At 47.1% G+C, this 57,671-nt stretch carries 50 protein-coding genes (2 of these 50 only partly in view); 34 read left to right on the top strand and 16 right to left on the bottom strand.

What is annotated here, in order from left to right:
* The 5 genes from ACZ5V1_RS16455 to ACZ5V1_RS16435 all read left to right on the top strand — a co-directional run.
* A protein-coding gene (locus tag ACZ5V1_RS16455; protein ID WP_160716644.1) for a hypothetical protein crosses the window boundary here: on the top strand, window positions 1-262 show its 3' portion. 44 nt of this gene lie to the left of the window's left edge; 262 of the gene's 306 nt are visible here — the last part of the coding sequence; its start codon lies off the left edge, out of view; the stop codon is at window positions 260-262.
* Window positions 263-516: 254 nt separating this feature from the next.
* Window positions 517-996 (top strand): acetolactate synthase small subunit, encoded by a 480-nt coding sequence (gene ilvN, locus ACZ5V1_RS16450; RefSeq protein WP_464389759.1) that lies wholly within the window; start codon window positions 517-519, stop codon window positions 994-996.
* 21 nt (window positions 997-1,017) lie between these two features.
* Complete coding sequence (locus ACZ5V1_RS16445) at window positions 1,018-1,944, top strand: bifunctional enoyl-CoA hydratase/phosphate acetyltransferase (protein ID WP_464389758.1); 927 nt, start codon at window positions 1,018-1,020, stop codon at window positions 1,942-1,944.
* On the top strand, window positions 1,944-3,062 hold the full coding sequence (gene buk, locus ACZ5V1_RS16440) for a butyrate kinase (RefSeq protein WP_464389757.1): 1,119 nt from the start codon (window positions 1,944-1,946) through the stop codon (window positions 3,060-3,062). Before ACZ5V1_RS16445 ends, buk begins: the two co-directional genes overlap by 1 nt.
* A gap of 95 nt (window positions 3,063-3,157) precedes the next feature.
* Window positions 3,158-3,721 carry a TetR/AcrR family transcriptional regulator gene (locus ACZ5V1_RS16435; RefSeq protein ID WP_160716636.1) on the top strand — a complete coding sequence of 188 codons (564 nt, stop codon included), beginning with the start codon at window positions 3,158-3,160 and terminating at the stop codon, window positions 3,719-3,721.
* A 58-nt stretch (window positions 3,722-3,779) separates the two neighbouring features.
* Here ACZ5V1_RS16435 and ACZ5V1_RS16430 read toward each other — a convergent pair whose 3' ends face one another.
* Together ACZ5V1_RS16430 and ACZ5V1_RS16425 are read right to left on the bottom strand one after the other, a co-directional pair.
* Window positions 3,780-4,163 (bottom strand): Spy/CpxP family protein refolding chaperone, encoded by a 384-nt coding sequence (locus ACZ5V1_RS16430; RefSeq protein ID WP_464389756.1) that lies wholly within the window; start codon window positions 4,161-4,163, stop codon window positions 3,780-3,782.
* 103 nt (window positions 4,164-4,266) lie between these two features.
* Entirely contained in the window at window positions 4,267-5,322 is a 1,056-nt protein-coding gene (locus tag ACZ5V1_RS16425) for a glycosyltransferase family 9 protein (protein ID WP_464389755.1), read from the bottom strand.
* Between the two features lie 344 nt (window positions 5,323-5,666).
* Here ACZ5V1_RS16425 and ACZ5V1_RS16420 point away from each other — a divergent pair, with 344 nt between their 5' ends.
* Genes ACZ5V1_RS16420 through ACZ5V1_RS16410 form a run of 3 tightly spaced genes read left to right on the top strand, consistent with a single transcriptional unit; the run spans window position 5,667 to window position 11,559 of the window.
* The gene (locus tag ACZ5V1_RS16420; protein ID WP_464389754.1) at window positions 5,667-7,106 is read left to right on the top strand and encodes an efflux transporter outer membrane subunit; all 1,440 of its coding nucleotides are present in this window, start codon (window positions 5,667-5,669) and stop codon (window positions 7,104-7,106) included.
* Window positions 7,107-7,111: 5 nt separating this feature from the next.
* Window positions 7,112-8,383 (top strand): efflux RND transporter periplasmic adaptor subunit, encoded by a 1,272-nt coding sequence (locus ACZ5V1_RS16415; RefSeq protein WP_464389753.1) that lies wholly within the window; start codon window positions 7,112-7,114, stop codon window positions 8,381-8,383.
* 5 nt (window positions 8,384-8,388) lie between these two features.
* A complete protein-coding gene (locus ACZ5V1_RS16410) occupies window positions 8,389-11,559 on the top strand; it encodes an efflux RND transporter permease subunit (protein ID WP_464389752.1) in 3,171 nt (1,056 codons plus the stop codon).
* 419 nt (window positions 11,560-11,978) lie between these two features.
* Here ACZ5V1_RS16410 and ACZ5V1_RS16405 read toward each other — a convergent pair whose 3' ends face one another.
* Complete coding sequence (locus tag ACZ5V1_RS16405) at window positions 11,979-12,785, bottom strand: sugar phosphate isomerase/epimerase family protein (RefSeq protein ID WP_464389751.1); 807 nt, start codon at window positions 12,783-12,785, stop codon at window positions 11,979-11,981.
* Between the two features lie 534 nt (window positions 12,786-13,319).
* On the opposite strand from ACZ5V1_RS16405, the gene hmcA reads away from it, so the two are divergent.
* The 16 genes from hmcA (at window position 13,320) to pnp (ending at window position 30,949) form a co-directional block, all read left to right on the top strand.
* Complete coding sequence (hmcA, locus tag ACZ5V1_RS16400; RefSeq protein WP_464389750.1) at window positions 13,320-14,876, top strand: sulfate respiration complex hexadecaheme cytochrome HmcA; 1,557 nt, start codon at window positions 13,320-13,322, stop codon at window positions 14,874-14,876.
* 16 nt (window positions 14,877-14,892) lie between these two features.
* Window positions 14,893-15,999, top strand: a complete 1,107-nt coding sequence (gene hmcB / locus ACZ5V1_RS16395; RefSeq protein ID WP_464389749.1) for a sulfate respiration complex iron-sulfur protein HmcB — start codon at window positions 14,893-14,895, stop codon at window positions 15,997-15,999.
* Window positions 15,999-17,159, top strand: a complete 1,161-nt coding sequence (gene hmcC, locus ACZ5V1_RS16390) for a sulfate respiration complex protein HmcC (RefSeq protein ID WP_464389748.1) — start codon at window positions 15,999-16,001, stop codon at window positions 17,157-17,159. Before hmcB ends, hmcC begins: the two co-directional genes overlap by 1 nt.
* A 16-nt stretch (window positions 17,160-17,175) precedes the next feature.
* Window positions 17,176-17,319, top strand: coding sequence for a sulfate respiration complex protein HmcD (gene hmcD, locus ACZ5V1_RS16385; protein WP_162859877.1), 144 nt, complete (start codon window positions 17,176-17,178; stop codon window positions 17,317-17,319).
* Between the two features lie 42 nt (window positions 17,320-17,361).
* The gene (gene hmcE / locus ACZ5V1_RS16380; protein ID WP_464389747.1) at window positions 17,362-18,042 is read left to right on the top strand and encodes a sulfate respiration complex protein HmcE; all 681 of its coding nucleotides are present in this window, start codon (window positions 17,362-17,364) and stop codon (window positions 18,040-18,042) included.
* A 23-nt stretch (window positions 18,043-18,065) separates the two neighbouring features.
* The gene (gene hmcF, locus ACZ5V1_RS16375; protein WP_464389746.1) at window positions 18,066-19,451 is read left to right on the top strand and encodes a sulfate respiration complex iron-sulfur protein HmcF; all 1,386 of its coding nucleotides are present in this window, start codon (window positions 18,066-18,068) and stop codon (window positions 19,449-19,451) included.
* Window positions 19,452-19,699: 248 nt separating this feature from the next.
* Window positions 19,700-20,056: a response regulator gene (locus ACZ5V1_RS16370; protein WP_160716612.1), complete on the top strand. Its 357-nt coding sequence runs from the start codon at window positions 19,700-19,702 to the stop codon at window positions 20,054-20,056.
* Between the two features lie 21 nt (window positions 20,057-20,077).
* Window positions 20,078-20,527, top strand: a complete 450-nt coding sequence (locus ACZ5V1_RS16365; protein WP_160716610.1) for an RrF2 family transcriptional regulator — start codon at window positions 20,078-20,080, stop codon at window positions 20,525-20,527.
* Between the two features lie 341 nt (window positions 20,528-20,868).
* Window positions 20,869-21,372, top strand: a complete 504-nt coding sequence (locus ACZ5V1_RS16360) for an LSm family protein (RefSeq protein ID WP_464389745.1) — start codon at window positions 20,869-20,871, stop codon at window positions 21,370-21,372.
* Window positions 21,373-21,408: 36 nt separating this feature from the next.
* The gene (gene nusA, locus ACZ5V1_RS16355; RefSeq protein WP_464389744.1) at window positions 21,409-22,812 is read left to right on the top strand and encodes a transcription termination factor NusA; all 1,404 of its coding nucleotides are present in this window, start codon (window positions 21,409-21,411) and stop codon (window positions 22,810-22,812) included.
* Between the two features lie 6 nt (window positions 22,813-22,818).
* A complete protein-coding gene (locus ACZ5V1_RS16350) occupies window positions 22,819-23,046 on the top strand; it encodes a YlxR family protein (RefSeq protein WP_464384930.1) in 228 nt (75 codons plus the stop codon).
* A gap of 16 nt (window positions 23,047-23,062) precedes the next feature.
* Entirely contained in the window at window positions 23,063-26,086 is a 3,024-nt protein-coding gene (infB, locus tag ACZ5V1_RS16345; RefSeq protein WP_464389743.1) for a translation initiation factor IF-2, read from the top strand.
* 100 nt (window positions 26,087-26,186) lie between these two features.
* Window positions 26,187-27,173: a DHH family phosphoesterase gene (locus ACZ5V1_RS16340; RefSeq protein WP_464389742.1), complete on the top strand. Its 987-nt coding sequence runs from the start codon at window positions 26,187-26,189 to the stop codon at window positions 27,171-27,173.
* Window positions 27,174-27,179: 6 nt separating this feature from the next.
* Window positions 27,180-28,103 (top strand): tRNA pseudouridine(55) synthase TruB, encoded by a 924-nt coding sequence (gene truB / locus ACZ5V1_RS16335; RefSeq protein ID WP_464389741.1) that lies wholly within the window; start codon window positions 27,180-27,182, stop codon window positions 28,101-28,103.
* Between the two features lie 30 nt (window positions 28,104-28,133).
* Window positions 28,134-28,403 (top strand): 30S ribosomal protein S15, encoded by a 270-nt coding sequence (rpsO, locus tag ACZ5V1_RS16330; RefSeq protein ID WP_160716598.1) that lies wholly within the window; start codon window positions 28,134-28,136, stop codon window positions 28,401-28,403.
* A 266-nt stretch (window positions 28,404-28,669) separates the two neighbouring features.
* Entirely contained in the window at window positions 28,670-30,949 is a 2,280-nt protein-coding gene (gene pnp / locus ACZ5V1_RS16325; RefSeq protein WP_464389740.1) for a polyribonucleotide nucleotidyltransferase, read from the top strand.
* Between the two features lie 751 nt (window positions 30,950-31,700).
* Here the strand turns inward: pnp and ACZ5V1_RS16320 are convergent.
* The 5 genes from ACZ5V1_RS16320 to ACZ5V1_RS16300 form a co-directional block, all read right to left on the bottom strand.
* Window positions 31,701-32,282 (bottom strand): hypothetical protein, encoded by a 582-nt coding sequence (locus tag ACZ5V1_RS16320; RefSeq protein ID WP_464389739.1) that lies wholly within the window; start codon window positions 32,280-32,282, stop codon window positions 31,701-31,703.
* A 54-nt stretch (window positions 32,283-32,336) separates the two neighbouring features.
* Entirely contained in the window at window positions 32,337-33,056 is a 720-nt protein-coding gene (locus ACZ5V1_RS16315) for a hypothetical protein (protein ID WP_464389738.1), read from the bottom strand.
* 80 nt (window positions 33,057-33,136) lie between these two features.
* Window positions 33,137-33,730: a hypothetical protein gene (locus ACZ5V1_RS16310; protein ID WP_464389737.1), complete on the bottom strand. Its 594-nt coding sequence runs from the start codon at window positions 33,728-33,730 to the stop codon at window positions 33,137-33,139.
* 629 nt (window positions 33,731-34,359) lie between these two features.
* Complete coding sequence (locus tag ACZ5V1_RS16305; protein ID WP_160716588.1) at window positions 34,360-34,713, bottom strand: hypothetical protein; 354 nt, start codon at window positions 34,711-34,713, stop codon at window positions 34,360-34,362.
* Between the two features lie 5 nt (window positions 34,714-34,718).
* Entirely contained in the window at window positions 34,719-35,321 is a 603-nt protein-coding gene (locus ACZ5V1_RS16300; protein WP_373792911.1) for a DUF8043 domain-containing protein, read from the bottom strand.
* A 761-nt stretch (window positions 35,322-36,082) separates the two neighbouring features.
* Between ACZ5V1_RS16300 and ACZ5V1_RS16295 the strand changes: the two genes are divergently transcribed.
* The 8 genes from ACZ5V1_RS16295 to ACZ5V1_RS16260 all read left to right on the top strand — a co-directional run bounded on the left by ACZ5V1_RS16295 (window position 36,083) and on the right by ACZ5V1_RS16260 (window position 46,740).
* Window positions 36,083-37,402, top strand: coding sequence for a malic enzyme-like NAD(P)-binding protein (locus ACZ5V1_RS16295; protein ID WP_464389736.1), 1,320 nt, complete (start codon window positions 36,083-36,085; stop codon window positions 37,400-37,402).
* Between the two features lie 155 nt (window positions 37,403-37,557).
* Entirely contained in the window at window positions 37,558-39,042 is a 1,485-nt protein-coding gene (locus ACZ5V1_RS16290; RefSeq protein WP_464389735.1) for a leucyl aminopeptidase, read from the top strand.
* A gap of 227 nt (window positions 39,043-39,269) precedes the next feature.
* A complete protein-coding gene (locus ACZ5V1_RS16285; RefSeq protein WP_464389734.1) occupies window positions 39,270-39,677 on the top strand; it encodes a VOC family protein in 408 nt (135 codons plus the stop codon).
* Window positions 39,678-39,877: 200 nt separating this feature from the next.
* Window positions 39,878-41,815, top strand: coding sequence for a biosynthetic arginine decarboxylase (gene speA, locus ACZ5V1_RS16280; protein WP_464389733.1), 1,938 nt, complete (start codon window positions 39,878-39,880; stop codon window positions 41,813-41,815).
* Between the two features lie 77 nt (window positions 41,816-41,892).
* The gene (locus tag ACZ5V1_RS16275; RefSeq protein ID WP_464389732.1) at window positions 41,893-43,089 is read left to right on the top strand and encodes a saccharopine dehydrogenase family protein; all 1,197 of its coding nucleotides are present in this window, start codon (window positions 41,893-41,895) and stop codon (window positions 43,087-43,089) included.
* Window positions 43,062-44,219 carry a carboxynorspermidine decarboxylase gene (gene nspC / locus ACZ5V1_RS16270; protein ID WP_464389731.1) on the top strand — a complete coding sequence of 386 codons (1,158 nt, stop codon included), beginning with the start codon at window positions 43,062-43,064 and terminating at the stop codon, window positions 44,217-44,219. Before ACZ5V1_RS16275 ends, nspC begins: the two co-directional genes overlap by 28 nt.
* 862 nt (window positions 44,220-45,081) lie before the next feature.
* The gene (gene speB / locus ACZ5V1_RS16265; protein ID WP_464389730.1) at window positions 45,082-45,933 is read left to right on the top strand and encodes an agmatinase; all 852 of its coding nucleotides are present in this window, start codon (window positions 45,082-45,084) and stop codon (window positions 45,931-45,933) included.
* Window positions 45,934-45,996: 63 nt separating this feature from the next.
* Complete coding sequence (locus ACZ5V1_RS16260; RefSeq protein WP_464389729.1) at window positions 45,997-46,740, top strand: metallophosphoesterase family protein; 744 nt, start codon at window positions 45,997-45,999, stop codon at window positions 46,738-46,740.
* A 111-nt stretch (window positions 46,741-46,851) separates the two neighbouring features.
* Here ACZ5V1_RS16260 and leuB read toward each other — a convergent pair whose 3' ends face one another.
* From leuB to ACZ5V1_RS16225, 7 genes are all read right to left on the bottom strand, one after another.
* On the bottom strand, window positions 46,852-47,925 hold the full coding sequence (gene leuB, locus ACZ5V1_RS16255) for a 3-isopropylmalate dehydrogenase (protein ID WP_373792903.1): 1,074 nt from the start codon (window positions 47,923-47,925) through the stop codon (window positions 46,852-46,854).
* Between the two features lie 213 nt (window positions 47,926-48,138).
* Window positions 48,139-48,636 carry a 3-isopropylmalate dehydratase small subunit gene (locus ACZ5V1_RS16250; protein WP_464384911.1) on the bottom strand — a complete coding sequence of 166 codons (498 nt, stop codon included), beginning with the start codon at window positions 48,634-48,636 and terminating at the stop codon, window positions 48,139-48,141.
* A gap of 202 nt (window positions 48,637-48,838) precedes the next feature.
* A complete protein-coding gene (gene leuC, locus ACZ5V1_RS16245; protein ID WP_464389728.1) occupies window positions 48,839-50,095 on the bottom strand; it encodes a 3-isopropylmalate dehydratase large subunit in 1,257 nt (418 codons plus the stop codon).
* A 5-nt stretch (window positions 50,096-50,100) separates the two neighbouring features.
* Window positions 50,101-51,621: a 2-isopropylmalate synthase gene (locus ACZ5V1_RS16240; RefSeq protein ID WP_464389727.1), complete on the bottom strand. Its 1,521-nt coding sequence runs from the start codon at window positions 51,619-51,621 to the stop codon at window positions 50,101-50,103.
* A gap of 321 nt (window positions 51,622-51,942) precedes the next feature.
* On the bottom strand, window positions 51,943-52,692 hold the full coding sequence (gene pssA, locus ACZ5V1_RS16235) for a CDP-diacylglycerol--serine O-phosphatidyltransferase (protein ID WP_464389726.1): 750 nt from the start codon (window positions 52,690-52,692) through the stop codon (window positions 51,943-51,945).
* Window positions 52,693-52,753: 61 nt separating this feature from the next.
* Entirely contained in the window at window positions 52,754-53,401 is a 648-nt protein-coding gene (locus tag ACZ5V1_RS16230; protein WP_464389725.1) for a phosphatidylserine decarboxylase family protein, read from the bottom strand.
* A 134-nt stretch (window positions 53,402-53,535) separates the two neighbouring features.
* Window positions 53,536-54,174 carry an HAD family hydrolase gene (locus tag ACZ5V1_RS16225; protein WP_160716560.1) on the bottom strand — a complete coding sequence of 213 codons (639 nt, stop codon included), beginning with the start codon at window positions 54,172-54,174 and terminating at the stop codon, window positions 53,536-53,538.
* A 125-nt stretch (window positions 54,175-54,299) separates the two neighbouring features.
* On the opposite strand from ACZ5V1_RS16225, the gene ACZ5V1_RS16220 reads away from it, so the two are divergent.
* Both ACZ5V1_RS16220 and ACZ5V1_RS16215 read left to right on the top strand, forming a co-directional pair.
* Window positions 54,300-55,280, top strand: a complete 981-nt coding sequence (locus tag ACZ5V1_RS16220; RefSeq protein WP_464389724.1) for a YbgA family protein — start codon at window positions 54,300-54,302, stop codon at window positions 55,278-55,280.
* 297 nt (window positions 55,281-55,577) lie between these two features.
* Window positions 55,578-55,853 carry an HU family DNA-binding protein gene (locus tag ACZ5V1_RS16215; protein WP_160716556.1) on the top strand — a complete coding sequence of 92 codons (276 nt, stop codon included), beginning with the start codon at window positions 55,578-55,580 and terminating at the stop codon, window positions 55,851-55,853.
* A gap of 285 nt (window positions 55,854-56,138) precedes the next feature.
* Here ACZ5V1_RS16215 and ACZ5V1_RS16210 read toward each other — a convergent pair whose 3' ends face one another.
* Window positions 56,139-57,671, bottom strand: the 3' portion of a protein-coding gene (locus tag ACZ5V1_RS16210; protein WP_464389723.1) for a bifunctional acetate--CoA ligase family protein/GNAT family N-acetyltransferase. The gene runs 1,185 nt beyond the window's last position; the window shows 1,533 of its 2,718 coding nt (coding positions 1,186-2,718); the start codon falls outside the window, past its right edge; its stop codon occupies window positions 56,139-56,141.

Genomic DNA, 57,671 nt, shown 5'->3' with positions numbered 1-57,671 from the left:
AGGCGATTTAGCAATTGAATCGATGGATCGAGCTGTTCGGGCAACAGGTGTAAAGCAATGCTACCCGTACAGAGCACGGTGGCAATGGATGCGTCGTCTTTACTTGCAGGGGCGTGCTACGCCTTCGCTTTTACGCACGTTCATCATTCGGCTATCAAGACATACCCCCTACTCCCTGAGAACGTTAATGGATCTGCATATTCGTTCCGGAGTCGATCTTGTATGCCCAGTCATGGATGAGAAAGGACGCTTCGACCTGTAACAATCCAACATTATAGAACTTTCCGCAGGGCTATCGTTTTTACGGTAGCCCTGCTATTGTCTTGTCCATAGAACAAGCAATGTTACCCCGCTTGTTTGCAGCCACTAACTTGCATACTTCCCTCAACTCAAGCTTTCCTATCTTTCTTGAATATATTAGGAAGAAGTTACTAACCGCTGCGTAACTTTTTCGCAGTGCCACCGCTATTCCCATTTTAGCGCACTGTAAGAGTTACAGGTAGTAAGGAGTGTTACATGATTTATACTATCTCAGCGCTGGTTAACAACCAGCCGGGTGTTGTTGCAGACGTTACTGCGGTCTTTAGAGACCGTAACGTTAATTTCAAATCTATTTCCTGTGCAGAAACAGAAGAATTTGAAGTTTCCAGACTCGTTATTACTGTTGATTGCGACTCTGAAACTATCACCACTCTTCTTGACGTTATCGCAAACCTCTCTGCGGTATCCGAAGTAGATACCCTTGAACGTAACGACTTTGTTGACCGTCAGATGGCGCTCATTAAAGTTGGCTTTACTAAAGATACCATGACTCAGGTCATGCAGATTTTTGAAGTATTCCGTGCAGACGTTGTAAGCATGGGCCAAGAGACCATCATGGTCGAAATTACAGGTGATGAAGACAAAGTTGACGGTCTCATCAAAATGCTTCGCCCACACGGCATCTGTAGTTTGTGCAGAACCGGCGTTGTAGCCCTTAAACGTGGCGACGAATAATTAGGCCGGAGAAAACACACTATGCCTATAAATTCCCTTCAGTCCCTTGCAGATTATATTATTGAAGGCCACGTTTGTACAAAACTCGCAGTTGCATCTTGTGCGGAAGGTTTTGTGCTACGTGCATGTGTGGAAGCATATGCAAATGGAATTGCTGAACCAATTCTTGTTGGTGATATAGAACTTACAGAAAAGCTTGCTGCTGAACGTGATCTTGATCTTTCCCCATTTGAGAAACATCACGTACCGGAGCCAGCTGAGGCTGTGGCTAAATGTATTGAGTTGGTGAAAGAAGGCCATGCCAGCGCCATTATGAAAGGCAGAGTCAATACCGACGTGCTGCTGCGCGGGATTCTAAACAAAGAAACCGGTATGCCGCCTAAAGGCGTTCTTTCCCACATTGGTCTTTTCAACGCTCCGAACGATGACCGGCTCATGATGATTACAGATGCCGGCATCAACATTGCGCCAAACATGCAACGTAAAGTTGATATTGTTAAAAACGCATTGCGTGTTGCAAAAGTACTCAAAATTGAGCAGCCAAAAGTTGCAATGCTCGCAGCCACAGAAAAAGTTATTTACCCTGCAATGCCCGCAACCCTCGATGCTCAGATGGTTGCTAAAATGGCAGAACAGGGTGAATTCGGCGATGCACTCGTTGCAGGTCCGTTTGCACTCGACCTTGCCGTTTCTATGCGTGCAGTTGAATGCAAAGGCGTCGACAACCCGGTGGCAGGCAAGGCAGATATCCTTGTTGCGCCGGACATTGAGAGCGGAAACATCTTATACAAGTCGCTTACCGCTCTTATGAATCTGGATATGGCCGGCATGGTTGCCGGCAGCGAAGTACCGATTGTACTTCCTTCCCGTGGCGATACTGATCGTACAAAATTCTATTCTATTGCACTGGCCATTGCTATGGCTGTGGGTGAAAAGGAGTCGCCTTAATGGCTGAGCATATTCTGGTAATTAATCCGGGTTCTACATCTACCAAAGTTGCTGTCTTTGACGGAGAAAAAGAACTTTTCTCGCATACGGCAGAACATGATAAGCAAGAAACACTCGCCTTTAGCACTGCTACTGAGGAAATGGAACTACGTCGCAGTACCATTCAAGCAGTTCTCAAAGAACATGGCATGGACACCATCAAATTTGATGGCGTTGCAGGTCGTGGAGGGCTTCTCGCTCCAATGCAGGGCGGCACGTGGAATGTCACCCCTGCCATGCTTTCCGATCTGGCATCTGCTCAATACGGAGAGCACGCATGCAATCTTGGTGCACCGTTAGCACTCGAATTTGCAAAAGAACACGGAGTACGAGCATTTATTGTCGATACCGTTGTAACAGACGAAATGGACAGCCGTGCCCGTCTCAGTGGTCTACCGGAACTTCCGCGCCGTAGTGTTTTTCATGCTCTGTCACAAAGGGCAGCAGCACGAAAAGCCTCGGAGCAACTGGGAATAGAATATGAAAACAGCCGTTATCTCGTATGTCACATGGGGGGCGGAGTATCTGTAGCCGCACACCGTAACGGTAAAATTTGTGACGTAGTCAACGCATTGGAAGGCGATGGCCCGTTCTCTCCTGAACGCACTGGCCGTCTGACAGCACTGGGTGTACTTGATCTCGTCAAAAACGGCACCTTTACATACGAAGAACTACGTTCACGTATTCTCAAAACGGGCGGTCTTTGGGCTCATCTGGGCACCAATGATCTGCGCGAAGTTGAAAAGCGTATGGCCGCTGGCGATACGAAGGCTCAGCTCGTCTTTGAAGCTCTTGCGTACTCTATTGCGAAAGAGCTCTCGGGACTTCTCCCTGCACTTATGCACCTTGATGAAGGTGAAAGTGCACCTGTTACCATTGATGGAGTTGTACTCACCGGTGGTATGGCAAACAGCAAGAAACTTGTTGAAACAATCATTAACAATTTACCACCGCTTGCACCTGCCATTATCTTCCCTGCAGTGGAAGAAATGCATGCACTCGCAGGCGGCGTTTTACGCGTACTTCGGGGCAAAGAAAGCGCCCGTGATTACACAGGAACTCCTCAGGATCTTCTGTAAATCACAACGCATTGATTTTCCTTCTTATTTCCACTAATAAGTAAGGTTAGGTTCCCGTATATTACAGGACCATCATTTAACACCGTGGGGCAGACATGGGTTCATCCAAAGAACTAATTCTTTACAATGCACGCCAACTCTTCGCAGAAAAAGGCTTTAAGGGAACAACCGTTGCTCTTATTGCGCAGCTTTCGCATGTGACAGATGCTGCTATTTACAGACACTACAAGTCAAAACAGCAGATTTTTGATCAGATTATCGAAGAACTCATTACTGAGTATAAAGGTATGCTTGATGAGATAAAGGCCCGCCAGAAATCTGGCTACTGCCTTTTAGAGACACTCATCCAGGACGTCGTGGTTTTTGTTAATGAAAACGAAACAGGATACAAAGTTATCCTCACCACATACGCCACAATTCCAAGCGCAAAAATTGCTATGGAAAATATGACTGACGCATTAAAACAAACCATCGTTGCTTGTCTTGAACGAGGCATCAAAGATGGTACAGTGCGCGAAGATATTGAAGTAGACAATACCGCTGAAATAATCACATGGCTACTTGCAGGGCTTAACCGCCGTCGCATTTTCTGGCCGGAACGTGATGAAATTACTAAATCTGCTGTAACATTTTGCCTTAATTCTATTAAAGGCTTCTAAACAGTACGTTTTTACGCATAAAAAAAGGAGAGCTGCTAGGCTCTCCTTTTTTTTGTGATTAACTTTTTTTCTGCATCTTCCGCTCTTGCATGCGTTTTTGGAGAAATTCCTGATATTTCTTTTCCTGCGCATCAGTAAGAACATCATTCAATTCTTTTCTATACCGCTGATGCTGCTCTAAAATATCTATCTTGATTTCCCGCTGCTCTTCTTTGTCATTTGCTTCAGAAAGCGACTTAAAGAGCGGCTCCATTTCTGCATCCCTGCGTTTGATAATATCTTTTATCTTAACCTGCTGATCAACAGTCAGATCCAGCATGTTTGTTAAATGATCCATGCGTTGTTCTGCACTTGTTTCTTTATAAAAAGCACCTTGTGCAAAAGCAGAAGAACATAACGCCACCGCTAACACAGCCACACACACTATCAACAATCTTTTCATACCGGCCTCTCCATATATAAATTAATGCAGCGATTCTCACCGCATATACATCTCAGGCTAGTATGTAAGCATAGGTACTTGTTGTCATAGTATATTAATGAAGCTAACGGGTTACGCTGTCTATATGCTCTACAATCTTATCAGCAACATACTCTGGATCAAGCTCTGTAAGGCACTTATAGCCAATAGAGCACGTCGTGTTATTACATGGGACGCAGTCTATATCAGAGTTAACGGTTGTATGCTCGTCAGAAGGAAAACACCATGCATCGCTGCTTGAACCAAGAGTAACCAAAGTAGGTGTACCCATCGCAACAGCCATATGACGCGGAGCCGAACAGTTACCAAAGTGCAGAACACTCCGTTCCTGACAAGCGGCAACTTCACGCAGCTGCAAACTTGGCGAAGGAACAATTACTGCTTCCGGTGCATCGCAGGCATTCAGAATTTCATCAAAAATTCCTTCTTCCCCCGGTCCCGCCAATAAAACAAAACGCAGATCTTTATTTTTTTCAGCTAAAAGGCTGATGACTTTTGCATAGTTCTCGGCAGGATATTTTCTACCAAGGTCGTGATGTGTAGCATCTATAGTAATAAGCCGATTCTCATCACTTATGCCCCATTCTTTCATTCGTGCAGACATCGCATCCCGCTCTTCCTCTGTAAGGAACAACTTCGGCGTTGTGCAATTCCACTCAATGCCGAGCGGTGCAAGAATTGCGACCTTGGATTCAGAAGCATACCCGTCTTTGGCATCAGTAAGGTGGGTATAGCCGATGTCGTTAATCCATGAAGAGCGATAGCTCAGCTTAACAGGCGCATCAGTGAGATAGGAAATCCAGCGGATTCGCGGCAGATGTTGTAATCCCACCATTAAATCAAAACCCTGCCGCGCAACCTTCTTGTAAAAGGCAAATTCTTTCATAATGTTGGATAGTTCTTTTTTATCCAACGCCCATATTTTTGTAATATACGGATTGTTCTGGAGAACAGGGACACATTTTTTTTCTGTAAAATAATGAATCTCTGCATCAGGAAATTTCTGTGCGAGCAACTCCGCCACCGGTGTGGAGAGCATAACGTCGCCAATTTGCCTAAGCTGGCAAACAAGAATTTTTTTTATTTTCGCGGAATCAAGGGCAAGGGTGCTGTCAGTCACAGATACTCCAAATGATAAATGCAATAAGTGATATGCAACTTCATAACATAATGAGCTAGGCACACCTCGTCAACGGATGACGGCCTACAGATTTAGTAAAACCTGATCCTAACGTAAGAATTACTAAAGATTACTATAGCATGTATTTTAGCATAGTTAATATCGCTAAACTGTATAAAATCAATACAGTTTCCGGCTTTAAAAAATCTCTGCTTGAGTATAAGGTTTTATAAATTCTTACCAGTACTGTTGACACAACAACAAAGAAACTGCCATTACTTGACACGTCAACGACTGACACTTCAACCTAAATAATTATTCATATTGCACTCAAGAAGGATTGTATGTCGAAATATACATTTCCCGCGCTACTCCTGAGCATTCTTCTATGCTCCGCGTGCGCTCCTTTTGCACCAACACACTCCATACAACCCGGTGTATCACTTGATGAGCCGTACTCAATTCAAGTGGAAGGACAGGAGTCAGACAGACTATGGTGGAAAAGTTTTGAAAGTGCGGAGTTGAACGCCCTTATAGAACAGGCACTCTCCGATAACTTCTCTATCAACGTTGCCTACGCCCGATTAAAGCAAGCTGCTGCAAACTTGGAACGCGCCGGTGCTGACCAGTACCCTACTCTGGATCTTACAGGCGGAGCCAAGGCTGGACGAGTCGGCACTAAAACCAATACCGGCAAACGTAGCAGTTATGACGACGTACAGCAGTATAACCTTGGCGCAGCCGCTGCTTACGAACTCGATTTATGGGGACGCATTGAAGCCCAGCGCAGCGCAAGTGAACAACAATTTTACGCAACACAGGCAGATCTGGATGCAGCCGCTGTTACCGTTGCCGCATCTGTTGCCGAAAACTGGGTTGATTTGCTCAGGGTTCGCGAAGAAATCGCTATTCTCAATGAACAGGTTGCAAACAACAGAAAGCAGCTCGTATTTCAGGAATTCCGCTTTACAAACGGCATTGCAGAATCTGTAGATGTGTTACAGCAGCGCCAGATTTTAGCATCAAGCCAATCGGAACTCCCTTTATTGATAGCAAGAGAGCAAGTGCTTCTTAACGCACTTTCCGTACTTATCGGAAGCACTCCGCTGGAGCGCCCTACCGTTATCCAGAAAGAGTTACCGGAACTTATTGCGCTGCCCCCAACAGGTCTACCGTCAGACTTGCTTATAAACAGACCGGACATTCGTTCTTCCGGATTACAGTTGTTCTCCGCAGAATGGAGTGTCGCTGAAGCAAGAGCAAACAGGTTACCGCAGTTTACACTTAACGCAGACGCAGCTTTCAACAGCTCCGTTGCCGCCGTATTTTTTAACAACTGGGCAGCATCACTTGCCGGTAACATTATGCAGCCACTTCTAGACGGTGGCCTGCGTGCTTCGGAAGTTGATCGAACCCGTGCAGTTGTTGAAGAACGCTCAGCGTTGTATAGTGAAACTGTCTCAAAAGCAGTTCAGGAAGTTGAAGATGCGCTGGTCAATGAAGAACAGCAGCAAGAGTATTTACGACTCATTGGTGCACAGCGTGACGCCACGGCTAAAACCCTTGAGGATGCCCAGTTACGCTACCTTCAGGGACAAAGCGGTTACTTGCCTTTGCTGCAGGAAGTCTTAAATGTACAGAGTCTGGAACGACAGATGATTCAACAGCAAGCAGAGCTGATTAAGCTCCGAATTTCATTATACCGTGCTCTCGGGGGAGGCTGGACATACAGTCTTGCAAAAGTGCACGAACCTTCGCCTGACGACCAAAATGAGGGGATATAACAGGTATGCAGAACAATCCTACATCCCGAAAAAAAGTACTTATCAACGCCGCAGTTTTCACACTCATGATTGCGTTAGGCATTGGTGGATATTCATTTTTCATGAGTTCAAAACCAAAGGTTGCTAAAAAAGCACCAGTTAAAAAAGTTACCACTGTAAAAGTTATCCGCCTTGAAAAAGGCAGTGTGCCGATGCAGATCAAAGGAACCGGCACGGTTATCCCCGCGCGCAAAGTTGAACTTAAGCCTGAGGTTTCAGGCAATGTTGCGTGGACTGCCTCCCAATTTGCTGCTGGCGGTATCATCAAAAAAGGCGAGGTCATTCTCCGCATCGACACAAGAGATTACGACATCGCACTGCGTAAAAGCAAAAGTTCGCTCGATACTGCCAAAGCAGAATTGATGTTGGAACAAGGCCAGCAGCGTGTTGCAAGAGAAGGCATACGCCTTTTGGACGAGAGCAAAAGTTCCGCCAAATACAGTACAGCCCTTGCATTGCGCGAACCGCAGCTGATGAAAGCGAAGGCTGAACTTGAAAGAGCAAAGGCCGACATTCAGCTTGCCGAACTCAATCTCAGCCGTTGTGTTCTGCGCGCTCCTTTCGATATTATGGTGCAGGAAACTGGTGTGAACCTTGGTTCCCGAGTCACCACATCCACCACACTTGCCACACTTGTGGCCATTGACGAATATTGGGTAGAAACTGCCGTACCAGTGGATCGTCTTGAACATCTTGGATTATCCCGTAACGGTATTACTGCAACGGTTGTCCGCCAAGGCGGCATTTCAAGATGGGACGGTGAAGTACTGCGTCTTACAGGTACGCTGACAGAATCCACCCGCCTTGCCCGTGTAGTGGTAGCAGTTAAAGATCCTCGCGGTCTTGAATCTCAAAATTTCACTATGCCTCTCATGCTCGGCGATTATGTAGACGTTACAATTGAAGGTAATACCATTCAGTCCGCCTACAAAATCCCTCGAAATCTTGTACATAATGATAACGAAGTCTGGGTTTACGAGGACGGCGAACTTGTTATCCGTAAAATTACCATTGTCTGGAAATCTCAGGATACAGTTTACGCCCTCGACGGAATCTCCGAATCCGATGCCGTTGTTGCTTCAAACCTGAGCAATGCATACACCGGTATGTCTCTTGCCCTTGACTCCGGCAGTGCTCCGACAGTTGCAGAGCAACCAAAAGAAGAACTCGGAAAAAAGCCAAACAATAACTCCGACAATGGTGTCCGCAACGACAACAACGTCGCTACGGCGGAGTAGAGAGTATGCAGAAATCTCCTCTAGCTTCGCAGCACCGAAAACCTAAAGCTCCCGAACCGGAAAAACCACGCGGAGCCATAGCATGGATGGCAGGTAACTCTGTTGCAGCCAACTTACTCATGCTCGTACTCCTCGTCGGTGGTATCGTCCTTGGCTCCAGCACCACTCAGGAAGTTTTTCCAGAAATCGAACTGGATACTGTGTCCGTAACAGTTTCGTACCCCGGCGCCAGTCCGGAAGAAATTGAACGTGCTATTGTCCAAGCTGTCGAAGAATCAATTGAAGGCATTGAGGGTATTGAAGACATAACCTCTGTTGCCAACGAAAACAGCGCCACTATTCAGGCTGAGCTGCTCGACGGTGCCGACGTTGACCGCGTATGGCAGGACATCAAAACAGAAGTGGACAGAATCACCACGTTTCCTGACGAAGCGGAAGATCCGCGTATCACCATCGATTCCCGAAAACGTAGTGTGCTTACCCTTGTTATCAGCGGGAATGTTTCCGAACTGGTGTTGCGCGATTACGCAAACCAACTAGAAGATGCACTGCTGCGAAATCCAGAAATTACGCAGGCCGATGTAACAGGTGTTCGTGATCTTGAAACACATGTTGAAATCTCACGCAACACCCTCCGCAAATACAACCTCACACTTACTGACGTTGCCAGCAAAATCAAAAAATCTTCTGTAGAGCTCGGCGGCGGTAGTCTCAAAACAGCACAAGGTGAAATTCTTGTGCGTGTGGCAGACCGTAAGCTTGTAGCAAAAGACTTTGAACGCATCCCGATTCTTACAGATAGCTCCGGTGCCTCCATTTACCTTGGAGACATTGCAAAAATTTGGGACGGATTTGAAGATACTGATGAATGGAGCAGCTTCGACGGCAACCGTGCGGTTTCCGTGGACGTATACCGAATCGGCTCTCAGACCCCTATGAGTGTTGCAACGGCAGCGCAGGACGTGGTCGAAGAGTTCAAAGTAGACTTGCCTCCAAGTGTAAACATCGGTTCCCATCACAACCGGTACGTCATGTTCCAAGACCGTGCGGACTTACTTCTCAGTAACGCGTATATCGGTCTTTCACTTGTCTTCATATTCTTGGCACTCTTTCTCGATATCCGTCTTGCCTTCTGGGTAAGTCTCGGCATCCCTATATCGTTCCTTGGTGCGTTTGTGTTCCTGCCGTTCACCGATTTCAGTATTAACATGATCACCATGTTCGCGTTCATCATCACGCTTGGTATTGTTGTGGATGATGCAATCGTCGTGGGTGAAAACGTCTTCTACCACCGGAACCTCGGAAAAAGTAACGTTCAGGCAGCCATCGACGGTGCAAAAGAAGTAATGGTTCCGGTAACATTCAGTGTTATCACGAACATCATTACGTTCCTCCCGTTGTACTTTGTACCGGGAACTATGGGCAAAATATTCAAATACATTCCGGTTGTTGTCGGGATCGTATTTTTCATTTCGCTTATCGAAAGTCTATTCATCCTGCCCGCTCACCTTGCGCACAGTGGTGAACGTTCTACTATTCCGGGGCTTGGCTGGCTCATACGATTCCAGCAACGCTTCAGTACTCGTTTTGAAAAATTTATCGCTGAGCAATACGGCAAATTCATCAGCAAACTTGTTACGTACCGCTATGCTGTTCTCGGCACCGCAATGGCAATTCTTTTCATCACCGTAGGATTTGCCTTATCCGGTCGTCTGGGCATGGTGCTCTTCCCGACAGTTGAGTCCGACTATGCATACGGCGCAATCACAATGCCGTACGGAACGCCAGTGGAGCGCATTCAAGAAGTTGAAAAGCAACTCTTCAAATCCGCCAACAGTGTCATTGCTGACAACGGCGGAGAGCTACTCAGCACCGGTGTGCTTACAAAAATTACAAACAATGAGCTTACGGCTCGAATCTACCTGACAGAACCAGACGTGCGCCCAATATCTACCTCAACAGTAACAGAGCTATGGCGTAAAGCTGTTGGCTCCATTGCAGGTGCAGAGGCAGTAGACTTTGTGGCGGATAAAGGTGGCCCGGGTTCCGGTAAAGGCGTCACAATCCAGCTTTCACACCGTGACAATGCCATTCTTGAGCAAGCCTCTATGGAGCTAGCAGGATCAATGGCGCTTCTTAAAGGTGTCAGCGATATTGATGACGGTACGGCACGCGGCAAACGACAGTTTGATATCAAGCTGCTCTCAGCAGGTGAAGCCGCCGGACTCAGCTCCCGCGAAGTTGCAAACCAGCTTCGTAACGCCTTCTACGGTGCCGAAGCCATAAAGCAGCAAGTTGGCCAAGACGAAGTGACAGTACGAGTGCGTCTACCGAAAACAGAACGCGCATCCGTCGCCACGTTCGACGATCTTGTCCTCACACTGCCAAACGGTGGCGAAATGCTGCTGCGTGATGCCGCACTCATTACCAGAGCTTTCGCAGATACCTCAATCAAGCGAGAAGACGGCAAGCGAATCCGAAGCGTTACCGGTAACGTAACGCCGCGAAAGCTTTCGGAGCAGGTGATAAATTCAGTTAAGGCTGATATTCTACCAGATCTGCTACAAAAATATTCCGGTCTCAACTATTCTCTCGAAGGGAAACAGGCCGATATGCGCGACAGCGTAAACAGTCTCATAACCGGCCTGATGCTCACGCTTCTTGCCATCTATGCACTTCTCGCCATTCCGTTTAAGAGTTACGCGCAGCCGCTTATCGTGCTGCTCTGTATCCCGTTCGGCATGGTCGGTGCCGTTATTGGACACGTAGTGATGGGCTACTCTCTGAGTCTCATGAGTATGTTCGGACTTGTTGCCCTATCCGGCGTAGTAGTAAACGATTCACTCGTCCTCGTTGATTTCACCAACCGTCTCCGGCGAGAAGGATACACAGCGCATGAGGCCGTTGTATCCGGTGCAATCAAACGCTTCAGGCCAATTCTGCTGACCACCATCACAACATGTGGTGGTCTGGCACCAATGATTCTTGAAACGTCACGGCAAGCTCGGTTCCTTATCCCAATGGCAATTTCGCTCGGGTTCGGTATCCTCTTCGCAACGTTCATTACGCTCGTGCTCGTGCCGTGCTTCTACCTTGTGTTCGAAGACGCCGGACAGCTAGTGTCCTCCAAAAAGGTACATGCACCTGATGGCAGCGCTACTGAGCATCCTGTGTAACAGGGTGTCTCTCTGCTGCCTCGCATGCCTCCGGCGGGTCTTCGACGAGTTTTGGGGAATTTTATGTCTCCGACGGCTGGGCTGAAAACTTTGAAAAGTTTTCCCCCAGACCCCCTTTCAAACTTTTTACTCGCGAGGTCTTTCTTTTCTTAAGACCACCTCGCGGCTTTTGCACCATTACCTTTCGCGAACTGTAAAAGGGCTGTCCTAGTTAACTAGGGCAGCCCTTTTTTTGTTATTCAAGTCAGTGAGATTAAGCCGCGTGAGGAATTAACAAACGTGCTTCCATCGCATAATAAAAGTTTTTGGAAGGGGGTCTGGGGGAGAACCCTTTTCCAAAAGGGTTTCCCCCAGCCGTCGGAGACATAAAAAAAGACTGCGTCGCAGACCCGCCGGAGGCTTACACTACACTTAGTAAGCTATCCCTCGGCAAGAAAACAGACCGACATGCTGTGCGCTTCGAGATACTCAATGGACGCTGGGAACGCATCTTCGGTGTGCGGCTCTAGCGTAGCTGACGGTGAAAGCTCGTTTGCTTGAATGTAATCAAATAACTCAAGAAGCGGAATTGTGCCCGTGCCGAGGGCAAGATGCTGATCCCCTGAACCGTCGTTGTCGTGAAGATGTAGATGCCCGAGACGCGGTGAAAAGGCGTTAAGCCACTCGAGAAGGTCGTTGCGTTGGGAACCTTTGGCAAAAGAATGCCAATGACCGACGTCAAAACAGTGCCCTACGCGGTTCGCCGGTAACGACTGAACAAGATCAACAAGCGGCTTTGGTGTTAATTCAAAGGTATTTTCCAAAAACAACTGGGCATTGGACTGATCTTGGCTGAGCAGCTGTGACCATGTTTCGTGGGAACGGGAAAGCCAATCACTGTAATAGAGATGGTGTTGCCCCGCTTCATAGTTAGGATGTCCTACAAAATGAGTTGGTTTGTAGGCTTGTGAAATTTCGATCGCTTTCAGGAGCGTTGCCCGTGTTGCTTGTAGAATGCGGTCATTCAAGCTGCCCGGTGCGAGGTCAAAAAAAGGAAGATGAATCCCGCAAGAAAGCCCTGCATCCGCGAACCGTGCGGCGGTTTCTGTATGCCAGTGCATGTCGAGATCTTGAACTGCATAGGTATCCATACCCAATTCAGGCGAAACACCTTGTTCAATCAGCATATCTATGTACCGCGGTTCCTTAGCAGCGAAACTGAGCGGCAAATTTACGAACAGACTCATAACAATGTCATCCTTTTTTTATATTAGGACAGCTCAGAGCACGCTGTTTTTTTGGGCTTGTACCTGAGCATCATTTTCGAGCATTTTACACTGTTTTTTCGTAAGACACTACTTTTGGAAAAATCCGTTTTTATTGTCCACTGTGATGATGGACAATAATTCCTACTTTTTTTGTCTAATTTAGAACAAGCTTTTTTCAATAGTTTTTTCAGACAGTTATAATTGAAAAATGAAGCACGTACCCCTACCCACTCTCTTGACGAAACCTTACAAATACCCTACCCCCTCGGTATGATAATAACTCATACCGAATCGGTAGGCTTTAAAATCTACGCTTTGTTGATGAGTTATTGAGCAAGCATTTAATGCAACGCTCGTGCAACCGCATACATATCCAGACTGCCACAGTGCCTTAGGCCGCATGGTTAGTTCTGCGCGGTTCTGCTTTTCTCTTGAAGTTGGGGAACTCTCAGGAGACTGATGGCTAAGGGGTGTCTGAGGACGAGTTAATATTTCATCGAAAGGACTGCCACTATGATGAAGGGAAGATCACTGCTTCGCTTGGCGGGTATGCTGATGGTTGTAGCGCTTGTATCGGTCGTCGGTATTACAGCACACAGCTCTAATGTAACAGCTGCTCCTGCTGAGCAACATTCTGATATCATCAAAATTGATGTTATCGGTAAGCTTGGTGATATGGAATTGCCAGCCGTTACGTATCGCCACGATTTGCATACTGATGCGCTGAAAAAAATGGATAAAGACTGTGCTAGTTGTCACGAAAAAGACGGCGACAGCATGAGTCTTACTTTTAAAAGAACAGGTGATATGTCTGCAAAACAATTGCAGGACGTATACCACCAAAACTGTATTGGCTGTCATGCCGACATGGCTAAAGCCGGACAGGACACAGGTCCTCTGGAAAGCGAATGTCGTACATGTCACAATCCAAACCCTGATATGGTGGCAAAACGCCAGCCTATCAAAATGGATAAGTCACTGCACTTCCGCCATATTTCTTCTAAAAAAATCGTTGTTTCACAGCAGAACGAAAATTGTGGCGCTTGCCACATGAACGTTGATGTTGTTGCTGGTACCGCTACCTACGTACCGGGCACTGAAGACAACGATAACGGCTACGGTGACGGCTTTGTAAAATACGAAAGCCCTAAATCCGCAGCACACAGCAGCTGTATCAGCTGTCACATGAGCGAAGCGAAAATAGACGCTGCATTTACAGGTCCTGTTACCTGTGCTGGCTGTCATAGCGCTTCTGCCCAGAAAGAAATGAAAAAAGTACCTGCTAAACGCCTCAACCGCGGTCAGCCGGATACTCTTCTCATCGTTCCGAACGGTTCTGCAAAAAGCGACATCGCACCTGTGGCATTTAACCACAAGTTCCATGAAGCTAACGTAAAAGATTGCAGCACTTGCCACATTAACGGCATCGGCAACGAAAAAGACGGCTTCAAACCACTCTACGGCGATATGCACGACGCTAAGTCTTCTGCAAGCTGTGTTGGTTGTCACGCAATGCGTGTTGCACAGGATCCTACTTGTGCCGGCTGTCACTCCATGATTCCAGTTCAGAACTTCAACGAACAGTCTTGTGCAACCTGTCATAACGCTAACGGCGTTACCACTGAACAGGCAGCAAAAATGAGCAAAAAAGAACGTAACGCAGTTGCTGCTTCCGTTGTTACCGCTCGTGAAGCTGGCACAGTGACCTACACCGCTGAAGAGATCCCTGAATTCGTCAAAATTGACGCTCTTGCAGACAAATACGAAGCATCCAACATGCCGCACCGCAAAATCGTTGCAACATTGCTTAACGCAACTGCGGACAGCAAACTTGCTGGTAGCTTCCACGCTGAAAAAGGCAAAGTATGTCAGGCCTGTCACCATCAGAGCCCTGTAAGCATCAAGCCTCCAAAATGTCAGAGCTGCCATGGCGAAGCATTCAAAAACGGTGACCGTCCGGGTCTTAAAGCTGCTTACCATCAGCAGTGCATGACCTGTCACACCGAAATGAATATTCAGAAGCCACAGAACACTGAGTGCGCAGGCTGCCACGCCGCACGCGCTAACTAGGAATCAAGGAGCAATTATGCATCGCAGAAAATTCCTAAGCCTGCTTGGCGGCGCCGGTATTGCTACCACCTTGGGAACTACTAAGGCGAAAGCTGCCAGCAACGCTTCATTTGATGGATACCCGGATGCAATGGGCGTGCTGCACGACAGCAGCCGTTGTATCGGTTGTCGCAAATGTGAAGAGGGCTGTAATACAGTAAACAACTTCCCGAAACCAGAGAAGCCATTCGATGACCTCTCAGTTTTGGATACTAAACGCAGAACCAACTCCACCACGCACACTGTAGTTAATAAGTACAATGTTGCCGGTCTGGATCACCCTATCTTCCGTAAACAGCAGTGTAACCACTGCATGGAACCAGCATGTGCATCCGCATGTTTTGTTAAAGCGTTCACCAAAAACTCCGACGGCTCCGTTACTTACAACGGCGACGTTTGTGTTGGTTGTCGCTACTGCATGATCGCGTGTCCATTCTCCGTTCCTACTTTTGAATACGAAGATCCATTAGATCCACTCATTCAGAAATGTACTATGTGTCACCCGCTCATCAAAGAAGGCAAACTTCCAGGCTGTGTTAAATCATGTCCTAAAGAAGCCCTCACCTTTGGTAAGCGTTCTGACCTTATTGAAATCGCACGCGAACGCATCCGCAAGCACCCTGATCGTTACGTAAAGAAAATTTACGGCGAAACAGAAGCTGGCGGAACCAACTGGCTCTACCTTGCTCCGGTAAAACATACCGAACTTGGTCAGCCTGTAGTTGGCAAAAAGTCCGCTCCGGAACTTACAGCAGGCGCTCTTGGCGCTGTACCAATGGTAGTAGGCATCTGGCCTGTACTGCTTACCGGTGCATACGCAATCAGCAAGCGTAAAGAAAAAATCGCTGCTGAAGACCAGAAAACTGCTGTAGCACAGGCTGTTACCGAAACTCAGTCAGCTGCTGAAGACAAGCTTAAAGCTGCAATGGAAAAAGCTGCTAAAGATAAAGAAGCTTCCATTACACGCGAAACAAAGAAAGCTGTCGCTAAAGCTGAGAAAGAGTTTGAGGAAAAGCTTGCTGCACTTCAGAACCCTGAGAGCGAAGAAGTAGAAGAAAGCTCCAAGCCTGAGGGAGATGCATAATGAGTAATGATCAGAAGAACTTCTGGCACGCCGGAAACATCCTTACCGCTATCATTCTTGCTGGCGGTCTGGTTCTTACCTTCCTGCGTTTCTATAAAGGTATCGGCGCTGTAACCAACCTCGACGACAACAACCCTTGGGGTCTGTGGATCGGTTTCGACCTTATGTGTGGTGTAGCATTGGCTGCCGGTGGTTATGTAACCTCCGCATCCTGTTACCTCTTCGGCATGAAGCACTACCATTCCGCAGTGCGTCCTGCTATCACAACCGCTTTTCTGGGCTACTTCTTTGTAGTTGTAGCTCTTCTGTACGATCTGGGTCACCCATGGAGACTCCCGTACCCGCTGGTATACTCTCAGGGCACCACATCCCTTCTTTTCGAAGTTGGCTTGTGTGTATCCCTCTACGTATCAGTACTTTTTATCGAGTGGTCACCTGCAGCATTCGAATGGCTCGGCATGCGTAAGCTTCGCAACATTGCATTAAAGCTTACTCTGCCTCTTACCATTATGGGTGTTGTACTTTCCACCATGCACCAGAGCTCCCTTGGCGCGCTGTTCCTCATCGCACCGGGTAAGCTTCATCCGCTTTGGTACTCCAGCTTTATGCCGGTGTTCTTCTTCATCTCTTCCATGGTGGCTGGTACCTCCATGGTAATTTTTGAAGGCACACTCGCTCATAAAGGTCTGCACCATATGATGGACGAAACACATCGTAAAGAAGCTAACGGCGTGGCATTCGGCTTTGCAAAAGCTGCCTCCTTCATTCTCGCCGGTTACTTCTTCATCAAGCTGTTCGACATCACTATGGACAACGACTGGCAGTACCTTGCTACCGGTTACGGTGCTATCTTCCTTGTTGAAATGTTCGGTTTTGTACTGCTACCTTCTTTCCTCTACGCAATCGGCGTACGTGAAAAGAATCTGAAGATTGTACGCATTGCATCCGTGCTTGGCGTACTTGGTATTGTAGTAAACCGTTTCAACGTGAGCATGGTTGCATACAACTGGCAGCTCCCTGCTGCTGAGCGTTACTTCCCTAGCCTCATGGAGATCGGCATTTCTATTTTTGTCGTGACGCTTATTATTACAGCGTACCGCTTCATCACTACCCGGATGCCTGTTTTGTTCGAGCATCCGGAGTACAAAGACGCTCATTAGTCCGGAGGTTAATACTATGGAAAACATTATCTATACTCTCCACGACTTTATGCTCCACACCAAGACCATCACATACGTGTTGATGGGTGTGGCTCTGGTCAGCTTTGTCGGTTACTGGTCATTCCTGACCGGCAGAGAAGAAAAAATGAGAAAGTACTAGTCATGACGGGAGGACAACCTCCCTCAAGACAAGGAGATAACAATGATAGCATTTCTTACCGGACCGATGCTGTGGATATCACTGCTGGTATTCTTCGGTGGTCTTACAGTTCGTGCCGTAATGTACGTACGCGGTCTTAGCTGGCAGCTTGACCGTGTAGCATATAAGCCGCACATGTCTCTCGGCCTTCGTGGCGCACTTCACTCCATCCGTTGCTGGCTCACTCCGGGCGGCACTTACGGTTGGCGCGAACAGCCTTTCATGGCAGTAGCATTCTTCCTGTTCCATATTGGTGCAGTGTTGCTTCCGCTTTTCCTGCTCGGCCATCAGGAACTTCTTAAAATGGCATTTGGCTTCAGCCTGCCGACTTTACCGTCCGGCGTTGCAGATGCACTTACAGTTCTCGCGATCATCGGTGGCTTAATGCTTGCTATCCGTCGTATTGCGCTTCCTGAAGTTCGCATTCTTACAACAAAATACGATTGGTTCATTCTCGCAATTTCCGTAGCACCTTTCGTAACCGGCTTTATCGCTCGTCTGCATATCGGTAACTACGATTTCTGGCTTGTTTGCCACATCCTTACCGGTGAAGCTCTGCTGCTTCTGGCACCATTCACCAAGCTGTCCCACATCGTACTGTTCTTCATGTCCCGTGGTCAGCTCGGCATGGATTACAACATCAAACGCGGTGGCGCTAAACGCGATATCGCATTCCCGTGGTAACAGTAAGCCGCTAGGAGATAACAATGCCTCAAGGTACTTTTTGTAACACCACACCTATTGGCAGCGAAGAAGAGCTTAAAGCTCTGCTTGGCGACAAAGGTGGCGCTCAGTACTACGAAGAAATGAAAGCACTCGACGTTAATTCCGACGCCATTGCTGCTTTACTCGAAAAAACTTGTCAGTCCCGTATCCGTACGTGGCTCGAAATATGTGCCCACTGTGGCATGTGTGCAGATTCCTGCTTCCTGTACCGCGTAAACGATCGCGATCCAAAACAGGTTCCTGCATACAAAATCCAGTCTACCCTTGGTGAACTGGTTAAGAAAAAAGGTAAAGTGACCAACGAGTTCATGCGTCATTGCGTGGACGTTGCATGGTCACAGTGCACATGTTGTAACCGTTGTGGCATGTACTGTCCGCACGGCATCGACATGGGCATCATGTTCAGCTACCTGCGCGGTATTCTCAACTCTCAGGGTTTTGTGCCTTGGGAAATGAAAATCGGCTCCGGTATGCACCGTGTGTACAACGCACAGATGGACGTTACCACAGAAGACTGGGTTGATACCTGTGAGTGGATGGCTGATGAATACGGCGAAGAGTGGCCGGGTCTGGAGATTCCTGTTGATAAGGAAGACGCAGACATCATGTACACTCTTAACGCTCGTGAGCCAAAACACTACCCTGAAGATCTTGCAGAAGCAGCTATCCTTTTCCACCTTGCAGGTGAAAACTGGACAGTGCCAAGTAAAGGTTGGGAGCAGACTTCCCTCTCCATGTTCGCAGGAGACTGGGCAGCATGCAAAATGCAGGTTCAATCCGTATACGACGCTATTGAACGTCTCCGTCCAAAGCGTGTTATCGGTACCGAGTGCGGCCACGCACACCGCGCAACCGTAATCGAAGGTCCTTACTGGACTGGTCGTGAAGACGGTCTGCCACCTGCACCATACATTCACTATGTTGAATGGGTTGCAGAAGCACTGCGCACCGGTAAAATCAAAATCGACCCTGAGAAAAAGATTAAAGAACCTGTTACTCTTCAGGATTCCTGTAACTACGTGCGTAACCACGGCTTAGCAAAAGCTACCCGTGAAATCATGAGCTACATTGCTGAAGACTTCCGCGAAATGGGTCCTAACCGTGAACACAACTACTGTTGTGGCGGTGGTGGCGGCTTTAACGGCATCGGTAAATACCGTAAGCAACGTAACAAAGCGCTCCAGACCAAACGCGATCAGATTCTTGCAACTGGCTGTAAGCTTGTTATTGCACCTTGCCATAACTGCTGGGACGCTATCCGCGACCTCGAAGAGGAATACGAAATCGGCATCCGCTGGTCATTCCTCAAGCCACTGCTTATCAAAATGGCGATTGTTCCTGAGCACCTTCAGCTTCCGGAAGAATAGCCCCTCGACCTAATTGAGCTAGGTTGAAACAACAATGCGCGGTGAACGATACAAATCGAAGATCCATCGAACCATACTTAACCGTATGTGAGAATAAATCTTCGTTAAAGTACAACACAGTGCGGGTTTGTTATCAATCGATCCATTAGCTATGCCCACCGGAGCGGAAGGCCACACCGCTTTCTGCTCCGGTTTTTCATTTTGGCGCCCAGCCAGGTGCCCGCAACGTCTATCCCGAAGAGTACGGTATGAGAAAACGTATCCTTGTTGTTGAGGATGATCCGAATGTCCTCGAGTACATGATCAATTTCCTACAGTCTGGTGATTACGATGCTGTGGGTGCACAGAACGGCAACACTGCCCTCAACCTTGCATCTGGAACACCGTTTGATTTGATCACTCTGAATATGGAAATGCGCAACGACTCTGGCGCAGTGGTCTACAAGCAGCTTGCTTCCGGCAATTACAACAGGGAAACTCCGTTCATTTTTGTGGGTGGCCCTAAAGAGATTCATCAGGCCATTCCCAATGCTGTGGCGACAGTAACCAAGCCATTTGATCCCGACAGAATGCTCACCATTATCCGACAGACTCTCGGCGAATAGCTTTTACGCCCGGTTCGAATTATGAAATTCACCACAAGAAGCCGCTACGCAACACGTATGCTCCTCGACATCGCAATGAACGAGGAAGACGGCCCCGTCTCCATTAAAGACGTGGCCATGCGGCAGGAAATATCCATTAAGTATTTAGAAAAACTTATGCGTGACCTTAAAAAGGAAGGCTACCTTAACAGCACGTTAGGCGCCAAAGGTGGCTACCACCTCTCACGCAACCCATCCAGAATACGGCTGGGAGAACTGGTACAGGCACTGGAAAATACGGAACCATGCTACGGCTGTGATGAAAATCATTCCTGCTGTCCGCGCATCCACGTATGCCTCACCCGCACCATGTGGGAAGAAGCATCAAAAGCCATGTACCACAAGCTTAATCAGTTCTCGTTAGCTGACCTTATCCGCGACACGTCACTGTGCCCAAAAAATCAGCCGGATTCTGTTCCACCTCGGGTCTAAATTCCCGCCTATAACATTATAAGTGTGTCGGTTTTATATTCTTCCGCCCGACACAACTTTATAAAAGCCAGAAACCGCTTACATTTATAAAAAAACAGCTTGACAACTACCCCAAAACTTTCCGCCCCATCCCTTGACTTTGCATACGTAAGGGCATAGTTAATACCAGTTCAGCGTTTGCTGTCGTGCTATTGTTGCGCGCCAAGGCAGGGTATAAAGGGTTCGCCCTATACACTGTTTGCTGAAAACATCCTGTGGCCGTGAGGCCGTCGTTTACGGGGTGGCCTTTTTGCAGGGGCCTCCTTTTTTTTATTTGAGCGACAGGAAATAAGGAAGCAAAAATGACCGGAAACGGACTGTACGAACAGATTAAAGATATTATTACCCCACTCGTCGATGATGCAGAACTCACCCTTTGGGGTTTTGAGCTCGCTTCCGGCCAGAAGATGGTGGTTCGAATTTATGTAGAAGGCCCTGAAGGTGTAACCATCGCTCAGTGTGCCAAGCTTTCCAGACACATTGGCTTGACGCTTGAAGTTGAAGACGTTCTCTCTGATGCATACACACTGGAAGTTTCTTCACCAGGCCTTGAACGCCCGTTTTTCACAGCAGAGCAGGTTTCCAACTACATTGGTAAGCCCGTTTTAGTCGTACTGCGCGATCCACACGAAGATGTGCCGGGACGTCGTAAATTCCAAGGCGAAGTCAAGTCCGTAACAGACAACATTATTGTCCTCACTCTTCCTAATGATGAGGGCGACCTGACTATTGACTGGGATGATCTGAAAAAAGCACACTTGGTACATATTTTTCCTGATACCAGCAAAGGCAAGAAAAAGAAGTAGGCAGACTTAGCGCGAGAGCGAGTCGGAGGAAATCAAATGAGCATGGATATTAAAAAAGCCATCGAGCAGATCAGTAAAGACCGCGGCCTTGATCGTGGCATGCTGGTCGACACGTTGGAAGAAGCTGTTCGCACATCCGTTATTCGTAAATTTGGCGAAGATCTTGATGTTGAAGTAAGCTTTAATGAAGACACCGGTGAGATTGAGGTGTTTCAGTTTAAGGTCGTTACCCGCGATGAAGACATCGAAAACGACGTTACCCAAATTTCTATTGAAGATGCTCGTGAACACGACCCTTCAGTACAGCTCGATGACGAAATGGGCTTCCGCCTCAAGGTAGAAGACCTTGGTCGTATTGCTGCACAGTCTGCCAAGCAGGTAATCATCCAGCGCATGCGTGATGCTGAGCAGGAAATTATCTACGAAGAATTTAAAGATAGACAAGGCGAAATGCTTAGCGGCATCGTACAGCGCCGTGACAAAGCCGGTTGGATTATCAACCTCGGTCGCACCGAAGCGCTCTTGCCTAAAGATGAACAGATTCCGCGCGAACATTACAAACGTGGTGACCGTGTTCAGGCACTGGTTATTGACGTTCGTAAAGAAGGCCGTGGCCCTCAGGTTATTGTTTCCCGCTCCCACCCGGACTACATGTCTTTACTCTTTAAGCGTGAAGTACCGGAAGTTGACGACGGCACCGTTGTTATCATGAACATTGCCCGCGATCCAGGCAGCCGTGCTAAAGCCGCTGTTATGACTCGTGACCGTGATGTTGATCCAGTAGGTGCATGTGTTGGTATTCGTGGCTCCCGTATCCAGAACATTGTTCAGGAACTGCGCGGTGAACGTATCGACATCGTTGTTTGGAGCGCTGAAATCGCGACTTACGCACGTAACGCATTATCTCCTGCTGTTATCACCCGCATTGTTGTGGATGAAGAAGAAAACATGCTGGAAGTAATCGTACCTGATAGCCAGCTGACTAACGCCATTGGTCGTAAAGGTCAGAACGTTAAGCTTGCATCCAAGCTTCTCGGCTGGAAAATCGATATATTTACTGAAACCCGCTACAACGAAGGTCACGCAATCGGGCAAGGTCTCGACCAGCTCGCAAGCGTAGCAGAAGTTCCACTTCAGTCCTTTGTTGATGCCGGTTTCCAGACCATTGAAAAGCTCCAAGACGCTTCAGACGAAGAGCTGCTGACGGTTGAGGGACTTACTGAGTCTAAAATTACCGACCTTCGCACTGCTATCAACTTCCTTTCCTCCGCTATCGAAGGAACTGTTTCTAATGAAACAGAAGAAGAAGCTGTTGAAGCTGTTGATGCCGATGACGCTGCCGAAGCTCCTGTAGCAGCTGATGAAGCACCTGCAGAAGAAGAAGTTGAAGAAGCAGGCGAAACTGAGGAAGCCGTAACCGAGAAAAAGGAAACGGAATAATACCGGATGCACAAAGCCATCCGGAAACACCATACACCCGTCCGCAGATGTGTGATATGTCGAACAAGTTTTCCTAAGAGCGAACTTAGACGATATGTTTGCACACAGACAGAATCCGGTGATACAATACCTGTCTTCGATGAAGAGCAGCTTATGCCGGGTAGAGGTTACTATATCTGCAACAGCCAAGAGTGCGAAAAACGTTTCGCAAAGTTCAGAGGCTGGCGGAAGTAAAGGGGGTTTTTGCTACATGAGTGATAAGAAAATTAAAGTTAAAGAATTAAAAACAGAGCTGGATGTTCCTACTAAGGATATCCTCTCAGCTCTGCGCGAGCTTGGTGTCTCCGCTAAAAGCGGTGAGACCTCTATACCAACTGAAATGATTGAGCAGGTTCGCGACCACATAAAGAACGGACCGGCTAAAAAAGAAGTAATGCGCAAAGAGACCTCCTCTGGCGTTATTGTTCGCCGCCGCAAGACGGCTGCTAAGTCCGCGGACGAAAAGCCTGCAGATGAAAAACAGGCAGCCGAAGCAGAAAAGGTACAGGAAGACGTGAAAGAAGCTCCAGCTAAGAAAGAAGCTCCAAAAGCTAAAGTTGTTACCCCTAAAAAGGCAACAAAACCTGAACCTGCTGCAAGTGCCAAGTCTGCTAAAGATGAGGCACCTAAGGTGCGTGTTGTGAAACCTGAAGAGCTTAAAAAAACAGAAGCTAAAGAAAAGACTGCTGATACCCCCCAGCCGTCCGCAAAAGCTGCTGCTCCTAAAAAAGAGCAGAAGCCAGCTCCTGAAGCAAAAAAAGAAGCTGCTCCTAAAGCTAAAGCCGAAAAAGTAGACAAAGCTGAAAAAGCTGAGAAAACTGAAGCTGCTCCTAAAAAAGCTGCACCTGCAAAGGCTGCTGCTAAGGACAAAGCTGAAACTCCTGCTGACGCTGAAGGCGCTAAGAAAAAGAAAAAGCCTGCAAAAAAACGTGAGGAAGCACCGGCACCGGCTGCACCTCAGGTTAGAATTATTTCCCGTCCTGACCCTGCTGTAGTTGCAGCAGAAGCCAGAGAACGCGAACAGCGTGCTGCTCGTCCACAACAGCGTCAAGATGATCGTGGTGGTCGTCCTAACGGTGGTGGACGTCCAGGCGGTGGTCAGGGTCGTCCTGGCGGTCAAGGTGGTCGCCCGGGTGGCGGTGGTCAGGGTCGTCCTGCCGGTGGCGCTCCGCGTCCAGGTGGCGGCGGTCAGGGTCGTCCAAGCGGCGGCGCTCCACGCCCTGCTGGTGGTGCTCCACGTCCAGGTGGTCAGGGTCGTCCTGGTCCAGGTTTTACTCCTGCTCCAGCTTCTCCAGACAAACCAGCCACACGTAACAAGAAATATACTAAAGCTAAACGCACAGTAGATTTCAACCAGCGTGATGCTTTCGATAAGAAAAAACGCGGTGGTAAGGATTTTGGTTCTGATGAGTGGAAACGCAGCAAGCGTAAACGCAAAAAACAGGAACAGGCTCCTTCAACTCAGCCTCTCAAGGCAGCAAAACGTAAAATTAAAGTAGATGATCACATTCGTGTATCTGACCTTGCTCACCAGATGGGTGTTAAAGGTTCTGAGATCATTAAAGTGCTCATGCAGCTTGGTGTAATGGCTACCATTAACCAGTCTCTCGACTTTGATACCGCGGTTGTTGTTGCTGGCGAGTTCCAGTACGAAATCGAAAAAGTAGGTTTCTCCGAAGAGGATTACCTCACACCGCGTGAAGAAGATAAATCAGAGGACATGCAGATCAGACCTCCGGTTGTTACCATCATGGGTCACGTTGACCACGGTAAAACTTCTTTGCTTGATTCAATCCGTAAATCCAGCATCACTGATCGTGAAGCAGGTGGTATTACTCAGCACATTGGTGCATACCACGTGGCCACCCCTAACGGTGCTCTCTGTTTCCTCGATACTCCTGGTCACGAAGCGTTTACCGCTATGCGTGCTCGTGGTGCTAAGGTTACTGATATTGTTATCCTTGTTGTTGCTGCTGATGACGGCGTAATGGAGCAGACTCGTGAGGCTGTATCTCACGCAAAAGCTGCTGAAGTACCGATCATCGTTGCTGTTAACAAAATGGATAAAGAAGGCGCTAACCCAGAACGCGTAATGCGCGAACTCTCCGACATCGGACTCGTTTCCGAAGATTGGGGTGGCGACACCATCTTTACCAACGTATCAGCTAAAACTGGTCTTGGTCTTGAAGGCCTTCTCGAAACTCTTGCTCTGCAGGCTGAAGTTCTCGAACTGAAAGCTAACCCGGACAAACCAGCTCGTGGTCACATTGTTGAAGCTAAGCTCGACAAAGGTCGCGGTCCGGTTGCTACTGTACTCGTACAGGAAGGCACACTGAAACAGGGCGACATCTTCGTATGTGGCACCTTCTCCGGTCGTGTTCGTGCAATGTTCGATGATCAGGGTAAGAAAGTAGCAATAGCTGCTCCTTCTACTCCGGTAGAAGTACAGGGCTTTGACGGCGTACCAGAAGCTGGTGAAGAGTTTGTAGCTCTTGACGACGAAAAAGTAGCACGCCGCATCGCTGATGCACGCGCTGTTAAAGAACGCGAACGCGCTCTTGCTCGTGAGTCTAAAGTTACTCTCGAAACCTTCCTCGCAAGCCGTGCTGATGCTGAAGAAGCTCAGATCCTTAACGTTGTGCTCAAAGCTGACGTACAGGGTTCTGTTGAAGCTATCGTTGATGCTCTGCGCAAGCAGGCAACAGAGAAAGTTAAAGTCGAAGTTATCCACTCCGGCGCAGGTTCCATTACTGAATCTGACATTCTCCTCGCATCAGCTTCCAACGCAGTAATCATCGGCTTCAACGTTCGCCCAACAGTGAAAGTTAAAGCTGTTGCTGAACAGGAAGGCGTAGACATCCGCTTCTACGACATCATCTACAAACTCGTAGAAGAAGTTCGTGACGCTATGGCCGGTATTCTTGCTCCTCTCGTTAAGGAACAGTACCTCGGTCAGGCTGTTGTTCGTGATACATTCAGCGTACCAAAAATCGGTGTTATTGCCGGTTGTCACGTTGAAGACGGTAAAATTACCCGTAATGCTCGGGTTCGTCTGCTTCGCGAAGGTGTGGTTATCTACACTGGTACTATCACTTCTCTCAAACGCTTCAAAGACGACGCAAAAGAAGTCTTGAAGGGTTACGAGTGTGGTATCGGACTCGAACGCTTTAATGACATCAAAATTGGTGACTCTATCGAAGCATTCGAAGAAGTAGAAGAAGCTGATACTCTGTAAGTAATACATGCAAATCGCGGAGTCGGATTCTCTCCGGCTCCGCGATTTTATATTTTTCAAGTGCCTTTGCAGGCATCCCAAAACCAAAAAGAACATAGTAATGCCAAACGTAGTATCACAGATTGCACAGGCAATTCGCTCCGACGAAACCTTTCTCCTTACAGCACACATCGGCCCTGACGGTGACGCTATAGGGTCTGTTTCTGCGCTGGCGTGGCTGCTCACCAAGCTTGATAAAAAGCCTGTTGTCTTTTTGGAATCAGGACTTCCTGCCTACCTCGACTGGGTAGAATTGCCTTGTACGGTTTTCACCACAGCGGAAGAACTGGCAACGTGCAAACCTGATCGCATCATTGTGATGGATTGTGGCGATGCAGAGCGCTCCGGCGACATCATGTTTGATTTTCTTTCCCGCACTGAAGCGCCAGTTATCAACATTGATCACCACCTGCATAACCCTATGTTCGGTAGCATCAATCTTGTTGATACTGCATCCAGCTCCACTGGTGAACTGATTGCAAACATTGTGGACGAATTCGGGATTGCATATGACGGCTTTCTCGGAGAAGGGTTGTATTTGGCCATCAGTTCAGACACTGGACGGTTTGCCTTTAACAGCACCACTGCCCGTTCCCATGAAATTGCTTCCAAGATCATTAATGCCGGTTTAAAACCGGGTGATTTTAATGAAAAGCTAGACAGCGACTGGAGCTTGAATAAGATTAAGCTTTGGGCCGAGCTCTTTGCTCATATTAAAATTGCGGTTAACGGGAAAGTAGCATATCTGACACTTTCCAAGGCACTTTTCGAGCGTACCGGTACTGAATATTCAGACATTGAATCGATCATTAACTATCTTCGAAAAATAGAGAATGTTGACATTGCAATGACCGTACGTGAGACTGACTCCGGCTCCAAAGCGAGCTTGCGATCTCATGGTGCTGTGGATGTACAGAAAATGGCAGCAAGCCTTGGCGGCGGCGGACATAAAAATGCCGCTGGTATCAGCCTTGACCTTCCACTGGACCAAGCAGTCGAAACCCTGCTTGCCACTATTGCTCAGAATCTGGTATTAAACGAGGCATAAGTTTACATGGCACAAGTACCACAGCAGCACGGTATTCTGCTTCTCAATAAGCCCAAGGGACCTTCTTCTGGTGGATGCATCAGTAAGATTAAACGTCTCGGGCAAAAGAAAATCGGTCACGCAGGCACCCTCGATCCTATGGCTCAGGGTCTGTTGATCGTTTTACTCGGACAGGGCACAAAACTGTCCAACTATCTAATGGCCGGCGGCGAAAAAGTGTATTCAGGCACCATCAAACTTGGTGAAACGACTGATACATGGGACGCAGAAGGTCAAATAACAGCCACAGCAGACTGGGAGCACATCACAGAAGAAGATGTACGCGCCGAAGTTGCTCACTGGCTTGAAACTACCGAGCAGGAAGTTCCTGCGTACTCAGCAGCAAAACACAAAGGGAAATCCTTGTATAAGCTGGCGCGAGAAGGTAAAGAAACACCGGTTAAGATAAAAACCGTAAAAATTTCCGAAGCAGCAACTCTATCGGTTGAGTTGCCGTTTCTCCGTTTCCGGGTGCGGTGTAGCACTGGTACGTATATTCGGTCCCTGGCCCACAGCTTGGGGATTCGATTGAAGTGCGGGGCAGTTCTCACTGAACTTATCCGGGAATACAGCCATCCGTTCTCGTTGGACAAGGCTTGCGAGCCCGATGAACTGGTCGAAAATCCAGAGTTGCTTGAATCAAAGATTATATCTTTGGAAGAAGCATTGCCTACATGGCCAAAAGTTATCCTCAGCGATGAGGAATCTGCTTTGGTCAAAAACGGCAACCCGATTCCGTATGATCCGGAACAAATTGCACAGATGCCGTTTTCTATCGGTGTTACTGCAATGCTTTTGGATTCAAACAGAACGCCTCTGGCTCTTGCCGAAACAGACATAGTGCAACGCCAGCCCGTATGGTCCATCATGCGCGGCCTCTGGCAATCCTAATTAACCCATTTATCCTTGGAGGATATCGCTGTGGTAATGACCCCTGAAGCAAAACAGGCAGTTATTAATGAATTTGCCCAGAATGAAGGAGACACAGGCTCTCCAGAAGTACAGGTAGCTCTTTTGACTGCCCGTATCAAATACCTTACTGGCCATTTCAAAGAGCACAAACATGACTACCACTCCCGTACTGGTCTGTTGAAACTCGTAGGTCAGCGTCGTAAGCTTCTGAAGTACCTTGCTCACAAGGACGTTCAGCGCTACCGTGATCTCATCAAAAGACTTGGCCTCCGTAAGTAGGCATTTTTACAGGGGAATCCTATGGATTCCCCTGTTCTCATATATTTATTGTACCGGGTAGGCTTACAGAAGACGTCAATAGTTCCTTCTGGAAAGCAGGGTTCGTCCCTGCTTGAATACTTACCAAGGTACACCTACGCAGTATCGCGAAAGGGGGGTCCGGGAAGAAGGTTTTTCCCCCGCTAATTAGCATAAGAAAGGTTACATATAGCCTGCTAAAAGCACTCTCCCCGGAATCCCCTTCGCCAAACGATGAGGATTTTATTATGGAAAATAAATTTGGCGCACAGCGCCTTACCGCCACAATTGGCGGCAAAGAAATTACTTTTGAGACCGGTCGTCTTGCAAACCATGCCGACGGTTCCGTATGGGTTCAGTGCGGTGGCACTGTAGTTCTCGTAACTGCATGTACTCAGCCAACTGAGCGCGATCTCGGTTTCTTCCCACTTACTGTTGAGTACTCTGAAAAAATGTACGCAGCGGGTCGCATCCCTGGATCATTTTTCCGCCGCGAAATGGGACGTCCTTCCGAACGTGAAACACTTTGCGCTCGTGTAATTGACCGTCCTATCCGTCCTATGTTCCCTAAAGGGTTCAAAGACGAAGTACAGATTCTTGCTAACGTTATCTCTTCTGACCAGCTCAACGAGTCTGACGTTCTTGCTCTTACTGGCGCATCTGCCGCTCTTAGCATCTCCTCTGTTCCTTTTAACGGTCCTATTGCTGGCGCACGTGTTTGTCGCGTTGGTGGTGAGTTCATCTTGAACCCGGACGTTAATGAACAGGTTGGCGCTGATCTTAATCTCGTATTCGCAGCATCCCGTGACGCTGTAGTAATGGTAGAAGGCGAAGCTAACTTCGTTCCTGAAGCTGTTGTTGCTGACGCGCTCAGCTGGGGCCACAAAGAAATCGCACCTCTCTTCGACATTCAGGACAAGCTCCGTGAACTTTGTGGTAAAGAGAAACTCGAATTCACAGCACCAGTTCCTAACGAAGAGCTCAAAGCTCGCGTTGAAGAAATCGCAACTGACGATCTCAAAATCGCTCTTCAGGTTGCTGATAAAATGGAACGTAAAGTTGCTCGCAAAGCTGTTAAAGTTAAGGTTATGGAAACTCTTTCTGCTGAACCTCAGTACGAAGAAGATCCATCCGCACTTAAAGAAGTTGGCGATATTCTCGGCGGCCTCGAAAAAACTATTGTTCGTACCCGTATCCACCAGGAAGGTCTTCGTATCGATGGTCGTGACGTAAAAACTGTACGTCCAATCATCGTTGAAACCGGCGTACTTCCGCGTGCTCACGGTTCTTCTATTTTCGCACGTGGCGAAACCAAGTCTTTAGTTGTTACAACTCTTGGTTCCACCACTGACGAGCAGCGTATGGACTCACTCATGGGTGACGTTACCAAACGCTTCATGCTCCACTACAACTTTGCACCGTACTGCGTTGGCGAAGTTAAAATGGTTCGTGTATCCCGCCGCGAAATCGGTCACGGTGCACTTGCTGAAAGAGCTCTTCGTCCTATTCTTCCTGCAAGCGAAGACTTCCCGTTCACAATTCGCGTAGTTTCTGAAACTATGGAATCCAACGGTTCTTCTTCCATGGCAGCTGTAACTGGCGGTTGTATGTCCCTTATGGACGCAGGCGTACCAGTTAAAGCTCCTGTTGCCGGTATCGCAATGGGTCTCATCAAAGAAGGCGACGACTACATCGTTCTTACCGACATTCTCGGTGACGAAGATGCACTCGGCGATATGGACTTTAAAATTGCTGGTACTGCCGAAGGTATTACCTCAATTCAGATGGACATCAAAATCGCTGGCATCCCTGCTGACGTGATGGTACGCGCTCTTAATCAGGCAAAAGACGCTCGTCTGCACATTCTTGATGAAATGGCAAAAGAGCTTGCTTCTTCCCGTGAAGAGCTTTCTAAATATGCTCCTCAGATTGCTACTGTTGAAGTTAACCCGGACGTTATCCGCGTTATCATCGGCCCTGGTGGCAAAAACATCAAAGCTATTACCGCAGCAACTGGCGCTTCCGTTGATATTGAAGACAGCGGTAAAGTAACCATCTTCGCTCCTACTCTCGACTCTCTTGAGCTGGCTCGCGAAATGGTTCAGTACTACGACCAGCGTGCTGATCTTGGTAAAGATTACATGGGTAAAGTTAAGAAAATTCTCGAAATCGGTGCGATTGTTGAGATTCTTCCTAACATTGAAGCTCTTGTACACATCTCCCAGCTCGACATCGCTCGCGTTGAGAAAGTAGAAGACCTCGTATCCCTCGGCGAAGACATGAAAGTTAAGGTTATCGAAATTAACGATGGCCGCGTTCGTGCTTCCCGCAAAGCAGTTCTTCTTGAAGCTCAGGGTACTCCTTGGACTCCAGAATCCACTGCACGCCCACAGCGTCGCCCAGGCGGCCGTGATGACCGTCGTGATGGTGGCCGTCGTGATGATCGCCGTGATGGTGGTCGTCGTGATGACCGTCGTGGTGGCGGCCGTGATGGTGGTCGTCGTGACGACCGCGGTGGCCGTCGATAGTCTCTGACATTATGAAAGAGCGGAAGCATTGCTTCCGCTCTTTTTTTTGCACTTGCGATATCTTAAAAAATTTCCCCCAATTTTTTTGTACATCAATGCGACTTTTCCCCCACCTGCCGCACTACCTGAACAACTTCGCAAAGCACGCCCCCTATGAAGAGCCAATTCTTCAAAAAACAAAAAAGACACGACACTGAAATTACCTCTCAGTATCCTAAAATCTTTCGATAAAAAGCAAATCCAATTGACATAAACCATGTCTGATAGATAACGTACCCTGTCCTTGATGTTCGAAGGGGAGAACATCAATCAGAAGTTCAGTATCAACACGCCGATTCCGGGGGGAACCGGTAAGAGAGTATATTATGTACAGAGTGGATCACCTTCAGGCTCGGCATCTTGAGACAATGCTACAGCTCTCAAAGGATCAGGAAAAAAGTGCTCGCAAACTACAATTTCAATTAAACCAAATTGATGCAGCCTTCAGCGAATTAAATGAGGTACTTTTGACTAGCATTTCAAATGCAACCCCAGCACATGTCAAAACCCCTCGCATCGGCGGATTATTCTCACAGATTAAAGGGCTATTCCTTTAATTGTTCCGCTAGCGCCTTTTAGAGTGGCTTTTCCCAAAAAAATTTTGCCATTCTTTTATGCACCTAAAAAAACATCCCGCCCGTATCACGGGCAGGATGTTTTATTTTTTATTCCAGAATAATTCTGAACCAAGAGCAGATGTTTGGCTCAAGTACTAGCGGGATCGGAAGTCATCTCTATCAAGAGTATACAATTCTCTTGCAAGTGGAGCTGCCGCATAGCCACTTATAGTGTCCGGTGTCAGAACTAACACACGTGCGACCAGTTTACGTCCTATCAATTTATCGTACATTTCCATTCGGTAGCTAGCTGCCACCGGATTGCCAGTCCCCCTGATGTACTCAATGTACCGGGCATATTCAGCACTCGCAGTAGCTGGATCAAGCTGATAGGTATTCATGCGCCAGCCGGTACCCCATCTGGAAACATTCGATCCACTAAGTGGGCGAACATAATATCTGTTACCGGAAACCTGCATAGTTTGAGAAAGAATATACGACTCACCGTCACCAAAAACTGTTGTATTGAATCTCTGGTATGGATAACTACCACTTTCCCATGTCTTCGGGGTAACCGAGACACTCAATCCACCAATATTTTTATACCCACTCGGTATATCAACCTTAGCTGTGCCATACACAGTGTGCATATCTGCCTGTGCATTAGATGTCGGAGCACAGCCAAAAATAATCAACAGTGCCGCCATCAACATAAGTATTTTCGATAGCTTTTGCATAATTCCCTCTCATCTCTTAGCTAAAAAGCAATGTCACACAAAGCAACATCCATTTTATTGTGAAATAAGTTTATTTTCTGCTTCAAGTGAATTTCCTGCTTCCAATGTATTATCTACTTCAAGTGTCTTTTCTGCTTGAAGTGTACTTTCTGCTTCAGACTTATCTACCGTTTGCAACGGCACAACCGGATACAATTGACCAAATTGCGGAATTGGCGTGTTTCCATCTCTCGAAGGTGTCAATTCAAGCACCCGCACAATGACACGTCCTGAAAAACGTTTTGCATACACATTCACAGCAAAGGCCTGCGCCAACTTTCCGCTTTGTTCCTTCATGTACTTCATATACTGGCTATATTCTTGATTATCTGTATTCGCGGGTACTGTAAATGTTGTCAATTGCCACTTATAGCCCCATCGATCTGTGTTTTCATTTTTCAATGTTTCGAAATAATATTTTTCAGTTCCAAGTCGGGTCCATTGCGTCAAATAGTATGCGCCGCCATCTTTATAGACCTTGGTTTCTAACTTCTGAGGAAGAGTCAGGTCAGGAATAGTGACATCAGGGCTCCACAGCACTTCCAACGTACCGAGAGCGGTAAATGTAGTAGGTAGGTCAATAATGATATGTCCATACACCTCTTCACGTTGTTCCTGAGCAGTTTTGCCAAACATGGCATCATCGCCAAAAATAGAAGGAAAAATCGTAGAACACCCTGCCATGGATACACAGCAAAGAAGGAACACTATGAGCCCCAGTTGTCGTCGTTTCATACCTCCGGTACCCCCTTTAAAAAAAAGAATGCCCTCGAAGTATACTCCGAGGGCAATTTTTACTTATATGATTACATCCACTACGAATTGCTACCACCAAAACCATTTCCGTACTCGTAGTACTGATATAGATCATTAAAGGATGGCATTGCGGCCAGACCGCCTACATCGGTAGGAGTAAGGCTGATTACACGTGCAACAACAGCAGGTGTGATCTTTTGATCATACATAGTTACTCTATACATAGGAGCAACTTGTCCGCCTTTCTCGCGGATGCATGCAAAGTATTTTGCGTATTCTACCTGCGTAGTGTTCGATGAAAGGGTGTAGTCACCTTTTCTCCAAGCTGTGCCCCACATTTCTGAGGTAGAGCCAACCAACGCTTTAAAACGGTAAAATGAGTTGTTGAACACCATTTTCTGTACGATGACGTAACTATCACCCATTCCGTAAATTTCAGAATTCCATCTCTGGTACGGGTACATACCTTCTATCGGAACATTTATGGTGTCAGGCAAAACACTTACAGTTGTGGAGCCAAGCATTGAATAACCACATGGCACTACGGTTTCTGCACTGCCGTACACTCGCATCGGCTCACCAGCCTGAGTTTGAGCGCAGCCTGCAAGCACCATCAGTGCGATTACAATAAACAAGCAACGTGTTAGTTTCATAGCATTCCTCACTAGATTTATGTGACAAGACTGTTGAGCAAGAATAATACTTATAATACCTTGCCAAGGGACTCTGCTCTTTTCAGCATCCCAACAATAGCGAATCGCGAATCTATTGCCATAATATTTTCAAATAACACCATTCTTTATAATAACTTACTACACTTCTAGCTTGTTCATTTTTTTATACGCAACAGGGAACGGTTTTTAACAGTCCAACAGGCATTATTGTTTTTATATTTACTGTTGTTGCATGTAATTATTTCATTATTTCATACACACAACAGTCTCTATTTTACTCTTTCTCTATATTTTAGTGCACTTAATCTTAATCTACAGTTAATAAAGCCTGCAAATTAGCCATTGATACATGCGATTGTTACTCCACGTACTCCTGTAACGTAATACAGACAATAATAGTAGGAGGTTCGGCCACACAATCAATTCCGTGCGAACACCCAGCTCACACTCTTTTTGACGGGATAAACGCATAAAAGCGCGGCACCCCTTCACACTTTTGTGTGAAGGCATACCACGCTTTCAACGTATTATCTGAACCTTGCGGTCCGGAAATATATACTTAGGTCATCAGCAATATGCAGCAGTGCGTATGCAATAGCACACAGCCACTACCCTTGCCTGTCCAAACAATTGGAAATTGAAGTTCCCGGTCTTGTTACCGACTTCTGGTAACCACGGTAACCTGATGACTTTTTCTTACTTGCTATAAGTTGAGACTTTAATGAGGCGTGCAACTTCTTTAGTTCATCTGTCAGCAGTAATTGAACATTCTGCATTTTCAGAAGCTTTTGTCGTAAATCACCCTCTATATCGCCTGTTCGGATTGCCCACGCCTCAGAAATAAGACGTTCACGCTCCACAGCGGCCTCATCAGCAACATCCATGTCACCATTCTTCAAGGCTTCCAGTTCTCGCTCCCCAATCCGGAGGGCTTCGTCAAGCAATGTAAGGCTGTTTGCCATACCTTTTATTCCTCGCAGACATTCTCCAATTTCCCACGCATAACAGCGACAACGCTTTTCCAGCGGGAAACGGCAGTTGCAAAATCACCATCAAGAATTTCAGCAAGAGCATGCCAATCTTCTTTACTGGTAGACTCACCCATACTTTCGAACTGGGCAGAAACTTCTTCAACTGTTGTTTCAAACAGCTCTTCTTTTTCATGCACGTATTCGCTACGCAGTACGGCGAGCATGCCCATAAAATCGTGTAATACGTTAAGCAACTCGGTAAATAATGCGAGTGCTTCAGCTTCCTGACCATTGCGGAACATGCCTGCAATGTGATGGGAGCTGTTTTCCATAAGTGCAACAACTTTATCAAGTTCTGCAACAATACCGAGAGCAAATTCGTTCATAGGAACGCTTTTAATCTCAACGCGCTCAAAGGAGCTAGTTTCTACCTGACCAGCCTGATTTGGATATTCTTCCTGAAACTGCGTCTCGTCTACGAGCACGTCAGTAACAATTCTATCCTCAAGCTCGTCCTCCATAACCTTGACGAGCAATTCCTCAAGGTTTGAAAAAGCGTTAACATTGTATTCTGCTGCATTACCGTCAATAACAATCATTATTGAGCCTCCTGATGCCTGATAAGGCGAAATTTTCCGTCACTCGCAGTAATACAATTTCTATGCCACGGATATTCCAACACAAACTGATCGGGTGAAGTAATTTTGCACACAGGGCATTCCCCTCGCAAACTAAAAAGAATAACCATCTGATTTTAAAGGTTTTTATAAGTAAATTCTTTTTTAACACTCAACGATATTCTGTTCTAACATTCCGTATACATTGTATAGATGAGCAGGCAGTTCGTGTATTTCACGTCAAGTTACTGACGAGATTCACTGATAGTGTTTTGACATAACTACTGCGTATCAACTGCAACAACAGTCTTTTGTCATTGCCTGCGACTATACCGTGATGGCTCGCGAGAGAACCCGCGACGATCACACTTGCAAAGAACAAAAAACACATTCCTCACTGCTGAACGTGTCATTTTTTCTATCTGATGCTTTGGCGATTCGACTCCCGCAGAAAGCGCATTGCGTCTTTATTGCTTCATCGGTTCACCCTGCATTGTAAAAAACAAACTACATCGTTTTGCTTATAATTATAAAACACAACTATGAGGATTTACTTGCTTTCACGTGGCAAGATGCTTAAAGCCATTTGAAAGCAATTTTCATCGCATTCTTTAAGCAGTGTAACGGCTCCGGTACTGATTTTCTAACCAAGGGAGCGCAAGCACCCTGCGATTACCAGTTCCGCCTCCGGACACCTCTTACTGCGTGCACAACTCGCCCAAGGTAAACAAAGGTTCAAAAAAATGGCGTTATTCACGAAAGAAGAAGCGCTGGAGTACCACAAAGCTCCTCGCTGCGGTAAAGTTGAAGTTGTTCCAGTAAAACCATGCGGTTCACAGAAAGACCTCTCTCTGGCTTACTCTCCGGGTGTTGCAGAAGCATGCAAAGCAATTCATGCTGATCCGGAAACAGCAGCCCTCTACACAAACCGCTCGAACCTTGTCGGTGTAGTTACAGACGGCACAGCCGTGCTCGGCCTTGGCAATATCGGCCCCTTAGCAGCAAAGCCTGTTATGGAAGGCAAAGGCGTTCTGTTTAAAACTTTCGCAGATATTGATGTGTTCGACATCAACCTCGACATTAAAGATGCAGACCAGTTCATCGCCACAGTTAAGGCAATGGAACCAACATTCGGCGGCATCAACCTCGAAGACATTAAAGCACCTGAGTGTTTCTACATTGAAGAAACATTGAAGCGCGAAATGGACATCCCTGTTTTCCACGATGATCAGCACGGCACCGCAGTTATCTCCGGCGCAGCCATCATTAACGCATGCGAAATCACCAACCGCGACATTGAAAAACTCAAAGTTGTTGTTGTAGGCGCAGGCGCAGCTGGTATTGCGTGTTCCAAGTTCTATGTAGAACTCGGTGTTAAACGTGAAAATATCTTCATGTTCGATTCCCGCGGTCTTATCCATTCCGGTCGTGAAGGACTCAACAAATACAAAGCTGAGTTCGCACAGGAAAAAGATCACGGCTCCCTCGAAGACATTTTGAAGGGTGCTGACTGCTTCCTCGGTCTTTCCGCAAAAGATTTGCTTTCCAAAAAAATGGTTGCTTCCATGGCGGAAAATCCAATCATCTTTGCAATGGCAAACCCTGATCCGGAAATTCCATACCCTGACGCAAAAGAAGCATCTCCAAATTGCATCATGGGCACAGGCCGTTCCGACTTCCCGAACCAGATCAACAACGTTTCCGGCTTCCCGTACATCTTCCGCGGCGCATTGGATACATGTGCAACTGAAATCAACGAAGCTATGAAAATTGCAGCTGCAACAGCTCTTGCAAAACTTGCAAAAGAGCCGGTACCGCAGTCAATTTGTGAAGCATACGGTGTGGATTCTTTGGAATTTGGCACCGACTACGTTATTCCAAAACCGCTCGACCCACGCATTCTTGAATGGGTTGTTCCTGAAGTAGCTAGAACTGCAATGGAAACCGGCGTAGCGCGTCTGAGCATTGACGACTTTGACGTATACAAAAAAGAACTCACTGCACGCTTGGAAGCATCACACAAACGCGTTGATGCATTTGTAGCAAGCTACTATTCCAAGTAAGATTGCGTATCGCATCTGGACTCCAAGCCGTTCCGGCCTTATACTGCCAGATGGACAATAAAAGCGGCGCGTCATGCTCTGCATAACGCGCCGCTATCGTGCATAGAAATCAATCAACTACCGGGCCTACCGGACAATCTGCTGTGGAGACAAACATGGATCTTCGATTCCAACAGGCACCAGCCGCTGAGTGGCAGGCAAACACTGTTCTTCTTTTCAATTTCAAAGATGAAGCAGTAACAGAAAGCATCCCTAATCTTAGCGAAACTATTCCTTGGATTACCATCACTCCTGCAATTCAGGATGCAAAAGGCGAAAAGAATCAGGTAACCGTTGCATACGGTCACCCTTCTATCCCACTGCCACGCGCTATCATCGTCGGCCTTGGTGAACGCAAATCATTTACTCTTAAAGTACTCCGCGACGCTGTAAAAACAGCAGCACTCAAATGCAGAGAACTCAAAGTAGACACATGCGCAATACCTGTTGAAACCATCGATACCATTGATGAAGAAAACGCAGTGCTCATCGAAGAAGCCGTTGCTTCTGCACTCATTGCCCTTCACACATACGACGCACTCAAAACTACTCAGAAAGAACCTGCACACACACCTCGCTGGATGGGTCTGCTTTCTTCTGAAGAAAATTTCCCGGACGAACTTCATGCAGCAGCACGTCGTGGTGAAGCAGCAGCCGCGGGCGTTAACTACACCCGCGATCTCGTAAATGCTCCTGCAAACGTCATCACTCCTGCAGTTCTCGCTGATAAAGCAGAAGAACTCGGCAAAAAATACAATTTCAAACGTACCATTCTTGGTCGCAAAGAAATTGAAAAAGCAGGCATGGGCGCATTTATGTCCGTTGCTGCCGGTTCCGATGCAGAACCAAAATTTATCGTTCTTGAACATGCACCAAAAGGTACCGAAACCGACGATCCTATCGTGTTCGTAGGTAAAGGCGTTACCTTTGATACCGGCGGGATCTCTTTGAAACCATCACTCGGTATGCATGAAATGAAATGCGACATGGGCGGCGCAGGCGCAGTATTCGGCCTGTTCGAAGCACTCGGTAATTCCGACATCGAACGCCGCGTTATCGGCATCACTCCATGTACCGACAACATGCCAAGCTCAACAGCGACCCACCCGGGTGACGTTGTAACCTCCCTCAACGGTAAAACCATTGAGGTTATCAACACTGATGCAGAAGGTCGCCTCATCCTCGTTGATGCACTCACCTACGCACAGAACGAATTTAAACCGGCAGCACTCATCAACCTTGCAACCCTCACAGGTGCATGTGTTGTAGCTCTCGGCGCTCACGCAGCAGCAGTATTTTCAACAGACGATGAGCTTTCAAAAACAATCACCGACACAGGTGAGCTTGTTGGCGACAGATACTGGCCAATGCCATTGTGGGACTCATACTTCGAGACCCTCAAGTCTGACGTTGCTGATATGAAAAACGTTGGCTCCCGTGAAGGTGGCGCAATCCACGCTGCACTCTTCCTTAAACAGTTTGTTGAAAAAGATGTACGCTGGGCCCACCTCGACATCGCAGGCCCTGCATACAACACCAAAGGCGGCGCAACCGGCTTTGGCGTTCGTACCCTGCTCGAAATTGTTCGCAAAGGCGTTTAATCACCCTGCGCACGATGCGTCCTCCGGCAAAGCGACAAGTATGATGCTCTGCTAACCGGAAGATGTTCAAAAAAACTAGTAAAGGCTGTCCCGCACAACGAGGCAGCCTTTTTTATTGCCATATTCGTTTATTCAGCCTTTCAACTATACTGCCGCACCACATGCGGGTGTGCTACCCTATGTGCTACACTTGTTGCACACATTTAGCTTAAAAAAGGATGCAGACCATGAAAGTTGAAATAGACCATTTGACGCTCAATGTTGAAAGCCCCGACGTATGTGTGACTTTCTATACCGAAGTTATCGGGCTGACGGCTGAAAACTACGATGCATGGAAAGAAGGAAAAGCAAAATTCCCTTCCGTGCGAATCAACACGCATAACATGATCCATTTTTTCCCTCCGAACATGTGGGAAGAACTAGGCGATCTTATCTGCACACCGGGTAAAGCAAATCATGTGTGCCTAGCATTTGCGGATAAGGAATGGAAAGCGCTGCTAAAACGAATTGCCGACCATAAAATCACTATCAGAGGGCCGTTTATCCTAGGTGGATCACGCGGAACAGGGACATCAATATTTGTTACTGACCCTGAAGGATTTACTATCGAATTAAAAACATACGATAACGATTAGCATAAACTAATTTTCGCAGTTTTTAGTGCATAATTTGTATTGACAGGACGACCGTAAGCCCACTAAAAATTCGCACGCGTTTTGTGTTATATTTGCGCGTGCGTGTGCCTGCCATCCGGTTCTATAAGGCATGCACTTGTAGAGGATACGGCAACTTACCATTTTCTTTTGTTGCCGGTGGTACACACCATTAATGGAGTATGTATGAGGTACGACAGTTGGCCAACAAGAAAGCCCTCCAGCAGTGGAGCATTGATGACTCCGCTGAACTGTATGGCATCCGTAATTGGGGTGCCGGTTACTTTGACATTACTGACCATGGCGACGTTGCCATCCACCCGTTTGGACGTGGCAGCAACGTAGCTGTCAGTATTCCCGAGGTTATTAGAGAACTCAAAGAGCGCGGCCTTGAGCTGCCTGTTCTCTTGCGCATTGAAAACATTCTCGATTCGCAGATTTCCTCTCTTCACAATTCCTTTAGAGACGCCATCAAAAGCCTTGGCTACAAGGCAGAATACCGAGGCGTTTTTCCCATCAAAGTCAATCAGCAGCAGCAAGTTCTTGAAGAGATAGCCAATTTTGGCTCATCTTTTCATCATGGATTTGAAGTTGGCAGTAAAGCTGAGCTTATTGCCGCCATCTCTCAAATGCGTGACCATACTGCATGCCTTGTGTGTAACGGATACAAAGATGAAGAATTCATCGACCTTGGACTCCACGCCATGCGCATGGGCTTCAACTGTATTTTCGTTATGGAAATGGGCTGGGAACTGGCTACGCTGTTAGAGCGTGCCGCTTTGCTTGGCGTAGAGCCACAAATCGGCGTGCGTGTTAAGCTTTCAGCACAAGGCGGCGGTCACTGGACTGCTTCCGGCGGTGAGCGTTCTTCTTTCGGGCTTTCAATGTCGCAAATTACCGACATTATCGACACCCTGAAAGAACATAACAAGCTGCATTGCTTAAAGCTGCTGCACTATCATCTTGGTTCACAGATTCCTAACATCCGCAGTATTCGCTCTGCTGTTCAGGAAGCTTCCCGCGTGTACGCCGAACTCGTTCGTGAAGGCGCACCAATGGGATACATTGACCTTGGTGGCGGGCTTGCAGTGGATTATGATGGTTCACATACAAACTATGTCTCCAGCCGAAACTACAGCGTTAACGAATATGCGATGGACGTTGTAGAAGCGGTTATGACAACACTCGATAAGCAGGACATTCCGCATCCGCACATCATTACCGAATCCGGTCGTGCTGTGGTTGCGTACTATTCTGTACTGCTTTTCAACATCCTCGATGTAAGCAAAATTGAAGACGGTAATGTCCCTGAAGAAATTCCTGTAGACACACCTGAACCAATTGTAAGCATGTACGAGGCATATAAATCTCTCAGCTTGCGTAACATTCAGGAAGCATACAACGATGCTCTCTTCTACAGAGATGAAACACGTCGTATGTTCCTTGACGGAAGAGTCAACCTGCGCCAGCGAACACTGGCAGACAACCTCTTCTGGGCAATCACCAAAACTGTTGCCAAGCTGAAAGATAAACTGAAAATAGTACCTAAAGAGCTGGAAGAAATTGATACAGCTCTTGCAGATATATATTACGCTAACTTCAGCGTATTCCAGTCCCTTCCGGACTCATGGGCAATTGACCAGCTGTTTCCGGTAATGCCGCTGCATCGCTTGAAGGAAGAGCCGTCCCGCTACGCCATCATTTCAGACATCACATGTGATTCTGACGGCAAGCTGGACTCGTTTATTGACCCTAAAGGCCAGAAGCCCCTGCTTGACCTGCATCCTATGAAAAACGGTGATGAGTACTATATGGGTGCTTTCCTCGTTGGTGCATATCAGGAAACCCTTGGCGATCTGCACAACCTGTTCGGCGACACCAACGTTGTCAGCGTACGTATGTATGAAGACGGCAGTTACGAATTTGTACGTGAGATTGAAGGTGACACAGTGGGCGAGCTGCTCGAATACGTAGAGTATGACCAGCGCAGAATCATGGAAGACCTGCGCTCTATGGCGGAACAATCCGTGCGCGAAGGAAGAATCACCGCTGCGGAACGATTCGAACTTCTACAGGCGTTCTATGCCGGTCTGCGCGGCTATACTTACTTTGAAAGATAATTTTTGCGGCTAAATCGTATCTCAAAAATGAAATTTTGAGGTAGATTTCAGTACCGCACCATGCAAGGAGTACAACTATGTCTAAAGTGTTGATCATCGGCGCTGGCGGCGTCGGCGGCGTGTGTGTACACAAGTGTGCACAGGTTCCTGAAGTTTTTTCCGAAATCGTTCTTGCATCCAGAACCATTGAAAAATGTGATGCAATTGCTTCTTCAGTTAAAGAACGTACCGGTCGCGACATTGTTACCGACACAGTAGATGCTGACAACGTGCCTGAGCTTGTAGAACTCATCAACAAGCACAAGCCTGTTCTCGTTATCAACCTCGCACTGCCGTATCAGGATCTCACCATCATGGACGCATGTCTGGAAACAGGTGTGAACTACCTTGATACTGCCAACTACGAACCGCTTGATGAAGCCAAGTTCGAATACAAATGGCAGTGGGAATATCAGGAGCGTTTCAAAGAGAAAGGCCTCATGGCACTTCTCGGTTCCGGCTTTGATCCGGGCGTAACCAATATTTTCTGCGCACATGCAATGAAACACCAGTTTGATGAAATTCATCAGCTCGACATCATTGACTGCAACGCAGGCGACCACGGTCACCCGTTCGCAACCAACTTCAACCCGGAAATCAACATCCGCGAAGTTACTGCAAACGGCCGCTACTGGGAACACGGCGAATGGCTTGAAACTGATCCGCTCAGCTTCTCCATGAACTACGACTTCCCTGAAGGCATTGGTCCCAAAAAGTGTTTCCTCATGTACCACGAAGAGCTTGAGTCTCTCGTAAAACACTTGAAAGGTCTCAAACGTGCCCGTTTCTGGATGACCTTCTCCGACCAGTACCTGAACCATCTCCAAGTGCTCGAAAACGTTGGCATGACACGTATCGACACCGTTAAATACAATGGTCAGGACATCATCCCTCTCCGATTCCTCAAAGAAGTTCTTCCAGAACCAGCAGGACTCGGCGAGCGCACAAAAGGTCGCACATGCATCGGTTGTCGCATGAAAGGTATGAAAGACGGCGAGCCTAAAGATTACTACATCTACAACATCTGCGACCACGAAGAAGCATTCAAAGAAGTTGCTTCACAGGCTGTATCATACACCACCGGCGTACCAGCTATGATTGGCGCGATGCTTATGCTCACCGGCAAATGGACTGGCGAAGGCGTCTTCAACATGGAAGAACTTGATCCAGACCCATTCATGGAAAAACTCAACATTCACGGTCTCCCATGGACAGAAGTTACCTTCAAAAATTAAATCCAGAACGCCTGCCTTCTCCATGCTTTGTTGTGGATGAGGCAAAGCTTGCGGATAACGCGGCTATTTTAGATTCCGTGCAACAGCGCACCGAGGCAAAAATCCTCCTCGCGCTCAAAGGATTCGCCACATACAGCACCTTTCCGGTACTGAGCGGCGTCCTGCACGGAACCTGCGCTAGCTCTCCGCACGAGGCGAGACTGGGACGTGAAGAATTCGGCGGCGAAGTGCACAGCTTCGCCGCTGCTTATTCCGACAACGACATGGCAGAGATCATCAAATACTCTGACCACATCGTGTTCAACTCTTTTGCACAGTTGCGCAAATACCGCCCGCTTATTCAGGCATCAGAGCGCACCATCAAAATCGGCGTGCGCGTTAACCCGCAACACTCCGAAGGCGCAACGCCCATCTATGACCCGTGTTCCCCCGGTTCACGTTTAGGTGTGCGGCTTGAAAACTTTGATGAGAACGATCTTGAAGGCGTATCCGGTCTGCATTTTCACACACTCTGTGAACAAGATGCAGATGCGCTTGATCGTACGCTGGAAGCCGTAGAAAAGCAGTTTGGTCATCTTCTCCAGAATATGGAATGGCTCAACTTTGGCGGCGGGCACCACATCACCCGCGAAGGATATGACATAGATCGTCTCTGTGCGTGTATCGAGCGCGCTAAGACACGTTATAACGTTCAAGTGTATCTTGAGCCGGGTGAAGCCGTTGCGCTCGACGCAGGGCTACTCGTAGCCACAGTCCTCGACGTAATCAAAGCAGATATGGATATCGCCATCCTCGACGCGTCAGCCGCATGCCACATGCCAGACGTATTAGAGATGCCGTACCGACCATTCGTCATTGATTCAGGCGAGAAAAACGAGAAGGCACACTCCTACCGCCTAGCCGGTAAATCCTGCCTCGCAGGGGATGTCATCGGAGAATACTCTTTTGATACCCCGCTCAAAGCAGGTGACCGTCTCGCGTTCACGGACATGGCTATCTACTCCATGGTGAAAACAAACACCTTCAACGGACTACAGCTGCCTGCAATCGCACGCTACAATCCAAGCTCCGGCGACCTGCACGTCGTTCGTGAATTTGGATATGACGATTTTAGGTGCCGCTTGTCCTAATATTTTTTTCTTTTTTTGCCTTCGGCGACCAGAGAACCTTTTTGAAAAAAGGTTCTCTGGACTCTCCAAAAACTTTTATTTGCGAGCCCAGCCTGTTGATTCCGTAACCTCGCGGCTTTTACAACACTACCAGTCTCTTTCTACGCTCTTTCCAACTCTCCACCTTCCTTTCTTCCGATATTTAAAGGTTGGAGCACTCAATCGAAATTTCTTCCTACAAATAAATTTCACTTTGCCTAAACGGAATCACAAAGCTCATATATTCCACATTAAGTCACTAGCTAGCCACATGTTCTCTTTCAGAGCTTTCTATTTTTATTTCAAATTGTTACGTTAACCAGCGCCAGCCTTGTAGTACTTGACTACTTAATCGTAACTTGATGTTTAAAACTAAATTCAGCGAAGTGCAGTGGTAGTATTCAGCGAAAGACTCTCGCGCTGTTTTTAGTGCAAAAAGCGATAAGCAAATCGTATCCAGAAGTTCCGCGATCCGCCCGAGAGACTGAAGCAGAAGGCTACCTCTGTACTACGTGCACTCAGGTATCATTCCTCTTATTAATTCTAAACAACAGCTTACAATATCAACTTCTCAAAAAAAAACTTTCTACTTAACGTAACTTCCAAATATACTTACTAAGTATCAATTTCAGCGAAGCGCAGAGGTAATGTTCTGCGTAAGACTCTCGCGCTGTTTTTAGTGCAAAAAGCGATAAGTAAATAGTATTCTGCAACTCCGTTATTCGCCCGAGAGGCTGAAGTAGAAGATTACCTCTGTACTTCGCGCGCCCTATTTCACTCCCCCTAACCCATCACTAAACCAAACAGTGTTGCCAACAAATTCATCAAAAAGTATAGTAAGAACATGAATAGATTTTTAGCATCAGAACTTGAAGAAACTACACCGGAACAATGTCGATTTCAGATTGTTCCGGTACCTTTTGAAGCAACGGTTTCTTATGGTGGGGGTACGGCTGACGGGCCTGAAGCAATTCTCGAAGCTTCAGATCAACTTGAACTATGGGACGGTGAATCCATTCCCGCAGACGATGGCATCTACACTCATGAGCCAGTCGACTGTACAGGATCTGCTGAACAGGTGATTGCCCGCATTGAATCAGCGGTAACAGAAGCATCCCAATACGGGCTGCCAGTTATGCTCGGCGGTGAACATTCCGTGACACTCGGCGCATTGCGTGCGCTTAAGAAAAAGCACGGCACATTCGGTATCGTTCAATTTGACGCTCATGCAGATTTACGAAAAGCCTATGAGGGCGATCCGTACAGCCATGCATCCGTCATGCATCGTGCACTTGAACTTGAATTACCTGTCTTTCAATTAGGTGTTCGCGCTTTTTGTACAGAAGAAGTTGAAGTCCGCACTAAACACAACATTCCGCATATCGATGCCAAAGATCTGGCACTCAAACCACTGCCGGACGTTCTGCTTCCTGAAGATTTTCCGAAAAATATTTACATCACCTTTGACGTGGATGGGCTCGACCCGTCTGTTATCCGCGCAACTGGCACCCCTGTTCCCGGTGGTATCCAGTGGTGGCAGGCCATCACATTGCTTGAGAAGGCTGTGAAAGATCGAAATGTCATTGGTTGTGATGTGGTTGAACTTGCACCGCAGGAAGGCGATCACGCATCAGATTTTGCTGCTGCTCAGCTCACATACTCCATGTTGGGAATTATTCAGCGATCTGGTATATAACACTACAGGAACCCAATTTACTGCTATCTTAAGCCAACACTTTTAGATCTTGGTGGTGACAGTATGAAATTTGCTATTATCTCTGACATTCACAGTAATGCGTATGCCCTACAGGCTGTTCTCGATGACATCTCGACTCGTGGTGCCAACCATATCGTTAATCTCGGTGACACTCTGTACGGACCACTTGCTCCTAGAGCTACCTACAACCTGCTAACATCATATAATGTTATTTCAATTTGCGGAAATCAAGATCGGCTGCTGTATGAAGTTGCACCCGAAGAAGTTTTAAAAAATCCAACACTTCAGTTTGTGTTGAATGACCTTGGTGATGCTCCGGTTGAGTGGCTTGATACGCTCCCCTTTGACTGCCAGATAACTAGAGAAATTTATGCCTGTCATGGCTCGCCAACCAACGATTTGACGTATTTATTGGAAGACATTTCCAGTGGTATTCCACAAGTTCGCTCGGACGGCGAGATAATACGAATGCTCGACGGAGAAGATTCTGATGTGATCCTTTGTGGTCATACTCATCTTCCGCGAGTTGTTGAACTGTCATCCGGTCAGCTTATAGTTAATGCAGGAAGCGTTGGCCTGCCTGCATATACTGACAATCACCCTGTCGTGCATTCCATGCAGACGTATTCTTCGCATGCATCATACACAATGCTGGAACAAGATTCCGCTGGCTGGAAGGTTCAGCAAATGAATATTCCATATGCCGTGGAAGATGCTGTTGCTGCGGCAACAAGACAAGAACGTTTCGACTGGGCACGCTACCTTGCAACGGGTAGAGGCGATTAGATCAAAATCACAAATAAAAAAACCGAAGCTACATGTGTAGCTTCGGTTTTTTGTTTTAGGTGAAAAGCCCCATCTATCAAATAGTCTTTTCAAAAGGAAAATAGCTGTTTTCTACAAGCGCTCTACAACCAAGTTGCCCATGGTGTTACAACCAACAAGGGTTTCACCTTTGGACATGATGTCACCAGTTCTGTAGCCTTCGCGCAATACTTTCTGAACTGCTGTTTCAATAGCGTTCGCCTCTTTGATGAGGTTGAAAGAATGACGCAGCATCATTGCCATGGAAAGGATTGATGCAAGCGGGTTAGCTTTGTTCTGACCTGCGATGTCCGGTGCGGAACCATGAATCGGCTCAAAAAGGCCAGTGCCGGATTTGTTGAGGGAAGCAGAAGGAAGCATACCGATAGAACCGGTGATTACTGCAGCTTCATCAGACAAGATGTCACCGAAAAGGTTGCCAGTCACGATAACGTCGAACTGGTTCGGGTCACGAACAAGCTGCATTGCAGCGTTATCAACGTACATGTGAGTGAGTTCAACTTCAGGGTAATCAACCGCAACTTCTTCTACAACAGCTCTCCACAAACGGGAGACTTCGAGTACGTTTGCTTTATCTACAGAACAAACGCGCTTGTCGCGTTTCATGGCTGCTTCAAAAGCAATGCGAGCAATACGACGAACTTCGTCTTCGTTGTACACCATGGTGTTGAAACCATAACGAACACCGTCGCGTACTTCCTGACCCTGCGGCTGTCCGAAGTAGATGCCGCCAGTAAGTTCACGAACAACCATAACGTCGATGCCGTCTTCTACGATATCCGGACGCAAGAAACATGCGCTGGAAAGTTCAGGGAATAATTTTGCAGGACGCAAGTTGGCAAAAAGACCAAGCTCTTTGCGGATGCCAAGCAATCCAGCTTCAGGACGAGTCGCACCATCTAAATTATCCCATTTAGGGCCGCCTACAGCGCCAAGAAAGACTGCATCCGCTTTCTTACACGCTTCAACAGTTTCCTTCGGTAACGGGCAACCTGTGGCGTCAATAGCGCAACCACCAATCTGCTCTTCTGTGAAGGTTACGTTATGGCCAAACTTGTTCGCGACTGTCTTCAAAACTTCTACTGCCTGAGTGGTGATCTCCGGCCCGATGCCGTCACCCGGCAATAAAACAATATTCATATCCATGATCTTTCCCTCTATGAAAATTTTTTCCGCAGTTTAGCAGGAAAATAGGTGCCTCCGGCGGGTCTTCGACGAGCCTCCGGCAGCCAGAGAACCCTTTTAAAAAAGGGCTTCTCTGGACTCTCCTAAAACTTTTATCTGCGAGATACGCTTATTTTTTCTGTAACTTAACGGCTTACGCCCCACTACCTTGCAGCGATTTGGAGCGCTTACCTATTACTTTTCTTCTAATTTTTCGCTTACGTACGGAATAAGTCCGCCATTATCGACAAAATCGCGCATAAACTGTGGAAGCGGCGGGAATTCGATTACTTTGCCAGTGGTCACGTTGATGACGGTACCAGCTTCGATATCCACGGAGACTACATGTCCATCTTCAATATGGATGATCTCTTCACCGATTTCGATGAGCAAGAGGCCCATGTTAAAGCTGTTACGGTAGAAGATACGCGCAAAGGAATGCGCAACTACTACCTGCATACCAGCACCAAGAATTGAAATTGGTGCATGTTCACGTGAAGAACCACAACCGAAGTTTTCACCGGCAACCATGATGTCGCCTTCAGAAACACGCTCTACCCAGCCTGCTTCAAGACCTTCCATGCAGTTTGCACCAAGCTCTTTTTCATCAGTCGTTACCAAAAAACGCGCAGGAATGATGGCATCTGTATCTATGTGATCGCCCACTTTGTGAGCTTTACCTTTTAAAGTCATGATCATTTCTCCCAAAAAGAATCAAATCGTTTGTGATTGAAACCGAAACAACATCAACATCTCGATGTGCCTCTATCTTTCCAACCACCACTCACCTATTCGCGGTCAAGGGGGCGTCCCCCTTGCGGGTGCAGGGCAGAGCCCTTGCCCGTCGGAGACACAAACGTCCTAGACCCGCCGGAGGCATCAATAAAAATAACAACTACACCTTGCGAGGATCAGCAATTTCACCAGCTAAAGCACTTGCCGCAGCAACGGCAGGGCTTGAGAGGTAAACTTCTGACTCAAGGCTGCCCATGCGTCCTCTGAAGTTACGGTTGGTAGTAGCTACTGCTACTTCACCGTCAGCAAGGATGCCCATATGTCCACCGAGACAAGGGCCACATGTTGCAGGACCTACGATACAGCCTGACTCCATGAAGGTTTCAATGAGACCTTCGCGCAATGCCTGTTTCCAGATGGTAGGCGTTGCCGGAAGTACAATTGTACGAGTGCGAGATGCTACTTTGCGTCCTTTAAGTACGGCTGCTGCTTCGCGTAAGTCGCTGATACGACCGTTGGTGCAGGAACCGATGACGACCTGATCGACCTTTTTAGGTTCGACATTTTCAATTGGATGCACGTTATCCGGCAAATGCGGACATGCAACCATTGGTGACATGTTTGATACGTCGAAGTTAAGAACACGTTCGTATTCTGCGCCTTCGTCCGGTGCGAGCAGTTCGTCGTTACGACCACGTGCAGCGGTGTATTCAAGAGTCTTTGCATCCACTGGGAAAAGTCCGCATTTACCACCGGCTTCAATTGCCATGTTAGCAATGGTCATACGGCCTTCAACGCTGAGGGCATCAATTGTGGAACCGCCAAATTCGAGCGCTTTGTAGAGCGCACCGGATACACCGATTTCACCGATGAGACGCAAGATTAAGTCTTTTGCACCAACGAACTCAGGAAGCTCACCGTTGAAGATGGCGCGGATTGTTGGCGGTACTTTGAACCATGTGGAACCAAGTGCCATGCCGCCCGCTACGTCTGTTGAACCAAGGCCTGTTGCGAAGGCACCGAGACCACCGTAGGTGCAGGTATGGGAGTCTGCGCCGATTACGATGTCACCAGGGCCTACAAGTCCGAGTTCTGGCAAGAGAGCGTGTTCTACGCCGCAATCGCCACCTTCGTAGTAATGCGTAATGTTTTGCTCCTCCGCAAATTCACGTGTATTTTTCACCTGAATTGCGGAAGCGATATCTTTTTGCGGTGTAAAGTGGTCCATTACGAGAGCCACTTTATCTTTATCAAACACAGATTTTGCGCCCATTGCCTTAAATGATTTAATGGCAAGCGGTGCGGTGATATCGTTTGCAAGAACCAGAGAAACGTCGCATTGAACGATCTGTCCGATTCCTTCGATTTTTTGATCAGTGTGTTTCTGTAATATTTTTTGTGCGAGTGTGTGCGCCATGACTGTTAACCCTCCGAGTTCATTTTATCGAGTCTGTTTAATGCGTTCAGGAATGCTCTTGCGCTAGCGGCAATGATGTCAGGATCGGATCCACGTCCAACTGTGCTGCATTCATTCTCTTCGAGGCGTACGGTTACCTCGCCCTGTGCATCTCCGCCGCTGGTGATGGCGTTAACACTGTATCGTTTGAGCTTTGGTGAGCGCCCTACGATCTGGGAAATAGTTTTGAATACTGCATCAATCGGACCTGCGCCGAATGTAGTGTGCTCCCTACGGATACCGTTAATTTCCATTACAACGGCAGCGGTTGGTGGCACTCCCACATCACTTGACTGAACGGAGAGATGTACCAGTCTGTACTTATCCGGAATACGGTAGACTTCTTCAAGGATAATTGCCTCGATGTCTGCGTCGTAAACCTTCTCTTTTTTATCCGCGAGGCGCTTAACGGCCTCGAAAACAATCTGTAATTCGTCATCTTCCAATGGGTAACCGAGTTCAGTCGTTTTGCCTTTAATGGCGTTACGACCGGAATGTTTACCGAGGATGATGTCTGTTTTTTCACGGCCTACGGACTCAGGGGTCATAATCTCGTAGGTTTCGCGATTTTTGAGCATGCCGTCCTGATGAATACCGGACTCATGCGCAAATGCGTTTGCACCAACAATGGCTTTGTTCGAAGGAATCGGCTGACCAATGATCATTGAGAGCAGGCGACATGTCGGGAACAACTGTTCAGACTTCACCTGAGTTTCAAGATCGTAGTAATCACTGCGAGTACGTAACGCCATGATGAGCTCTTCGAGCGCTGCGTTACCTGCTCGTTCTCCGATACCGGAGATAGTCACTTCTGCCTGTCTTGCACCTGCATTAATCGCAGCAAGGGTGTTTGCCACACCGAGACCGAGATCGTTATGACAATGCACACTGAAGACAGCTTTGTGGCTGTTGCTGGTGTTTTCAATCACGTAGCGAACCATATCGCCAAATTCCTGAGGCTGTGCATACCCCACGGTATCAGGAATGTTGATGGTGGTTGCGCCTGCGTTGATTGCTGTTTCTGCAACTTTTGCGAGGAAATCCCAGTCAGAGCGGGATGCATCTTCTGCAGAAAACTCAATGTTAGAGGTGTATTTTGCTGCGTGTTTTACAGCCGCTTCTGTCATTTCCAAAACCTGTTCCGGTGTCTTACGGAGCTTGTACTCCATGTGTACCGGACTGGTTGCTAAGAATGTATGAATTCGTGGATGCTCTGCGTCTTTGATTGCATCCCAGCACCTATCAATATCCGCCGCCATCGCCCTACACAAACCAGCAACCTGTGAATGCTTAATGGTCTGTGCAATTTTGCGAACTGCTTCAAAATCCCCTTGGCTTGCAGCAGGAAAACCTGCTTCCATAATATCGACACCCAAATTCTCGAGTTCCCGCGCAAGACGAATTTTTTCGTTCTGGTTCATTGTTGCGCCGGGAGACTGCTCTCCATCTCTCAAAGTGGTATCGAAAATGTATAAGCGATCGGACATTGTATTCTCCTGTGGAGTTATTCTTTTTTTATTCTATTTCATAAACTAATTTCACAAAAACCTCACTTAGTTCGCTAGTAGATTACATAGTAGTGGGCCAAACGGACGGTATTCGTTCTTCGATCGGTTCATTTGCTTGGTGACGTATGCTGAATGCATGATTTAGGCTCCTTTTTATAACATAATTGTTAAGTTTTATTCCAAATATGAAAAAAGCTCCGGTTCCTTCTGTGTAGAAGAAACCGGAGCTTGGTTTGCTTGTACTTTAAGAGTAAAGGCTAGGGGGCGGTGTGTTACTCGCCGTGCCTTTCCTCCGTGCTGTTAGCTCTCGGAAAGGTCACCCAGTAACTTATTGGACCTGCGTGATAGAAATAGGAATGTATACACAGGTCCGCTAATAATATAGCCGCCAATAATAATGAAGCCTAGTAGCTTCGGCTCGCTAACAATTAGCGTAAATATAAGAATAGCAGATACAAGGGTGCTAAATGGACGAGCCTTAACGAAACCGTACTCCTTAAAGGAGAAGTAACGTACGCGGCTAACCATTGAGAATGCTGCAACAAAAGTAAGACCCAACGCAAACGCAGGGACAATACTAGAGAGTTCAGCAGGAATGTACTGGGTAAAGAATACGAAAGCAGCGAGTGCACAGCCGCCAGCAGGTGAAGGAAGTCCGATAAAGAACTTCTTAGGAACCACTGCTGTGGATACGTTGAAACGCGCCAATCTGAGAGCAGCACATGCTGCAAACAAGAATGCAACGGCAATGCCGAGACGGTTAAACTGGTTAAGGTACATTGAGTACATCATAAAGGCTGGTACGAGACCAAACGCTACGAGGTCACACAATGAGTCGTACTGCACACCAAATTCACTGGCAGTGCCAGTAAGACGTGCAACCTTACCATCTAAGCCATCCATGATAGCGGAGAATATAATAGCAGCAGCACACAGCTCAAATTTGCCCGAAGATGCCCAGATCAACCCCATGAATCCTGAAAAAAGACTCGCGGTGGTGAAAAGGTTAGGCAAAATGTAAATACCCTTACGGGCTTTTGATTGATCCATGTTTATGTGCTTCCTTATTAAAATCGAAAATATCTATTGGTGATGAACTTTGCTAAGAATATTACTTTTCGTCTTTGCTGGCAATTACAGTTTCACCTGCAAACACCTGCTCACCAATAGCAACGGAGGGAGCATAGCCCTCTGGTAAGTAAAGGTCAACCCGAGAACCAAACTTGATCATTCCGTAACGTTCTCCACGGGTTAACGCATCTCCCTCGTCAACACGGCACACAATTCTGCGAGCAATAAGGCCTGCAATCTGTACCATTGTCCAACGGCTGCCATCGGCATGCTCAAGGTCATATGCACAACGTTCATTGTCGCTTGAAGCCTTGTCCCATGCGGCATTTAAGTACTTTCCGGAGAAGTATTTAATACCACGAACAGTGCCTTCAATCGGGGAGCGGTTCACATGTACGCTAAAAACGTTCATGAAAACACAAACACACATACGACGCTCACCAGTAAACGGGTCTTCCATTGGAGTAATTTTAATTACTTTGCCGTCAGCAGGGCTTACAGCAAGGCCTTTAGCGGTTGGTGTCACACGTTCCGGATCGCGGAAGAAGTGCAGGCTGAACCAGAAAAGAATAAAAAATACAGTGGAGAGTACCCAGCAGCCCATAATGGCAAATGCAAGGGTACCAAGACCGGTCAACACTAAAGAAGGAATACCTTCCGGGGTAAGGCCGCTTGTTGCTTTTCTCATGATATATTTCTGCCGGACAAAAACTCCGGACTTGCTTGTTTGTTGAAAATCAGCGGACACGTTATGCAATTTTCATCTATAACGCAACTTTTGAAGAGTGTGGCACTCTCATCCGCATCCTTCCACTCACGCTATTATACTGTAGGGAAGATGACATTCGGGAATAACGCCTGAAGACGTTCCAGAACTTTGTCATGTTCATCGTACAGCAGTGTCTGTATTCCAATTTCACCAGCACGCAATAAATTCGATGGATTATCATCTACAAATAAAGAGCGCTCAGGAGTCACATCCATTGCACGCAAGGCGTAATGAAAATAATCATGAGAACGTTTGGAGATACCTTCACGGTACGAGTTAAACACCCTATCAAAATGGGAATAAATAGAATGTTCAAAGTCGAGATCTTCTAGCCAGTTGGTATGATCGCTTAAAATGGCTGTTTTTACACCGCTTGCGCGAATAACATCCACAACTTCAAGCATCCATAATCGCACAGCAAATCCTGTCAAAATTTCCAGATGCAACAATTCGCTTTGCTCAACTAACCCTGTCTTTTTGCGTACTTCTTCCCAAAATTCCGCTTCAGTTGCTTTGCCGGTCGCGTAGCCGCCCTCATAACAAATTTCGGTAACTACGGACTGAAACTCGTCCTGATCAAAACCGTTACGCGCAGCAATTTTACGCAATCCCTCCACAAAACCTTCATCAGCTAACACGCCGCTGAAATCGAAAAATACAACATCTATTGGTTGAGTCAGTTCAGTGGTCATAACGAAACTCCAAATGTACGTAAGCACCATTTCATAATTTTTATATTTGCATACACAACGCAACTGAGCCAATCTTAATACGAACTCTTAGACATAATATTATACCTCAAAGAGGAAAGAGCAACATGCAGGACACAAAAAAAATTCGCATTGGTATTTCTTCCTGCCTACTTGGCAATCCTGTTCGCTTTGATGGCGGGCATAAAAAAGATTTATGGCTTGTGAATACACTAGGGGAATATGTTGAATACGTCCCCGTGTGTCCTGAGGTTGAAATGGGTCTCGGCATCCCTCGAGAAGCGATGCGCCTTGTAGGAAAACCTGAAGACCCGAGACTTGTTACAAACAAAACATTTCTGGATCACACAGCACAGATGAAAGAGTTTTCGGCGCAAAGGGTTCAAGAACTTGAAAATGAACACTTGTGTGGATTTGTCTTTAAACGTGCATCCCCTTCCAGCGGCATGGAGCGGGTAAAAGTATATAAAGATGTTGATCCGAAAGAAGCCAAGAATGCCGGTCCGCCAAGCTTAAAAGGTATCGGAGTCTTTGCCAGAGCCTTTATGGAACATTTTCCGCTGCTTCCTGTAGAAGAAGAAGGAAGACTTTGCGACGCACCGTTTCGTGAGAATTTTATTGAACAAATCTTTGCCCTTCAACGGTGGAGAGAGATGCTCAAACAACCGTTTGCATATCGTAATTTGGTAGAATTCCATACTCGCCATAAATTACTGCTCATGTCCCATAGCGTCGAGCACTACCGCTCCATGGGCTCATTGGTAGCACACGGTAAGCAAATGGACACGCTAGAGCTGCTCCAGCAATATCAGAATGAATTACTCACGACCCTTAAGATAAAAACGACGGTCAAAAAACATACAAACGTACTACAGCACATCGCCGGATATTTTAAAAAAGCGCTCTCCGCTGACGAAAAAAAAGAACTTCAGGAAGTTATCGAACAATACCATTCCCAATTAGTGCCCCTTATTGTTCCGCTGACTCTGTGTAACCATTATGTCCGAAAATATGATGAAGAATATTTGTCATCGCAATGGTATTTGAAGCCACATCCAATAGAATTGAAGCTACGAAACCACGTTTAAACACTGCTACGTCCCGTTATACTAACGGGACGTAGTCTTTTCCAACTGCATTTTTGCTTACTTCTAACGGTTTGTTTGATGATATATTGCAACTAGCACTATAAATTGAACTATTTTTTCAACGTCAGAATATGCAAGCATTACGCTTCATTGATCGTACGTTTTATAGTTTTATAAACAAAACCCCTTTGAATAACAGAAGAAATAACCATCACCCCCTTGTCACTATGGCGGTGAATAGGTACTACTCTAATATCGTGGACAAAATTACGAATCGATATTCCATAGGGGGTTCTTGTGAATAAAAGCGAACTTGTTAAGTTGATGGCTGAGGATCATAACCTGTCTAAAGATGAAGCAGTACTGCTTGTAAATGTCTTTTTTGACAGCATCCGAGAAGCTCTTGTCGAAGAAGGCAGAGTTGAAATTCGTGGATTTGGTTCTTTTAAAGTGAAAGAGTACAAGGGATACAAAGGCCGTAACCCTAAAACCGGTGAAAGTGTGAAGGTATCTCCTAAAAAGTTACCTGTTTTCCGTGCAGGGAAAGAACTCAAAGAAATGGTAAACAAATAGAGTTTCTTTTTCCTGTAGACCAACTCTTTGCAACCTGAGACACACACTCCGGCTGAATTGCGCTGTGCAGCATATGCACAATGGTGCGGTTACCAGCAATAGCGCCGGACAATATCTCACATTCGTATTAGCGTTCGCCTTCCTGTGGAATTCGCAAGTATACGATGCAAAGCAAAAGAAAGAGTGGAGCATGCGAGCCCCACTCTTTTTATTTTCCGTTTTCAAAAAAAAGCGCCCCAGTTTGCTGATAGCAACGGGGCGCTTTTTTATTGAAAAGAATTACGGCTAAAGCCCATCGTCAGGCTCTCCATTTTCATCTTTTAAATCCAGCGTGAAATGATACGTATCGTCATCAAAGTCTTTTGAGACTACAAATCCGAGGGATCGCGCAAGCTCGACCATATTCTTATTATCGCCAAGAGCTTCGCCTGTAATCTGCTTTGTATTACGGGAACGCAGATAGTCCACGAGATGCGCCATCAACATGCGCCCCAGCCCCTTGCGCTTCCAGTCACTGCGAACAACCACTGCAAACTCAGAGGTTTCATTATCCGGTGAAATCATAGCACGGGCAGACCCGATGGTAAGAGGCTCTTTTCCTTCTTCAGGAATAGTCTGAACAATGAACGCCATCTCCCTGTCGTAGTCAATCTGTGTCAGCTTAACCATTTCAGAACGCGGTAGCTCGCCAACATTACCAAAGAACCTAAAACGCCTGTCCTGCGGACTGAGGTTCTCCACGAAATCCCAGTGGGCGTGTTCATCTTCAGGTCGAATAGGACGCAGACGAACAGTCAGGTCTTCACCCACCTGAATAATTTCTTCCAGTTCAGCTGGATACGGACAAATCGCAAGCTGATCTGCACCACCCATATCTGTCCACGCCACACGGACGGCAGCATCAAAAACAAACGCTCCGCTGGAATCAGCCTGCACGGGGTTGATCTCTAGTTCAAAAACTTCCGGTATATCAATCAGCATCTGTGAAATAGATACAAGCATTTCATATACAGCCTGCGTATCCACGCCTGTAACTGTTTTGTTACCCACAAGCTGCTTGCTCACATGTGTTGATGCTACAAGCTCTTTTGCAAGGCTCATATTCAACGGTAGCAACTCTGTTTGCGTATCCTGTATAATATGCGCCAGAGAGCCACCCTGCCCGAAACGGATTACAGGGCCAAACTGCGGGTCTGTTTCGATTTCAATAGAAAGCTCTACCCCACGCAAACGCTGCGTCATTCGCTGGACTGCAAAACCGTTAATGCGTGCGAATGGCTGATACTGGGCAACATTCATTACTATAGATTCAGCAGCGGCTGTAGCTTCAGCGCTATCCTGAATATCCAGCATAACCCCGCCGACCTGTGACTTACGGAAAATATCCGGCGAAATCACTTTGATCGCCAGCGGATACCCCACCTCATCTGCAATGGCTGCAATCTGCTCTACTGAATCAGCACTGCGTGTAGTGATGCAGTTAATGTCGTAGGCGGCAAGCAGTGCTTCCACTTCCTGCACTGTTAGCATCTGGCGTTTCTCTTCGAGCGCCTGCAAAACAATCGCGCGGCTTTTCAGCACGTCTGTTTTGTTATCAGGACGCGACTCCGGTGCTTCCGCCAGTTTAATCTGGTTACTTCTGTACTGCACAAGATACAGGAAGGTACGCACAGCACTGTCCGGCGTAACGTAGGAAGGCACCTTTGCCTTGAAAAATATGTTTCGCGCTATGTCGCCATCGCCTCCACCAAGCCAGCTTGTAAGGATAACCTTCTTACTGCGTTTGCAGGTTTTTACTACCTGTTCAGCAATAGCAGC

It is taken from the genome of Halodesulfovibrio oceani subsp. galateae, assembly GCF_055397225.1.
This window is presented reverse-complemented; position numbering and strand designations above follow the sequence as displayed.

Bases quoted from the DNA above. Each gene is read 5' to 3' on its own strand.
- ACZ5V1_RS16435 (WP_160716636.1), top strand. From the start codon at position 3,158: ATGGGTTCATCCAAAGAACTAATTCTTTACAATGCACGCCAACTCTTC.
- nspC (WP_464389731.1), top strand. From the start codon at position 43,062: ATGGACAGAAGTTACCTTCAAAAATTAAATCCAGAACGCCTGCCTTCT.
- hmcE (WP_464389747.1), top strand. From the start codon at position 17,362: ATGATAGCATTTCTTACCGGACCGATGCTGTGGATATCACTGCTGGTA.
- ACZ5V1_RS16370 (WP_160716612.1), top strand. From the start codon at position 19,700: ATGAGAAAACGTATCCTTGTTGTTGAGGATGATCCGAATGTCCTCGAG.
- ACZ5V1_RS16405 (WP_464389751.1), bottom strand. From the start codon at position 12,785: ATGAGTCTGTTCGTAAATTTGCCGCTCAGTTTCGCTGCTAAGGAACCG.
- ACZ5V1_RS16430 (WP_464389756.1), bottom strand. From the start codon at position 4,163: ATGAAAAGATTGTTGATAGTGTGTGTGGCTGTGTTAGCGGTGGCGTTA.
- ACZ5V1_RS16445 (WP_464389758.1), top strand. From the start codon at position 1,018: ATGCCTATAAATTCCCTTCAGTCCCTTGCAGATTATATTATTGAAGGC.
- truB (WP_464389741.1), top strand. From the start codon at position 27,180: ATGGCACAAGTACCACAGCAGCACGGTATTCTGCTTCTCAATAAGCCC.
- leuC (WP_464389728.1), bottom strand. From the start codon at position 50,095: ATGGCGCACACACTCGCACAAAAAATATTACAGAAACACACTGATCAA.
- speB (WP_464389730.1), top strand. From the start codon at position 45,082: ATGAATAGATTTTTAGCATCAGAACTTGAAGAAACTACACCGGAACAA.
- leuB (WP_373792903.1), bottom strand. From the start codon at position 47,925: ATGGATATGAATATTGTTTTATTGCCGGGTGACGGCATCGGGCCGGAG.
- ACZ5V1_RS16260 (WP_464389729.1), top strand. From the start codon at position 45,997: ATGAAATTTGCTATTATCTCTGACATTCACAGTAATGCGTATGCCCTA.
- hmcF (WP_464389746.1), top strand. From the start codon at position 18,066: ATGCCTCAAGGTACTTTTTGTAACACCACACCTATTGGCAGCGAAGAA.
- ACZ5V1_RS16295 (WP_464389736.1), top strand. From the start codon at position 36,083: ATGGCGTTATTCACGAAAGAAGAAGCGCTGGAGTACCACAAAGCTCCT.
- ilvN (WP_464389759.1), top strand. From the start codon at position 517: ATGATTTATACTATCTCAGCGCTGGTTAACAACCAGCCGGGTGTTGTT.
- ACZ5V1_RS16240 (WP_464389727.1), bottom strand. From the start codon at position 51,621: ATGTCCGATCGCTTATACATTTTCGATACCACTTTGAGAGATGGAGAG.
- ACZ5V1_RS16305 (WP_160716588.1), bottom strand. From the start codon at position 34,713: ATGGCAAACAGCCTTACATTGCTTGACGAAGCCCTCCGGATTGGGGAG.
- nusA (WP_464389744.1), top strand. From the start codon at position 21,409: ATGAGCATGGATATTAAAAAAGCCATCGAGCAGATCAGTAAAGACCGC.
- ACZ5V1_RS16250 (WP_464384911.1), bottom strand. From the start codon at position 48,636: ATGACTTTAAAAGGTAAAGCTCACAAAGTGGGCGATCACATAGATACA.
- ACZ5V1_RS16420 (WP_464389754.1), top strand. From the start codon at position 5,667: ATGTCGAAATATACATTTCCCGCGCTACTCCTGAGCATTCTTCTATGC.
- ACZ5V1_RS16225 (WP_160716560.1), bottom strand. From the start codon at position 54,174: ATGACCACTGAACTGACTCAACCAATAGATGTTGTATTTTTCGATTTC.
- ACZ5V1_RS16410 (WP_464389752.1), top strand. From the start codon at position 8,389: ATGCAGAAATCTCCTCTAGCTTCGCAGCACCGAAAACCTAAAGCTCCC.
- ACZ5V1_RS16360 (WP_464389745.1), top strand. From the start codon at position 20,869: ATGACCGGAAACGGACTGTACGAACAGATTAAAGATATTATTACCCCA.
- ACZ5V1_RS16230 (WP_464389725.1), bottom strand. From the start codon at position 53,401: ATGAGAAAAGCAACAAGCGGCCTTACCCCGGAAGGTATTCCTTCTTTA.
- ACZ5V1_RS16350 (WP_464384930.1), top strand. From the start codon at position 22,819: ATGCACAAAGCCATCCGGAAACACCATACACCCGTCCGCAGATGTGTG.
- pssA (WP_464389726.1), bottom strand. From the start codon at position 52,692: ATGGATCAATCAAAAGCCCGTAAGGGTATTTACATTTTGCCTAACCTT.
- hmcB (WP_464389749.1), top strand. From the start codon at position 14,893: ATGCATCGCAGAAAATTCCTAAGCCTGCTTGGCGGCGCCGGTATTGCT.
- ACZ5V1_RS16285 (WP_464389734.1), top strand. From the start codon at position 39,270: ATGAAAGTTGAAATAGACCATTTGACGCTCAATGTTGAAAGCCCCGAC.
- ACZ5V1_RS16315 (WP_464389738.1), bottom strand. From the start codon at position 33,056: ATGAAACGACGACAACTGGGGCTCATAGTGTTCCTTCTTTGCTGTGTA.
- hmcC (WP_464389748.1), top strand. From the start codon at position 15,999: ATGAGTAATGATCAGAAGAACTTCTGGCACGCCGGAAACATCCTTACC.
- hmcA (WP_464389750.1), top strand. From the start codon at position 13,320: ATGATGAAGGGAAGATCACTGCTTCGCTTGGCGGGTATGCTGATGGTT.
- ACZ5V1_RS16310 (WP_464389737.1), bottom strand. From the start codon at position 33,730: ATGAAACTAACACGTTGCTTGTTTATTGTAATCGCACTGATGGTGCTT.
- ACZ5V1_RS16340 (WP_464389742.1), top strand. From the start codon at position 26,187: ATGCCAAACGTAGTATCACAGATTGCACAGGCAATTCGCTCCGACGAA.
- speA (WP_464389733.1), top strand. From the start codon at position 39,878: ATGTATGAGGTACGACAGTTGGCCAACAAGAAAGCCCTCCAGCAGTGG.
- ACZ5V1_RS16275 (WP_464389732.1), top strand. From the start codon at position 41,893: ATGTCTAAAGTGTTGATCATCGGCGCTGGCGGCGTCGGCGGCGTGTGT.
- hmcD (WP_162859877.1), top strand. From the start codon at position 17,176: ATGGAAAACATTATCTATACTCTCCACGACTTTATGCTCCACACCAAG.
- ACZ5V1_RS16365 (WP_160716610.1), top strand. From the start codon at position 20,078: ATGAAATTCACCACAAGAAGCCGCTACGCAACACGTATGCTCCTCGAC.
- buk (WP_464389757.1), top strand. From the start codon at position 1,944: ATGGCTGAGCATATTCTGGTAATTAATCCGGGTTCTACATCTACCAAA.
- ACZ5V1_RS16320 (WP_464389739.1), bottom strand. From the start codon at position 32,282: ATGCAAAAGCTATCGAAAATACTTATGTTGATGGCGGCACTGTTGATT.
- ACZ5V1_RS16300 (WP_373792911.1), bottom strand. From the start codon at position 35,321: ATGATTGTTATTGACGGTAATGCAGCAGAATACAATGTTAACGCTTTT.
- ACZ5V1_RS16415 (WP_464389753.1), top strand. From the start codon at position 7,112: ATGCAGAACAATCCTACATCCCGAAAAAAAGTACTTATCAACGCCGCA.
- infB (WP_464389743.1), top strand. From the start codon at position 23,063: ATGAGTGATAAGAAAATTAAAGTTAAAGAATTAAAAACAGAGCTGGAT.
- ACZ5V1_RS16290 (WP_464389735.1), top strand. From the start codon at position 37,558: ATGGATCTTCGATTCCAACAGGCACCAGCCGCTGAGTGGCAGGCAAAC.
- ACZ5V1_RS16220 (WP_464389724.1), top strand. From the start codon at position 54,300: ATGCAGGACACAAAAAAAATTCGCATTGGTATTTCTTCCTGCCTACTT.
- pnp (WP_464389740.1), top strand. From the start codon at position 28,670: ATGGAAAATAAATTTGGCGCACAGCGCCTTACCGCCACAATTGGCGGC.